The 43,758-nt window shown below is 60.8% G+C and carries 44 protein-coding genes and 1 tRNA gene; 12 read left to right on the top strand and 33 right to left on the bottom strand.

Features of this window, described 5'->3' with window-relative positions; translation table 11 throughout:
• Nucleotides 1–16 precede the first annotated feature (16 nt).
• On the bottom strand, nucleotides 17–1,132 hold the full coding sequence (locus PQQ96_RS30705) for an AI-2E family transporter (RefSeq protein WP_408299556.1): 1,116 nt from the start codon (nucleotides 1,130–1,132) through the stop codon (nucleotides 17–19).
• 271 nt (nucleotides 1,133–1,403) lie between these two features.
• Between PQQ96_RS30705 and PQQ96_RS30700 the strand changes: the two genes are divergently transcribed.
• From PQQ96_RS30700 to PQQ96_RS30685, 4 genes are all read left to right on the top strand, one after another.
• Nucleotides 1,404–2,618 carry a DUF2863 family protein gene (locus tag PQQ96_RS30700; protein ID WP_408299552.1) on the top strand — a complete coding sequence of 405 codons (1,215 nt, stop codon included), beginning with the start codon at nucleotides 1,404–1,406 and terminating at the stop codon, nucleotides 2,616–2,618.
• Between the two features lie 217 nt (nucleotides 2,619–2,835).
• The gene (locus PQQ96_RS30695; RefSeq protein WP_408299550.1) at nucleotides 2,836–3,711 is read left to right on the top strand and encodes a LuxR C-terminal-related transcriptional regulator; all 876 of its coding nucleotides are present in this window, start codon (nucleotides 2,836–2,838) and stop codon (nucleotides 3,709–3,711) included.
• Nucleotides 3,712–3,825: 114 nt separating this feature from the next.
• A complete protein-coding gene (locus PQQ96_RS30690; RefSeq protein WP_408299554.1) occupies nucleotides 3,826–4,500 on the top strand; it encodes an energy-coupling factor ABC transporter permease in 675 nt (224 codons plus the stop codon).
• Nucleotides 4,501–4,667: 167 nt separating this feature from the next.
• Complete coding sequence (locus tag PQQ96_RS30685; protein WP_408299548.1) at nucleotides 4,668–5,342, top strand: BspC domain-containing protein; 675 nt, start codon at nucleotides 4,668–4,670, stop codon at nucleotides 5,340–5,342.
• Nucleotides 5,343–5,454: 112 nt separating this feature from the next.
• Here PQQ96_RS30685 and PQQ96_RS30680 read toward each other — a convergent pair whose 3' ends face one another.
• Both PQQ96_RS30680 and yaaA read right to left on the bottom strand, forming a co-directional pair.
• A complete protein-coding gene (locus PQQ96_RS30680) occupies nucleotides 5,455–6,609 on the bottom strand; it encodes a M14 family metallopeptidase (RefSeq protein WP_408299546.1) in 1,155 nt (384 codons plus the stop codon).
• Between the two features lie 34 nt (nucleotides 6,610–6,643).
• Entirely contained in the window at nucleotides 6,644–7,426 is a 783-nt protein-coding gene (yaaA, locus tag PQQ96_RS30675; protein WP_408299544.1) for a peroxide stress protein YaaA, read from the bottom strand.
• A 57-nt stretch (nucleotides 7,427–7,483) separates the two neighbouring features.
• On the opposite strand from yaaA, the gene PQQ96_RS30670 reads away from it, so the two are divergent.
• Both PQQ96_RS30670 and PQQ96_RS30665 read left to right on the top strand, forming a co-directional pair.
• Nucleotides 7,484–7,972, top strand: a complete 489-nt coding sequence (locus PQQ96_RS30670; protein WP_408299542.1) for a putative toxin-antitoxin system toxin component, PIN family — start codon at nucleotides 7,484–7,486, stop codon at nucleotides 7,970–7,972.
• Between the two features lie 136 nt (nucleotides 7,973–8,108).
• Nucleotides 8,109–9,281 (top strand): pyridoxal phosphate-dependent aminotransferase, encoded by a 1,173-nt coding sequence (locus PQQ96_RS30665; RefSeq protein ID WP_408299540.1) that lies wholly within the window; start codon nucleotides 8,109–8,111, stop codon nucleotides 9,279–9,281.
• Between the two features lie 109 nt (nucleotides 9,282–9,390).
• Here PQQ96_RS30665 and PQQ96_RS30660 read toward each other — a convergent pair whose 3' ends face one another.
• Complete coding sequence (locus tag PQQ96_RS30660) at nucleotides 9,391–10,038, bottom strand: glutathione S-transferase family protein (protein WP_408299538.1); 648 nt, start codon at nucleotides 10,036–10,038, stop codon at nucleotides 9,391–9,393.
• Between the two features lie 126 nt (nucleotides 10,039–10,164).
• On the opposite strand from PQQ96_RS30660, the gene PQQ96_RS30655 reads away from it, so the two are divergent.
• From PQQ96_RS30655 to PQQ96_RS30630, 6 genes are all read left to right on the top strand, one after another.
• Complete coding sequence (locus PQQ96_RS30655; protein ID WP_408299537.1) at nucleotides 10,165–11,721, top strand: 3-hydroxyacyl-CoA dehydrogenase; 1,557 nt, start codon at nucleotides 10,165–10,167, stop codon at nucleotides 11,719–11,721.
• The gene (locus PQQ96_RS30650; RefSeq protein WP_408299535.1) at nucleotides 11,718–12,506 is read left to right on the top strand and encodes an oxepin-CoA hydrolase, alternative type; all 789 of its coding nucleotides are present in this window, start codon (nucleotides 11,718–11,720) and stop codon (nucleotides 12,504–12,506) included. Before PQQ96_RS30655 ends, PQQ96_RS30650 begins: the two co-directional genes overlap by 4 nt.
• Before the next feature lie 21 nt (nucleotides 12,507–12,527).
• Nucleotides 12,528–13,244 (top strand): histidine phosphatase family protein, encoded by a 717-nt coding sequence (locus PQQ96_RS30645; RefSeq protein WP_408299533.1) that lies wholly within the window; start codon nucleotides 12,528–12,530, stop codon nucleotides 13,242–13,244.
• 20 nt (nucleotides 13,245–13,264) lie between these two features.
• Nucleotides 13,265–14,371: a phosphotransferase gene (locus tag PQQ96_RS30640; protein WP_408299531.1), complete on the top strand. Its 1,107-nt coding sequence runs from the start codon at nucleotides 13,265–13,267 to the stop codon at nucleotides 14,369–14,371.
• Between the two features lie 62 nt (nucleotides 14,372–14,433).
• Entirely contained in the window at nucleotides 14,434–15,693 is a 1,260-nt protein-coding gene (locus PQQ96_RS30635; RefSeq protein WP_408299529.1) for an acyl-CoA dehydrogenase family protein, read from the top strand.
• Nucleotides 15,694–15,866: 173 nt separating this feature from the next.
• A complete protein-coding gene (locus PQQ96_RS30630) occupies nucleotides 15,867–16,568 on the top strand; it encodes a glutathione binding-like protein (protein WP_408299527.1) in 702 nt (233 codons plus the stop codon).
• A gap of 157 nt (nucleotides 16,569–16,725) precedes the next feature.
• Here the strand turns inward: PQQ96_RS30630 and PQQ96_RS30625 are convergent, their stop codons facing one another.
• The 29 genes from PQQ96_RS30625 to rpsO form a co-directional block, all read right to left on the bottom strand.
• A complete protein-coding gene (locus PQQ96_RS30625; protein WP_408299525.1) occupies nucleotides 16,726–17,205 on the bottom strand; it encodes a MaoC family dehydratase in 480 nt (159 codons plus the stop codon).
• Nucleotides 17,202–17,660 (bottom strand): MaoC family dehydratase, encoded by a 459-nt coding sequence (locus tag PQQ96_RS30620; protein WP_408299523.1) that lies wholly within the window; start codon nucleotides 17,658–17,660, stop codon nucleotides 17,202–17,204. Before PQQ96_RS30620 ends, PQQ96_RS30625 begins: the two co-directional genes overlap by 4 nt.
• A gap of 36 nt (nucleotides 17,661–17,696) precedes the next feature.
• Entirely contained in the window at nucleotides 17,697–18,824 is a 1,128-nt protein-coding gene (locus PQQ96_RS30615) for an acyl-CoA dehydrogenase family protein (protein ID WP_408299521.1), read from the bottom strand.
• A gap of 10 nt (nucleotides 18,825–18,834) precedes the next feature.
• A complete protein-coding gene (locus PQQ96_RS30610) occupies nucleotides 18,835–20,031 on the bottom strand; it encodes an acyl-CoA dehydrogenase family protein (RefSeq protein WP_408299519.1) in 1,197 nt (398 codons plus the stop codon).
• Nucleotides 20,032–20,079: 48 nt separating this feature from the next.
• Nucleotides 20,080–20,505 carry a DUF1178 family protein gene (locus tag PQQ96_RS30605; protein WP_408299517.1) on the bottom strand — a complete coding sequence of 142 codons (426 nt, stop codon included), beginning with the start codon at nucleotides 20,503–20,505 and terminating at the stop codon, nucleotides 20,080–20,082.
• 250 nt (nucleotides 20,506–20,755) lie between these two features.
• Nucleotides 20,756–21,280: a helix-turn-helix transcriptional regulator gene (locus PQQ96_RS30600; protein WP_408299515.1), complete on the bottom strand. Its 525-nt coding sequence runs from the start codon at nucleotides 21,278–21,280 to the stop codon at nucleotides 20,756–20,758.
• A gap of 49 nt (nucleotides 21,281–21,329) precedes the next feature.
• The gene (locus tag PQQ96_RS30595) at nucleotides 21,330–21,578 is read right to left on the bottom strand and encodes a hypothetical protein (RefSeq protein ID WP_408299513.1); all 249 of its coding nucleotides are present in this window, start codon (nucleotides 21,576–21,578) and stop codon (nucleotides 21,330–21,332) included.
• A gap of 338 nt (nucleotides 21,579–21,916) precedes the next feature.
• A complete protein-coding gene (locus PQQ96_RS30590) occupies nucleotides 21,917–22,501 on the bottom strand; it encodes an NUDIX domain-containing protein (protein ID WP_408299511.1) in 585 nt (194 codons plus the stop codon).
• A 42-nt stretch (nucleotides 22,502–22,543) separates the two neighbouring features.
• On the bottom strand, nucleotides 22,544–22,840 hold the full coding sequence (locus PQQ96_RS30585) for a DUF2818 family protein (protein ID WP_007175603.1): 297 nt from the start codon (nucleotides 22,838–22,840) through the stop codon (nucleotides 22,544–22,546).
• Nucleotides 22,840–24,312, bottom strand: coding sequence for an NADH-quinone oxidoreductase subunit NuoN (gene nuoN / locus PQQ96_RS30580; protein ID WP_408299509.1), 1,473 nt, complete (start codon nucleotides 24,310–24,312; stop codon nucleotides 22,840–22,842). Before nuoN ends, PQQ96_RS30585 begins: the two co-directional genes overlap by 1 nt.
• A 25-nt stretch (nucleotides 24,313–24,337) precedes the next feature.
• Entirely contained in the window at nucleotides 24,338–25,828 is a 1,491-nt protein-coding gene (locus PQQ96_RS30575; protein ID WP_408299507.1) for an NADH-quinone oxidoreductase subunit M, read from the bottom strand.
• A 14-nt stretch (nucleotides 25,829–25,842) separates the two neighbouring features.
• Nucleotides 25,843–27,915, bottom strand: coding sequence for an NADH-quinone oxidoreductase subunit L (nuoL, locus tag PQQ96_RS30570; protein ID WP_408299505.1), 2,073 nt, complete (start codon nucleotides 27,913–27,915; stop codon nucleotides 25,843–25,845).
• Between the two features lie 17 nt (nucleotides 27,916–27,932).
• Entirely contained in the window at nucleotides 27,933–28,238 is a 306-nt protein-coding gene (gene nuoK / locus PQQ96_RS30565; protein WP_027795463.1) for an NADH-quinone oxidoreductase subunit NuoK, read from the bottom strand.
• 20 nt (nucleotides 28,239–28,258) lie between these two features.
• On the bottom strand, nucleotides 28,259–28,942 hold the full coding sequence (locus PQQ96_RS30560) for an NADH-quinone oxidoreductase subunit J (RefSeq protein WP_408299503.1): 684 nt from the start codon (nucleotides 28,940–28,942) through the stop codon (nucleotides 28,259–28,261).
• 181 nt (nucleotides 28,943–29,123) lie between these two features.
• Nucleotides 29,124–29,612 (bottom strand): NADH-quinone oxidoreductase subunit NuoI, encoded by a 489-nt coding sequence (gene nuoI, locus PQQ96_RS30555; protein ID WP_054034957.1) that lies wholly within the window; start codon nucleotides 29,610–29,612, stop codon nucleotides 29,124–29,126.
• A 15-nt stretch (nucleotides 29,613–29,627) separates the two neighbouring features.
• Nucleotides 29,628–30,692, bottom strand: coding sequence for an NADH-quinone oxidoreductase subunit NuoH (gene nuoH, locus PQQ96_RS30550; RefSeq protein ID WP_172168824.1), 1,065 nt, complete (start codon nucleotides 30,690–30,692; stop codon nucleotides 29,628–29,630).
• The gene (gene nuoG, locus PQQ96_RS30545; RefSeq protein WP_408299501.1) at nucleotides 30,693–33,026 is read right to left on the bottom strand and encodes an NADH-quinone oxidoreductase subunit NuoG; all 2,334 of its coding nucleotides are present in this window, start codon (nucleotides 33,024–33,026) and stop codon (nucleotides 30,693–30,695) included. It abuts the gene before it with no gap.
• Between the two features lie 125 nt (nucleotides 33,027–33,151).
• Complete coding sequence (gene nuoF, locus PQQ96_RS30540; RefSeq protein WP_408299499.1) at nucleotides 33,152–34,480, bottom strand: NADH-quinone oxidoreductase subunit NuoF; 1,329 nt, start codon at nucleotides 34,478–34,480, stop codon at nucleotides 33,152–33,154.
• The gene (nuoE, locus tag PQQ96_RS30535) at nucleotides 34,477–34,962 is read right to left on the bottom strand and encodes an NADH-quinone oxidoreductase subunit NuoE (protein WP_325046510.1); all 486 of its coding nucleotides are present in this window, start codon (nucleotides 34,960–34,962) and stop codon (nucleotides 34,477–34,479) included. Before nuoE ends, nuoF begins: the two co-directional genes overlap by 4 nt.
• Before the next feature lie 131 nt (nucleotides 34,963–35,093).
• On the bottom strand, nucleotides 35,094–36,347 hold the full coding sequence (locus PQQ96_RS30530; protein WP_169489257.1) for an NADH-quinone oxidoreductase subunit D: 1,254 nt from the start codon (nucleotides 36,345–36,347) through the stop codon (nucleotides 35,094–35,096).
• A gap of 9 nt (nucleotides 36,348–36,356) precedes the next feature.
• Complete coding sequence (locus PQQ96_RS30525; RefSeq protein WP_408299497.1) at nucleotides 36,357–36,959, bottom strand: NADH-quinone oxidoreductase subunit C; 603 nt, start codon at nucleotides 36,957–36,959, stop codon at nucleotides 36,357–36,359.
• A 21-nt stretch (nucleotides 36,960–36,980) separates the two neighbouring features.
• Nucleotides 36,981–37,460: a NuoB/complex I 20 kDa subunit family protein gene (locus PQQ96_RS30520; protein ID WP_006052903.1), complete on the bottom strand. Its 480-nt coding sequence runs from the start codon at nucleotides 37,458–37,460 to the stop codon at nucleotides 36,981–36,983.
• A gap of 63 nt (nucleotides 37,461–37,523) precedes the next feature.
• A complete protein-coding gene (locus tag PQQ96_RS30515) occupies nucleotides 37,524–37,883 on the bottom strand; it encodes an NADH-quinone oxidoreductase subunit A (RefSeq protein ID WP_007175615.1) in 360 nt (119 codons plus the stop codon).
• 161 nt (nucleotides 37,884–38,044) lie between these two features.
• Nucleotides 38,045–38,129: transfer RNA gene (locus PQQ96_RS30510), tRNA-Leu, on the bottom strand.
• Between the two features lie 112 nt (nucleotides 38,130–38,241).
• The gene (gene secG / locus PQQ96_RS30505) at nucleotides 38,242–38,619 is read right to left on the bottom strand and encodes a preprotein translocase subunit SecG (RefSeq protein ID WP_408299495.1); all 378 of its coding nucleotides are present in this window, start codon (nucleotides 38,617–38,619) and stop codon (nucleotides 38,242–38,244) included.
• An 82-nt stretch (nucleotides 38,620–38,701) separates the two neighbouring features.
• Nucleotides 38,702–39,481 (bottom strand): triose-phosphate isomerase, encoded by a 780-nt coding sequence (gene tpiA, locus PQQ96_RS30500; RefSeq protein ID WP_408299493.1) that lies wholly within the window; start codon nucleotides 39,479–39,481, stop codon nucleotides 38,702–38,704.
• A gap of 121 nt (nucleotides 39,482–39,602) precedes the next feature.
• Complete coding sequence (locus PQQ96_RS30495) at nucleotides 39,603–40,619, bottom strand: NAD(P)H-quinone oxidoreductase (RefSeq protein WP_408299491.1); 1,017 nt, start codon at nucleotides 40,617–40,619, stop codon at nucleotides 39,603–39,605.
• A gap of 210 nt (nucleotides 40,620–40,829) precedes the next feature.
• Nucleotides 40,830–42,977, bottom strand: a complete 2,148-nt coding sequence (pnp, locus tag PQQ96_RS30490) for a polyribonucleotide nucleotidyltransferase (RefSeq protein ID WP_408299489.1) — start codon at nucleotides 42,975–42,977, stop codon at nucleotides 40,830–40,832.
• A 330-nt stretch (nucleotides 42,978–43,307) separates the two neighbouring features.
• The gene (rpsO, locus tag PQQ96_RS30485; RefSeq protein ID WP_090688003.1) at nucleotides 43,308–43,580 is read right to left on the bottom strand and encodes a 30S ribosomal protein S15; all 273 of its coding nucleotides are present in this window, start codon (nucleotides 43,578–43,580) and stop codon (nucleotides 43,308–43,310) included.
• Between the last annotated feature and the right edge of the window lie 178 nt (nucleotides 43,581–43,758).

The following is a 43,758-nucleotide window of genomic DNA, read 5'->3' as shown; positions in this document are numbered from 1 at the left end:
GTATCTGAAATTTATTTCAAGGCGCTTTTTCTATGCGCCTCGGGTCATCGACAACCGGCACTTTCACGTCGGGGGCCAGAGCACCCGCGGCCGGGGCACCGATCGTCCAATCGTGCAGCACGGTATAGGCAACCGCCAGCAACGTCGGGCCGATGAATACGCCAAGGAAGCCGAAAGCAAACGCGCCGCCCAGGATACCCAGCATCACCAGGATCAGCGGCATGTCACTACTCTTGCCGATCAGGATCGGCTTGATGACATTGTCGGACATGCCGACGACCAACACGCCCCACACGACCAGAAAGATTGCCCAACCCGTTGCGCCGCCGTGATACAGCCAGATCGCCGCGGGCAACCAGACGACAACCGGGCCGCCCGGTATCACCGATAGAAAGAACGTCGCCAGCCCAAGCAACGCCGGTGCTGGGACGCCCGCAATCCAGCAACCGAAGCCGGCAAGAACGCCTTGCACAAGGGCAGTGCCGAGAATCCCGTAGACCACGCCCTTTACCGTGCTGCCCGCCAGCGCCAGCAAATAATCGGCGCGTTCGCCGGCGATGCGCCGCATGCCCGCCTTCAGCCAGGCCGCCGCGCCTTCCCCGCCTGTATAAAAGAAGAACGCAAGCACGATACTCAGCGCCAACAAACCCAGACCGTGCGTAACGGCAATCGCAGCCGCCAGGATCCACTTGCCGGCCGGCGCCGCAAGCGCACGCATTTGCGCGATCAGTTCAGAGTTGCTACTCGTTACATTCGACCAAAACGCCTCAATGTTCGAGCCAACCAGGGGGATTCGCCCCACCCACGGCGGCAAATCCGGCAAGCCAGCCTCAAAGAGCTTTTGCACCAACGCGACGATCTCGTGAACATGCGCACCGAAAGCAAAGCCGGCATAGACGAACGGGCCAAGCACCACAATCAGAATGATGAGTACGATCAACGTTGCGGCCAGCTTCCGCCGGCCCCCGACCGCTGCGGTGAGCCGCCGGTACACGCCCCACGTGCTATAACTGAGAATGGCGCCCCACAGCAGCGCCGTCGTAAAAGGCGCTAGCACCAGCAGGGAGCCGCCCACCAATATGATCAACGCGAACACTGCAGCGAGACGTTCAATCAGTTGGTCCGATTTCACCATGAATCTCCTGTTGTGCCAGACCACAGCGACGAATAGACATACGCTTGCCAAGCGTCCATTGAAGGCAGTCAGTATAGAAGCGAGTCACGCCCCCGGGCACGTCTTATATCATCTGGTCAAGACGCCACGCAACGCGCCTGGCGGCGCGTACAGCAGGCTCATTTATCATGTGGAAACGTCCTAATCCATCTGGCATAGTCAGCCAAATAATATGGCGGCATAGAAAAGACTAGAATATAAGGTTCTGTGCACCCCAACTTCCGGATTTATGCGCTCGCGAATAGCCAAACGTCTCCCCCCCGATGCCGACAAGCTTGTCGGTCTCTCGCTCGCGCTTTTCGCGTCGGGCAGCCGCACCGAGGACCGCTTCTGGGAAGCGAAGCTCGATGCGCTGCTGGCCAAGATCGTCCGCAACGCCAACCAGACTACGCTGGACGCCGCGCTCGATCACCTGCAGCAGAATCATCCAGATGCCTACGGCGCACTCGCTGACATGGCAGAAACGCACAGCGAGTCGTTCATCGTCGATCATGAAGGCGTTCCTTACGAAGCGCTGCTGATTGCCGCGCCCGTGCTGGCATGGACTCGCTACATGATTCCTTCCGGCCCGCTCAAGACGGACGCGGCCGACGCGCTGCGTGCGCACCTGCAGGCGCACGTGCTCGCGGCCAATACGCGTGTCGCCATGGCGCCGTTCCTGTACAGCATCGATCAGTTGCCGCGTCACCACGTCGAAACCTGGCGCATTGCCCAGCAACTCGCTCAAGCAGCGATGGGTGGCGGCAACGTCAAACTCAATTTTGGCGAACTGCCGGAAACTTCGCCGATCCTGGCCGACCCGCGTTTTCTGCTGGCTGTGGTCGCGGCGCCAGTGGGCGAGCCGGCGTTTCGCTGGCAGGAAGAAGAAAACGGCAGCCGGATCGAGCGTGGCCAATGCCTCGAACAATGGGCAACGCAAGGTGGCGCCAATCTGTCGCTGGTGCTGCCCGGCTGTGAGTTCGAGTGTCTACTGCCGGATGCCTATTATTCGGCGTGCCGCGACGCCGACGAATGCGTGCGCCCTCACACGGTACGTACCGCTGTGCGCTATCTGTTCGACACCATCGGCGCGGCGCCACAGGAGTTGCGCGCCGTTGTCGCGGGCTTCGGCGAGCGCCGTATCGACGAATATCGCGTCGGCTTCACGCGCCGGGGCAGCAATGATGTGATCTACGGCGTCGTGTGGCCGCTTTATGGCCGCGAGAACGGCGAGCCCGGCATCGATGAAGAACCGCAAGAGACGCCTGCGTCAGACGACCCGCTCGAGGAAATCGTCGCATTGCTCAAGGAAACCGGTGTGACCGATGTGCGCCGCCACGCAGGGCGCTTCGAACCGGAATATTGCGATGACTGCGGTGTCCCGCTCTATGCGGACCCGCTCGGCGAAATCGTCCACGCCGAAATGCCGGAGGACGCGGAGCCCGCGCAACCGCATTTCCATTGACCCACCGGCGCCGGCGTCATTGCGCCGCACCGCGACATCAGAAAGCCCCGCCGCGTGCGGGGCTTTTTTTACGTCATTCTTCCTATGCCTTTTGGACAGGCCGTCAAAACGAAGGGAATTTGTCATGATAGTGCCGGTGGCGCATCGTAATGCGCACGGCACCCTCGCCGGCCCGCACGCATCGCGCCACCTCGCCCGATTCATCTGGAGACATGGCATGCGATTCTCAATACTCAACTCAGACGCGGAACGACGCGATGGACTCAAAGCGCTGCTGCGGCAAATCGACCGGTTAGCGCGCTTTAACGAAGCACAGGATTGGCGTCAGGTTGAGCGTACGCTCAAGCGCCTGCGGCCCGACCTGCTCGTGATCGACTGGCAGGACTGGATGTCTGTTGACGATACCCGTCATTTGCTCAGCCACTACCCGGACCTGCGCATTGCAGTGCTGACCGACGTGGTCTCACCCACTGCCGTGCGAGACTTCATGGACGAAGGTGTGCTCGGCGTGGTTCCGCGCGAAACCGACCCGTGCCTGATCGTGCGCGCTTTCGAGATGGTTCTGCTGGGCGGCCACTATGTGCCGCCCGGCGCGTTGGCGCTCGATCCTCCGCTACCGCCAGATGCCGCCATCCGGCCGTTCGATGAAAAGAATCCGCCACCGCGCCGGACCAAACTGTCCAACGGCCTGTCGCCCCGTCAGGAGCAGATCATGCGCTGCGTCCACATGGGCAGCACCAACAAGATGATCGCGCGCACGCTCGGCATTAGCGAAGGCACCGTCAAGATCCATCTGACAAGCATATTCCAGCAACTCGGAGCGCCCAATCGCGCCGCCGCGGTCGCGCTCTACAACGGCTGGCTGTCGGCTCATTTGCAAGTACTGCGCAACGATGGCGAAGGTCCGGTTCGTCCGGTAATGGGACAAGCCGGTGTGGTGCCATTGCGGCGCCGCACGCTGCGGCGCTTCCAGTATCCGTTGCCCGCGAACGACACGGCCGACACGCTGCCAATGGCAGCCGAACCGAGCACGGCTTACGGCGATGAGCCCGCCGCGCCAGCGGCGAAGCAGGACAAGCCAGGTTCGGCATAACGTCAGCCGGCGCGCGCGCGCCAGAATCGGAACACGCACTTTCTGGCAGCGTTCGCGCCGGCTGGCATGGAATCCGCTCACACCTTTTCTCGTCCAACGAGTAATATGAGATACATGGGTTTCCTCTACACACCGCTTCCGTTCTGGGTCGCTGTCGGTGGCTGGATCGCCACTGCGATAGTGGTCGCGCTCGCGCTGTGGAAAAATCCTTTCAAACGACTTCAGGACGGCACACTCCAGCATGTCTGGCTCGCGATCATCGTCGCGGTGTCGGTGCTGTGGGCGAGCAATGCGTGGCTCGACGACGGCACAGTCATGCACCTGCTCGGCGCCACGCTGGTCGTCACATTATTCGATTGGGCGCTGGCGCTGATCGCCATGGCGATCGTCACCGGTCTCGCCGCGGTCGTCTTCGACGCCCCCTGGCAGGGCATTGCGCTAACGTTCATTGTGTTCGGTGCGTTGCCTGTCGGTATCTCGACCTTGATCCAGCGCGCCAGCATCGCCTGGCTACCGCGTAACCTCTTCATGTTTATCTTCGGCCAGGGTTTTGTCTCACCCGCCATTGCCGTGTCGCTCACGGCGGCCGCGGCGCTCGGCGTTCACATCGCGCTCGCCGACGGCTCAATGACCGTGGTACCGGTCGGCTACGCGTTCAGCGTGCTTCTGCTTGCCACCGGCGAAGCCTGGTTCACGGGTATGTCGACGGCATTGATCGCGGTCTACCGTCCGGCGTGGGTCACCACGTATGATGTGCGTCGATATCGATTGGGCGGGCCTCGCACCTGACACGGGCGCGGCATCGAGCACGTATCTGCGGCAATCAGTCGTCTCGGCACATAAAGCGCCTGAGTCCATGCACCACGACAGGACAAAATATTTGTGTCAGGATTGAACTCATCCCTCGCGCCGTGCATCTTACGTGCCTCATGTCTCATTAGCGTCTAACGAACTAGATGGATCGCACCAACGTACCGCGCCGATTGCTGCGGTTGGTCGGCCGGTTAGCAACATTTGCAGCGGGTCTCTCGCTCATTTGCACTGCTCCCGCATACGCCGATCAACTCGAACAGCACAACGATCTCGTCAACAAATTTGTCAATGACATGCATGCAGACCCGCTGGTCGCGGACTGCGCCGCTCATGGCGATTTTGTTGCAAGCACATCGACCGCTTTCGACCATGTCGAATTTCCACCCAGCTCCTTCGACAGCGCGCACGCGTCGGTCACCCCCTGGAACGATTCGTTCGACGAGGGCAAGCAGCGCGTCAAGGTGGACAACATCGTTACCGTCGAGGGACTCGGTATCCCCCAGAGCGGCGGGGACCCAGCCGATCTCAAATTTCGCTGCGGCTATGTAGGCGCCCAGATGCTGGCGTTCAGCTGGAACGATCCAGTGCCGCCGGCCCGCGCGCATAGCTCCGGGTCTACGGGATCACGAGCGTCCTCGGGCAACCATAAGAGTGCGAAGGGCAAGCACTCCGCTAGCGGCAAAACAACGAAGAAAGCGACCGGCAAATCCTCGAAGGCAAGCTCGGGGAAATCTTCGCGAGCGACTTCCAGCAAGTCTGCGGGCAAGTCCTCGAGCAAATCGACCACGAAGAAGTCACCGGCGAAAAAGGCTCAATAGTGGGCAGGACTCACAGCCGCTTCAACTGACCGGCGCCGCGGGTCATGCTACCCCCCAAAAAAACGGGGCACGCACTTTCAAAGTGTGTGCCCCTTTTTTATGCAGCGTCCGGTTAGGCGAACGTCTCCACGTGCCGCAATATTGCCTGCAGCATGGCGGCGCCAAGCGACGCGCTACGTTCGCCGTTCCAACCCACCCGCTCGTCCGGCAGATTGGCGTTATCCTTGAACGGCATCTCCAACGTCAACGACAGGCAGCCGAATTCGTTGCCGATGTACTTTGAAGCCAGCTTGAGCGCATCCTCGCGATACTTGCTCGCGGCGTAGCCGTACTTATCCTGGAAGTCCGGGCTCGAATGCTTGAAGGCTTCGATGAACGCTTTCTGCTCTTCGCCCTGCCGCTCGGTGAAACCCGGCAGCATTTCGGAGCCGGCCACGAACACGTACGGCAGTGCCTCGTCGCCGTGGATATCGAAAAAGAGGTCGCAACCGGTCGCGTGAATGGCGTCACGCACCACCAGCACCTCAGGACTGCGCGCGGCGTCCGGCTCCATCCATTCGCGGTTCAGGTTCGCACCCGTCGCGTTGGTACGCAGATTGCCGTGCACGCTGCCGTCCGGATTCATGTTCGGCACGATGTAGAACACCGCGTGATCGTAGAGCTTGCGCGCCACCGGATCGCCCGCCCAATCGCCCCAACCCGCGAGGCGCTTGACGAGACCTTCGATAAACCATTCGGCCATCGTCTCGCCAGGGTGCTGGCGCGCAATCAACCAGATCTTCTTCTTGGGCGTGTCACCGGTTTGCGGGGTGCCCAGCGTCAGCAGCGACATCGGCCGGCCTTCGACGGTCTTGCCCAACTCCGTGAGCGTGGCCTGCGGCATCTGCTGAACCGCGCCGAGAAACTCCGAATGACGTTCCTCACTATACGGCTCGAAATACGCGTAGTAGATGCGGTCGAAATCCGGCGTGTGGTCGATCGTCAACACACGGCCGTCGTAAGAAGTCGGCACGCGGAACCAGTTCACCCGGTCATAGCTCGCTACCGCCTGGTAGTCGCGCCAGCCTTCCGCGAATGCGCACGCTGCGGCATTTTCGAAGGTCATCACGCAGCGCTCTCCAGCCGCGCCGGACAATCCGAAATAGAACCACTGCGCGAACTCGGCGTGGCTGTCGGGCCGCACGCGCAGACGGATGTTGCCAGCGTCTTCGCAGGCCAGCACTTCAATCGCACCTGCGTCGAAGTTGCTCGAAATCGATAACGTCATGAGATTCTTCCCTGCTTGTGTGCGCGGCAATCGCCTAGTCAGCGATGCGGCGGCGGAATACGTAAGTGGAATCATTCGAGGCTTCGGCGTCGAATGCGTAGCCTTCGGAATCGAAGTCCTTCAACTGCTCGGGCTTGTCGAGACGGTTTTCGACCGCGTAGCGCGCCATCAGACCGCGCGCGCGCTTTGCGTGGAAACTGATGATCTTGTAGCGGCCACCCTTCCAGTCTTCGAACACCGGTGTGACGATCGGCGCTTCGAGCAGCCTGGGCTTGACCGATTTGAAGTACTCGCCCGAAGCACAGTTGACCAGCACGCGCGAGGCGGCAGCACTCTTCTTCAGTTGCGCGTTCAACGCCTGCGTGATCCGCTCGCCCCAGAACGCGTAGAGATCCTTGCCGCGTGTATTGGCAAAGCGCGTGCCCATTTCCAGCCGGTACGGTTGCAGCAAATCAAGCGGGCGCAGCAGTCCATACAGGCCGGAAAGCACACGTACGTGGTTCTGTGCGTAATCCAGATCGGCCGACGACAACGTCCTGGCGTTGAAGCCTTCGTACACATCGCCATTGAACGCGAGCACCGCCTGTTTGGCGTTGTGCGTGCCAAAGCTGGGCGACCATTCTGCGTAACGCTGAAAATTGAGGTGCGCAAGCTGATCGGAAATGCTCATCAACGAACCGATCTGCTGCGGCGACAAAAGGCGCAATCCGCCGATCAATTCGGCCGCATCATCGACGAAATCGGGGATCGTGTGCTTTTTGACGTGCGGAGGGGTTTCGTAGTCGAGCGATTTCGCCGGCGACAGAACGATTATCATAGAGGCTTGCAGGCACGCCGTGCCTGGCGGTCAAAGACGAAAGCCAGATTGTAACGAATGCCCGGTTCCCATGCCTCACACAGCGCTTTGCGCGTCGTCCTCGATTCCAACGTATGGATCGATATTCTCGTGTTCGACGATCCCCACACGCGGCCGATCCGCGCCGCACTCGAACGTGGCACGCTGGCCGCGCTGATCGACGCGCGCTGCCTTGCCGAACTCGCCTACGTGCTCGACTATCCGCAATTCGTGCATCGCAATGTCGACAAGACGGCGGCGCTTGCCGTCGTTGCACGCCTTTCGCAATTGGTCGAACCCGCTGCACCCGCGGAGGATGCCAGGCCGTTACCGAAATGCAAAGACCGCGACGACCAGAAATTCCTCGAGCTCGCGCACGCCGCACAGGCCGACTGGCTGGTATCGAAAGACCGCGCGGTGTTGAAACTCGCCAAACGGATTGCGCGTGACTTCGGCTTCCAGATCGCACAGCCGGCACCGTTCGTCAGCGCCTGCGTGACAATCGCTGACGAGCCCGCGCCCGTATGACCCCTGGCCGGATGGCCAACGTCGGGCCGGCCGCGCGCACGCAGCGCCGCGATTCCCTACAATCAGGCTTCGTCCTTTTCGAACGACGCCCCCTGTCAATTTCGCCAACTCACCCGACCACGCTCCGGACAGCGCCATGAATGCACCGCACGACACGCCCATGAGTCCCTCGTTTCCGTCCCGCCTGCCGGATGTCGGCACGACGATTTTCACCGTGATGAGTGCGCTCGCCGCCGAAAAAGGCGCGGTGAATCTCGGTCAGGGCTTTCCCGACTTCGGCTGCGACCCCCGCATTGTCGACGCGGTCGCGAACGCCATGCGCGACGGCCACAATCAATACCCGCCAATGGCCGGTGCCGCACCGCTGCGTCAGGCGATTTCGGACAAGATCGCAAACCTGTACGGCCGCCGCTACGACGCCACCAGCGAAATCACCGTGACAGCAGGCGCCACGCAGGCGCTGCTGACCGCGATTCTCTGCACCGTGCATCCGGGCGACGAAGTAATCGTGATCGAGCCGAACTACGACAGCTACGTGCCGTCGATCGAGCTGGCCGGCGGCAAGCCGGTATTCGTCACGCTCGAAGCGCCGGACTACACAATCCCGTTCGACAAGCTTGCCGCCGCGATCACGCCGAAAACACGGCTCCTGCTGATCAACACGCCGCACAACCCGACCGGTACGGCCTGGCGCGCGGAAGACATGCGCAAGCTCGAAGAAATCGTGCGTGGCACCAACGTGCTGATTCTGTCGGACGAGGTGTACGAGCACATGGTGTACGACGGCGCGCCGCACGAAAGCGTGGCGCGTTACCCCGAACTGGCGCAGCGCAGTTTCGTGGTGTCGAGCTTCGGCAAGACCTATCACGTCACCGGCTGGAAGGTCGGCTACGTAGCCGCGCCCGCCGCGCTCACGGCCGAATTCCGCAAAGTGCACCAGTTCAACGTGTTCACGGTGAACACGCCGATGCAGGTCGGCCTCGCGGACTACATGAAGGATCCGGCACCGTATCTGGACCTCCCCGCGTTTTATCAGAAGAAACGCGATTTCTTCCGCGCCGGCCTCGCGAATTCGCGCTTCAAGCTGTTGCCTTGCACCGGCACATACTTCCAGTGCGTCGACTATTCGGCGATCAGCGATTTGCCCGAAGCCGAATTTGCGCAATGGCTGACCGGCGAGATCGGGGTCGCGGCAATTCCGGTGTCGGCGTTCTATCACGAGGCACATGAATCAGGCGTAGTGCGCTTCTGCTTTGCCAAGCAGGAAGCCACCCTCGCCTCCGCGCTCGACCGGCTGGCGCGGCTCTAGGACGCCCCGCGCGATGCTGCGAACGAACCCACGTTCCTCGCCATCGCGCGCAGCGGCCCACGCGTGCGTTGCACGCCCGATTTCATGTCACCCGCACTACACTCGCGCGTCAGGCCGGACGCGAGGCCGCGATGTACGCCTTACGATCGTCGGTCACGCGCTGCGCGGCCGGCCGGGCGTTGATCGCCTTCAGATAGCTTTTCCAGTCCACGCCGGCGTCGAGCAGCAAATCGCGGCCGTAGATGGTCTGCGTCGCCATGCCCACCAGCGGCAAACTCACAAAACCCGCTGCGTCGGCGACACTGAAACGCTCGCCGCGCAAATACGGCCCGAACTTCGCAATCCGCTTGAAGCCGGTAATGTGATGGGCGAGCAGCTTCTCGACGCGCGCCTTGGTCGCGTCAGTCACGGTGCCGCCAAAGAATGCTTCCTTGTAGAGATTGCGCGCGGTCAGTTCGAGATGCACATCCACGAACATGATCAACTCGCGCTCCTTGGCCGCTTCCCATGGGTCAGCAGAGAAAATCGCCTTGTCGGGGAAACGCGCGGCCAGGTACTCGACGATGCTTTGCGATTCGCACAGATCGCCGTGCTCGGTCTGGATATAGGGGACCTTGCCGAGCGGAGAATGCTCGAGCATCGTCTCTTCCTGGCTCGGCAGCACGAACACTTCCTCGAACGGAATGCCGTGTTCGAGAAGCACGAACTTCACCTTGTTGTAATAGTTAGAAAGCGCGAAGCCGCACAGTTTGATCATCGGGTGTCTCCTTCCTTCGGGTTGTTTGAGACCGCTCGTCAAAAACAAAGCAGCGGCCTGCGATCAATCATCCAGTAAATTGCACGATCGTGCTATTCTAAAATAACCATGGAGTCGAGCATCACAATGACCTCTCGCAATTTCAGTATCGAGACTATCGGCATTGTCGGAACCGGTGCAATGGGCCGCGGCATCGCCCAGATTGCCGCACTGGCGGGCCTCACCGTGCGTCTTTACGACACCAACCCCGCTGCGATCGGCACCGCGCGCGACTACCTCGCCGAGACTTTCGCCAAATTAACCGCCAAAGGCAAGCTCGACCAGGCCCGCTCGCTCGCCGCGCTGGCTAACGTGAGCGGCGCGCAGGTCATCGGCGATCTGGCCGATTGCGATATGGTGGTCGAGGCGATCGTCGAAAAACTCGACGTGAAACAGGCCCTCTTTCGCGAGCTCGAAACGGTGGTGAGCGGCCGTTGCGTGCTGGCGTCGAACACCTCGTCGTTGTCGATTACGGCGATTGCGGCCGGCTGCACAAATCCGTCACGCGTGGCCGGCTATCACTTCTTCAATCCGGTTCCGCTCATGAAGGTCGTCGAAGTGATCGACGGCCTGCGCAGCGATCCCGCCGTCGGCGACGCGCTGATGGACCTCGCGCGCCGCATGGGTCACACGCCGGTGCGCGCGAAAGACATGCCTGGCTTCATCGTCAATCATGCCGGTCGCGGTATGAACACAGAAGGCCTGCGTGTCGCGGGTGAAGGCGTTGCGAGCTTCGCCGACATCGATCGCATCATGCGCGAGCAGGCGGGCTTCCGCCTCGGGCCGTTCGAACTGCTGGATCTGACCGCGCTCGACGTCTCGCACCCGGTGATGGAATCGATCTATCACCAGTTCTATGAAGAACCGCGCTTCACGCCCTCGCCTATCACGGGTACGCGACTCGCGGGCGGGCTGATCGGCCGCAAAACGGGCGAAGGCTTCTACCGCTACGAAGAAGGCAAGCAGCAAGTGCCCGCCGAAGCGCCCGCGCCGACTGAACTGCCGCACAGCGTGTGGGTCAGCAAGCGTTATCCGCACGCGCATGAAGCGGTCGTGCAACTCATCGCCAAAGCCGGCGTAAAGCTCGACGAAGGCGCCGCACCCGCAGCAGACTCGCTGATCGTCGTGACACCATTCGGTCATGACGCAACCACCGCCGCCGTCGACGAAGCGCTCGATGCAACGCGCGTTGTCGCTATCGACACCCTATTCCCGCTGGCCGCCGCGCAGCGACGCACGCTCATGACGACGCCCGCCACCAGCCGCGCCGCACGCGAGACCGCGCACGCGCTATTTGCCGCCGACGGCGTTCCCGTCACCGTGATCCGCGACTCGACCGGCTTCGTCGCGCAACGCGTGGTGGCAACGATCGTCAACATCGGCTGCGACATTGCGCAAAAACAGATCGCGACGCCGGACGATATCGACCTCGCCGTGACGCTCGGCCTTGGCTACCCACGCGGACCGCTCGCACTCGGCGACGCGCTCGGCGCGAAAACGATCCTCACCATCTTGCGCAATATATTCAGCGTGCTCGGCGACCCGCGCTACCGTCCATCCCCTTGGCTTGCAAGGCGAGCGCAACTTGGTCTGTCGCTGACACAACGCGACGCAGCCGACACTCAAACGGAGACTCAACAATGAGCGCCGAACTTCTCACCTCGCGCCCGACTGAAAGCGAATCGACGCTGGTCCTCACGCTGTCGAACCCCGGCGCACGCAATGCGTTGCATCCGGACATGTATGCCGCGGGCATCGAAGCGCTCGATTCGGCGGAGCGCGATCCGTCGATCCGCGCCATCGTGATTACCGGCGCAGACAATTTCTTTTGTGCCGGCGGCAATCTGAACCGCTTGCTGGAAAACCGTGCAAAAGATCCGTCGGTGCAGGCGGAGAGCATCGATCTGCTCGGCGAATGGATTTCGGCGCTGCGCCTGTCGTCGAAGCCGGTGATCGCCGCCGTTGATGGCGCCGCTGCCGGCGCGGGGTTTTCGCTAGCGCTCGCGTGCGATCTGATCGTCGCCGCCGAAGACGCCAAGTTCGTCATGTCGTATGCGCGCGTTGGTCTCACACCGGATGGCGGCGGCTCGTGGTTTCTCGCGCGGGCGTTACCGCGTCAACTGGCGACCGAGGTGCTGATCGAAGGCAAACCGATCGGCGCCACGCGTCTGCACGACCTCGGCGTGGTCAACAAACTGGCGAAGACCGGCGCAGTACGCGACGCCGCGGTCGCCTGGGCTGACGAGCTCGGCAAGATTTCGCCGAATTCGGTCGCGCGCATCAAGGGGCTTATCGGCGCGGCCGGCGCACAACCGCTCGCTGAACATCTGGTTGCCGAACGCGACGGCTTCGTCGCATCCCTGCATCATCGCGACGGTCTCGAAGGAATTTCCGCGTTCCTCGAAAAACGCGCTCCAGTCTACAAGTGAACATAAGAAACCGAAGGGACGATGCCTGAATACCAACTCCCCAAGCGCCGCCGCATCTTCCTGATGCGTCACGGCGACGTGACCTACTTCGACGACAGCGGCCGCGCGATCGATCCTGAAACCGTGCCGTTGAACGCGAACGGCCGCGAGCAGGCAAGCGCAGCAGGCCGAGCGTTCGCCGAGCAGCACGTGCGGTTCGATCGGGTGATTGTGAGCGGCTTGCCGCGCACAGTCGAAACCGCGCAGCGCGTATTGGCCGAGACCGGTCAGCAGATCGAACTCGAAATCGAGCCTGCATGGCAGGAAATTCGCGGCGGCAAGCTTGGCAACATTCCGTTGCAGGATATCGAAGCAGCATTTCTCGGCGTGTTCGACGGCATCGTGCCGGAAAGCACGCGTTTTCTCGACGGCGAAACCATCGGCGCGTTGTTCGACCGCGTGTTGCCCGCGGTGGCGGCGTTGCGCGAGGACACGTCGTGGGACACCGCGTTGCTGGTGCTGCACGGCGGCGTGAATCGCGCGATTCTGTCCCACGCGCTCACCGCCGGCGGCCGCACTTTCTTCGGCCATCTGGCGCAGGCCACCGGTTGCATCAACGCGCTCGACGTCGGTGCCGAGCCGCGCGACTGGGTGCTGCGCACGATCAACTATTCACCGCCGTCGCCGCTCCATCGCGACGTTCGCAATACCACGATGGAAATGCTCTACGCACAATTCATTCAATACAAGCGTAGCTGAACCCGAACTGGAGGAGACATATGGTGCAAGCCACACAGAACGGCGAACCAGAACACAAACCGGATTATTCGGCCTTCGAGGGCACGCGCCCGGTCAACGAGCGGCAACGCTTTGACAGTGACGCGCTCGCCACGTGGCTAGCCCAGCATGTCGACGGATTCTCCGGCCCGCTCACGCTGGAGCAATTCGCCGGCGGCCAGTCCAACCCCACCTTCAAACTCGTGACGCCATCGCGCTCGTACGTGATGCGCGCCAAGCCCGGGCCGGCCGCGAAGCTACTGCCCTCAGCGCACGCCGTCGAACGCGAATACCGCGTGATGCATGCGCTTGCCGATACCGACGTGCCGGTCGCGAACATGCTCGCCTTGTGCGACGACGAAAGCGTGATCGGCCGGGCGTTCTACGTGATGGAGTTCGTCGAGGGCCGCGTGCTGTGGGACCAGTCTTTGCCTGGCATGACGCCGGCGGAACGCACGGCGATTTACGACGAAATGAATCGCGTGATCGCCGCACTGCATACCGTCGACGTCACATCAATCGGTCTTGCCGACTACGGCAAACCGGGCAACTACTTCGCACGTCAGATCGGCCGCTGGAGCAAGCAGTACATTGCGTCCGAAACCGAACCGATCGACGCGATGCAGCGCCTGATCGAATGGCTGCCGCACCATATGCCGGCGGAAACGGGTGAGCGCACCTCGGTTGTGCATGGCGACTACCGGCTCGACAACCTGATCTTCCACCCCAACGAGCCACGCGTACTGGCCGTACTCGACTGGGAGCTGTCCACACTCGGTGACCCGCTCGCCGACTTCGCCTATCACTGCATGGCGTGGCACGTCGATCCGGCGCAATTCCGCGGCATTGCGGGTCTCGACTGGGCAGCCCTCGGCATTCCCGACGAAGCGCAGTATGTCGAGCGCTATTGCAAGCGCACCGGCTTCGAGATCCACGGCGACTGGAATTTCTACCTGGCGTACAACATGTTCCGCATCGCCGCGATCCTGCAAGGGATCATGAAGCGAGTGGTCGACGGCACGGCGGCCAGCGCTCAGGCGCTCGATGCCGGCAGTCGTGCGAAGCCCATGGCAGAACTCGCCTGGCGCTACGCACAGAAGGTACGGTAAGCCAATCGGCGCGCTGAATCGCGCGCCTGAACCAACGTCATTCGTCATCCGCGAGGTCATACATGAATTTCGATTACACCCCGAAGGTTCAGGCACTGCGCGAGAAACTGCTCGCCTTCTTCGACGAACACATCTATCCAAACGAGCAGGCGTTCTACGCCGAAATCGCGCGCAATCGCCAGAACGGCAACGCATGGCTGCCGACCGAACTGATCGAACAACTGAAACACAAGGCGCGCGATGCCGGTTTGTGGAACCTGTTCCTGCCTGAATCGGTACGCGGCGCCGGTCTGACGAATCTTGAGTACGCGCCGCTGTGCGAGATCATGGGCCGCGTGCCCTGGGCGCCGGAAGTGTTCAATTGCAACGCGCCCGACACCGGCAACATGGAAACGATCGAGCGCTACGGCAGTGAAGACAACAAACGCGAATGGCTCGAACCGCTCCTGCAAGGGCACATCCGTTCGGCGTTTCTGATGACCGAGCCGGAAGTGGCCTCGTCGGACGCGACCAATATCCAGACGAGCATCGTGCGCGATGGCGACACCTACGTGATCAACGGTCACAAGTGGTGGTCGTCCGGTGCGGGAGATCCGCGCTGCAAGATCTACATCGTGATGGGCAAGACCGACCCTGACGCGCCACGCCATGCACAGCAATCAATGATTCTGGTCCCCGCCGATGCTACCGGCATCACCGTGCACCGCCCGCTCACCGTATTCGGCTACGACGACGCGCCGCACGGCCACATGGAAATCACGCTCGACAACGTGCGCGTGCCGGCCTCCAACATGCTGCTCGGCGAAGGACGCGGCTTCGAAATCGCCCAGGGCCGCCTCGGACCGGGACGCATCCACCACTGCATGCGTTTGATCGGCCTCGCCGAACGCGCGCTCGAACTCATGGCGAAACGCTCCATGCAACGCGTCGCTTTCGGTAAGCCCGTTGCGGCGCAAGGTGTCACACAGGAGCGCATGGCCGAGGCGCGTTGCATGATTGAACAGGCGCGTCTGCTGACGCTGAAGACCGCATACATGATGGACACGGTCGGCAACAAGGGCGCGCGCGGCGAGATCGCCATGATCAAGGTGGTCGCGCCGAATATGGCTTGCCAGGTGATCGATTGGGCGATCCAGGCGCATGGAGGTGGCGGCGTCAGCGACGATTTTCCGCTCGCATATGCGTATGCATCCGCGCGGACGCTACGCTTCGCCGATGGCCCGGACGAAGTGCACCGCAACGCGATCGCGAAACTCGAACTGGCGCGCTATATGGATGCGGGTGCTGCGGCTCGCGTGGAGACGCCGATTACACGGTCTTGAACGTTTGATCGCCTGAGCGGACGTTCGAGCTTAGCTTCGCGGCGTTTGATTGCGCCCCGAGGTCGAGACTGGCTCATGGTGGCACGGCCAGCAGCATCGTTCGATCTGTGCTCTAATTTTTGTCAATTGCGGCGCCCTCTGCGGCGCCACTTTCACAAAACAAAGGAGCCAGGATGATCGACGTCTATAGCTGGGCCACCCCGAACGGCCACAAGGTTCATATCATGCTCGAGGAAACGGGCCTCGCGTACACGGTGCATGGCGTCGATATCGGCGCGGGTGACCAGTTCAAAGCCGAATTCCTCGCCATTAGCCCTAACAACAAGATTCCGGCGATCACCGATTCCGAAGGTCCGGAAGAAGCCGACGGCAAGCCGTTTGCGCTATTCGAATCGGGCGCGATTCTGATTTATCTTGCCGAGAAAACCGGCAAATTCCTGCCGACCGATCCAGCTAAACGCTATGCGACGCTGCAATGGCTGATGTTCCAGATGGGCGGCATCGGCCCGATGCTTGGACAAACGCATCATTTCCGCGTTTACGCGCCGGAACCGATTGAATACGCGATCAACCGCTACACGAACGAGACCCGTCGTCTGTACGGTGTGATGGACACGCAACTCGGCAAGACGCAGTACCTTGCCGGCAATGACTACACGATCGCTGACATCGCCGCGTTTCCGTGGACACGTTCGTGGCAAAACCAGGGTATCGAACTGGACACGTTTCCGAATGTGAAGCGGTGGCACGAAGAAATTGCCGCGCGTCCGGCAGTGGTACGCGGTGTTGAAGTGCTGGCATCGGCCCGCAAGCCGCTCATGGACGATAAGGCTAAAGAGATGCTGTTCGGTGCGACGCAGTACGCGAAGCGGTAGTCGTGCCGTCGTCCCGTGGCATCGACGTCTGTTCGCACTGACGTTGAAATTGAAATTGACCGCAGCACTCGCATCCGTAGAGGCGTCGACATAAAAAAGCGCGAGATGGCATCACTGCCACTCGCGCTTTTTTTGCCAACCGGTCGGCTATGACCGGTTAGAAATAGTGCCGCGTGATGAACTCCGCGACACATACCGGCCGCTCGCCGCCCTGCCGCTCCAGCGTCACGTTCCACTCAACCTGTACACCGGCGTTTTCGATGTCGGTGACGGATTCAACCGCGAACCGTGCGCGCAGTTGCGAGCCAACCAGAACCGGCGACGTGAAGCGCACGCGATTCAATCCGTAATTGACGCCCATGCGCTGCTTGAGCGCCACCGTCTTTCCGAGCAGCGCCGGAATGAACGACAGCGTCATGAACCCATGCGCGACCGGACCACCGAACGGCGACTCACGCCGCGCCCGCTCGGGGTCGACGTGAATCCATTGATGATCGCCGGTGGCCTCGGCGAAACGATCGACGCTCGCTTGATCGACCGTCAGCCAGTCGCTAACCAGCGATTCGGCGCCAACCAGCGCACGCAACGCCGCTGCATCGCCAAACGTTGCGGCGGGCACCGCGCTGCTGGTCGTCATGACGCGACTCCCGGAATGCGTAGTCCGAACAACCCTTTGGAGCGCACAGTAACCACCGTTTCGCCGTGCTGGTTGATGCCTTCCCACTGCGTCGACACGATGCCGCGATCCGGCTTACTCGCTGAAACGCGCTTGTCGAGTACGGTGTTCGTCATCGTGATCGTGTCACCGACGCGCACCGGCTTCAACCAGCGGATCTCGTCGATACCGGGCGAGCCCATTGACGTGGAACCCGCAATCGCGTTGCGCACCAGCATGCCCATCATGACCGAACAGGTGTGCCAACCGCTTGCGATCAGTCCGCGAAACGGCGACTCCGCGGCTGCAGCCTCGTCCACGTGAAATGGTTGCGGATCGAACTTCTCCGCGAACTCGACAATCTCTTCACGCGTAAAAGTATGCTTGCCGATTTCGGTAGTCGTGCCGACTACCATGTCCTCGTAACTCCGAACCATCGTCACACCTCTTTTCTATCCGATTCGACCGGTTGATCAGGCTTCGGCGGTGACAAATCCCGGCAGCGCGGCGAACCGCGCAAGATGGTGATCGACATCGCCCAATGTGGTTTCGATGATAGCAAGACGTTTGAACAGATGCGCTGCCGCCACTTCATTCGTGACGCCCATGCCGCCGTGCAATTGAACCGCCTGCTGACCGACGAAACGGGCGGCCTGACCGACCCGCGCCTTCGCCGCGGAAACCGCGCGGCGACGTTCATCGGCGTCTGCGCTCGTGTAACGCACGGCCGCGAGATACGTGACCGAACGCGCCTGCTCGGCGTGAATCAACATCTCGACCATGCGATGCTGCAAGGCCTGAAAACGCGCGATGGGCTGACCGAACTGTTGGCGCGTTTTGGTGTACTCGAGCGTTGCGTGGTTCAGTGCGTCGAGCGCGCCGACCGCTTCTGCACACAACAATACCGTGCCGTAGTCCGCGATGTGCTCGAGGGCCGCAGCACCAGCGTGTTTGCCGGCGAGCTGGCGGGCCGGCGTGCTATCGAACTGGAGTGTCGCGGCGCGCTGGCCGTCGATCGTGCGGTAGTCGGTGACTTTGACGCCGGCCGCATCGCGGGCGACCACAAAGAGCGCGATCTCGCCATTCAACCGCGCCGGCACGATCCAGTAATCCGCTTGTGCCCCATGCAGCACAACCGACTTCGTACCGGTCAGCGTATGCTTATCGCCCTGCCTGTTCGCAACGGTCTCGACCTCGAACAGATCGTAGCGTGCGTGCGGCTCGTGAAATGCCACCGCGAGCTTGATCTCGCCCTGAGCCACGCGTTCGAGCAGCGCAACGTCTTCGCCCTGCCCGGCGCCCGCAATCCGGAGTGCTTCGACACCCACCGCAGTCGCCCAATACGGCTCGAGCACCAAAGCACGGCCAAGCTCCTGCATGACCACCAGCATATCGATCGGGCTGCCGTTAAAGCCGCCCTGCGCTTCCGGCACCGGCAAGGCGGTCAGACCCAGTTCGGTAAAAGCTGCCCAGTGCGCGTCCGATACACCGGATTCCGATTGCACGATCGCCTGGCGCGCTTCGAATCCGTAGCTCTTGTCCAGATAGCGGCGCAGCGCGTCAGCGAATTGCTGTTGTTCGTCGTTGAAAGTGAAGTCCATGCGCCGCTCCTCAGAGTCCGAGAATCATCTGCGCGATGATGTTCTTTTGAATTTCGTTCGAGCCGCCGTAAATCGACGTCTTACGGAAGTTGAAGTAGTACGCGGCCAGCGGCGCCGCATCATCGTCACCGGCGAGGCTATGTTCGCGTTCGCCTTCCAGGAATGGCACGTCAAACGGTGCGGCCAGCGGCCCGACCGCTTCGAACATCAGTTCGGTTAGCGCTTGCTGCACTTCCGTGCCCTTGATCTTGAGCATCGAGGCTTCCGGTCCAGGCCCACGTCCGCCCGTTTCATTGGCGACCACGCGTTGCACGGTAACTTCGAGCGCCATCAGTTCGATCTCGAGGTTCGCGACTTTCGCGGCGAACACCGGATCTTGCAGCAACGGTTTGCCGTTCTTCTTCTGCTCCAGCGCGAGGCGCTTCAGGAAGACGAGTTCGCGCTTCGATTGCCCGACGCGCGCGATACCCGTACGCTCGTGCCCAAGCAGGTACTTCGCATAGGTCCAGCCACGATTCTCCTCGCCGACCAGATTGTCGACCGGCACCTTCACGTCTTCGAAAAAGACTTCGTTGACTTCGTGGTCTTCGTCGAGCGTGATGATCGGGCGCACGGTTATACCGGGGGTTTTCATGTCGATCAGCAGGAACGAGATGCCCTCCTGCTTTTTCGCGCCGCTGTCGGTACGCACGAGGCAGAACATCATGTCGGCGTATTGGCCCAGCGTAGTCCAGGTTTTCTGGCCGTTGACTGCGTAGTGATCGCCAACGCGCTCGGCACGCGTGCGCAGCGAGGCCAGGTCGGAACCGGAGCCCGGTTCGGAGTAACCCTGACACCACCAGTCTGTACCGTCGAGAATGCGCGGCAGATAGTGGCGCTTCTGCGCCTCATTGCCGTACTTCATCAGCACGGGCGCCACCATCGAGACGCCGAACGGCAGCACGGACGGCGCACCGATACGCGCGCACTCTTCGTCCCAGATATGCCGTTGGGTCGCGTCCCAGCCTGGGCCGCCGTATTCTTTCGGCCACGCGATGACCGACCAGCCGCGCGTCCCGAGCAGCTTGTGCCAGCCAGCGAAGTCTTCGCGATTCAGACGCTTGTGGTTGAGTACTTTGTCGCTCAGCTCGCGAGGCAGATTCGCTTCGAGCCAAGCGCGGATGTCGGCGCGGAACGCGTCGTCAGCGGGGGAATAGTCCAGATTCATGCGTCGTGTCTCCTGGCCGCAACCGCCCGCTGCCAGTGAGCCACTGCGCTATTGCAGCGGTTCCTTCAAGGCAGCCGGGACCGGCAGCGGCATCACTTCGATGCCTTCTTCGACCAAGGCTTTCGCGTCTTCCGGTGTCGTGACACCGCGAATATTGCGTGCGGGCGCTTCGTTGTAGTGAATGCGCCGTGCTTCCTCGGCGAAGCGGTCGCCCACGTTCTCAGTCTTTTCCAGTACCTCGCGCAGGGCACGCATAACGCGCGCCTGCATTTCTCCCGTATCCGCAGGGGCTTTCGCTTCGGTCGCACCCGACAGATTCAGGCGCGGCGCCGACGGCAAACGGCTTACTTCATTCGCACCGCAGATCGGACATTCGACGAGCTTGCGGGACTGCTGCGACTCGAAGTCATCAGCCGAAGCGAACCAGCCTTCGAACCGATGGCCATGCGGACACTGTAAATCGAGGACCTTCATGTGGAATCAGGGCTTGCGTGCCAGTTTAGCGCAAAATGGAAATTTGTGAACGGTCGTTCGTAAATTTTTACGGACAGCGCGTTGACGCCAGGCGCCGGTGACAAATCGAACGCGGTGGGCGATTTTAACGCTTTGCGCAACGGCCTGCCGAAGATGGCTCAATCGGCGAACGGCATACCGACCCCACAGATGAAAGGGAACGCTGATCGTATGGGGCTCATGGGCTCGCGCGCTTGCCGCTGCGGTTCTCTTACGCCACAAGCAACTCGAGCCGACGGTTAAGCCGCGGTTCGAGTTCGAGCACCTCTTTGGCGAGGTTGATCTGCTTGGCCGATTTCGCGACGTCAAATACGTCTGCCCTGATCTCATACCCGCCACGCGCGGTCAGCCAGTCAAGGATGTCCGACAGATGCCACACCGAGGCGCTACCCTCGTGAACCGGTGGCGGAAAATCGATTGCATGGCTCAGCATCAGCTTGCGCATGTTTTGCCGTGACACGCCCGCTACCTCAGCGGCATCCGTGAGGCCGACGAAATCCGGCCCCGCCTCGACCAGGCGCGCTGACGGCACTGCCTGCTTGATATCTTTGAGTGCACTGACAAGCGCTTCAAACGCCGACGCGCCTTCACGAGTAAAAAACAGCGCAATGCGCCCCGGTTGCCCCACGCCGATAGTAGCGTCGTCGCATCCGGCTTCGCCCAGCCGCTCGACGATCGCGTCAAGCTCGCAGTCTTCCGCAGCGAGCCGGTACTTCAAGGTGAACACATATTCCATTAGCTACTCCTGCCTTCATTCAGACACGGGCTTTGCCCTTCGAACACTTTTACTGCCGGCGCGTCGTGCAGTTGTCGACGATGCGCCTAAGGTGCTTTGCGTGATTGCCGGGACTTTTCGGCGTACTCCACACGCTCGAAATACAGAACTCGCCGCAACGACATTCCGCGTCGTTGTAAGGACAGTACATCTTTCCCCTGGCGTGACCTTTACCGCCGCCCTGGACACGCCAGCCGTTTCTTTCCGCGTAAGCCAGCGCGGCCTCGATCTCTTTCCTGGAATGGATTCCACGAACCATCTATACCCTCCAATTTAGGGCATGCGCACATGGTTGTCAAGTGACAACCATGTGCGCATGCGACCACAATCGAATCCATCTCACACCCTTCGTTATCCAAAATAAGTGTGATGACAAAGCCGGTTGCCAGACGTCGATACTAGAGCGGCAATGGCCGTGGGGCGAGACTGTCAGATGGCATAAGACAAGACCCGCGTTTCAGACTCGGGGGAGCGCATTGAGTCGATATCGTGGCCGCAATGACAAAGCCCCTGCCGGTCATAGACCAACAGGGGCTTTTTGTAGATTGTCCAGCCGGCGCCTGACTCGCGCCCGTTCTGCGTTCTGAACCGAGAGCGCTATTGCGGCTCGGCCATTGGCCATGCACCCGACAACACCTTCTCCAGCCAGAACGTGCCGATGATGGTTTTCACGTCCGTCACCTTGCCCGACCGTACCCATTCCAACATATCGGTGACGCTGGCGGTGAACAGTTCAAGGAATTCACCGTCGTCGAGTTTGCGCTCGCCGGCAATCAGCCCACGCGCCAGGTAAATATCGATGAATTCCGTCGAGTAGGAAATGATCGGATGAATGCGCGTCAGATAAACATACTCGCGCGCCGTATAACCTGTCTCTTCCTGCAGTTCGCGTTTCGCGCAGGCCAGCGCGCCTTCGTTCGGATCGAGCTTGCCAGCCGGATACTCGACCATGACCTTGCCCATCGGATAGCGGTACTGGCTTTCCAGCAACACGCGGCCGTCGTCGAACAGCGGAATCACCATCACGGCACCCGGATGCTGAACGTACTCGCGGGTAGCCTGCTTACCGTCCGGCAAGCGGACGGTATCGCACTTGAGCGTAAGGAACGGCCCTTGATGGATCGTTTTGCTCTCGAGACAGGTCTCGGTGAGCGCGGCGTCGTGATCGGGAAGTTCAGCCATATGCGACCTCAGAACAGCGTGGTGCGCGACAGCGAGACGCCGTCAGCGACGTTTGACGAGATACTGGAAGGTAAAGCCGGGGAATGCGAACACGACGAACAACGCGAACGTGATCGCGTAGAACTGCCACCCCTGTTCGAAGCGGTTACCCGCGCGCGCTTCCAGCAGAAAACCGAGCGCGCCGACTACAAAGTACAGCACGATCAACTCGGCGATCCGGATCCAGGCGCTCTTCTTCGCCGCTTTCAACGGCACGGCGGCGAAGAGACGCTGATTCAGGAACGGCAGGTTGGCGCCGACCAGCGCCAACAACACGATAAACCAACCCGCAGCCGACATCAGAGCAGCAGCGTGTGCTGGATAGCCTGCAGGCAGGCCTTCAACAGCGGATCCGGCACGATACCGAGCACCAGCACCGCAACACCATTGAGCGCAAGCAAAGCACGCGTGCTGGTGTCGGCGACGATCGGCGACTTGTCTTGCGGTTCGTCAAAGTACATCAGCTTGACGATACGCAGGTAGTAGAACGCACCGAACAGCGAAGTGATCACGGCCAACACGGTCAGCCAGGTCAAACCGGCATTCATGGTTGCCTGCAGCACCGCGAGCTTGGCGTAGAAACCGACTGCAGGCGGGATGCCGGCGAGCGAGAACATCATCACCATCATGACGAACGCGAACACCGGGCTGCGTTGATTCAGGCCCTTGAAGTCTTCAAGCGTGTCCGCCTCGAAATCGCGGCGTGCCAGCAGCATGATGACGCCGAAGGTGCCCAACGTCGTAATCAGGTAGACGATGCTGTAGTACATCGCCGAACCGTACGCATTGGCCGCGCCGGTCGTCTTCTGATCCACTACGCCCGCCAGCAGGCCGAGCAGCACAAAGCCCATGTTCGAAATCGCCGAGTACGCGAGCATACGCTTGACGTTGCGTTGCACGATACCCGTGATGTTGCCGACGATCAGCGACAGCGCGGCCAGGATCACCAGCATTTCCTGCCATTCGACCGCCAGCGGCAGCAGGCCCATCACGAGGAAGCGCAGGCCCCATGCGAATGCAGCCACCTTCGGGCCGCCGCCGACCATCAGCGTCATGGCCGTCGGAGCGCCCTGATACACGTCAGGCACCCACATGTGGAACGGCACCGCACCCATCTTGAATGCCACGCCTGCCACGATGAAGATCACGCCGAACAGCAGCACGCTCGGATCGTAGTGGCTCGTGCCGATCGCCTTGAACACTTCGTTCAGGTCGAGCGAACCGGTCGCGCCATACAGCATCGAAATACCATACAGCAGGAAGCCGGAAGCCAGCGCGCCGAGCACGTAGTACTTCATGGCAGCTTCGTTCGACGGCGCCGCGTCACGACGCAGTGCAATCGCACCGTACAGCGACAGCGACATCAGTTCCAGACCAAGGTACAGCGTCAGGAAGTTGTTGCCGGAGATCATCACGAGCTGGCCGAGCAACGAGAACATACCCAACAGGAAGAACTCGCCGCGGAACAGCCCGCGATCCTCGAGGTACCGGCGCGAATAAACGATCGACACGGCATAACCGAGCGTCACCACTGCCTTCATCACGCTGGCGAACGAATCCACCACATACATGTGACCGAAGAAGTAGTGCACCTGCGGGTCGAACGCGTTCACCGCGAACCAGATGCCGGCAATCAGCGTCGAGAAGAACGCAATGAAATACGTGGTACGGCGACCGGCCTGGCCGACGAACGTGTCGTTGAGCCACGCGACGACAACGGCGAGCATCACCAGTGCGTCGGGCAACAGGGCAGTCATAGGGGCGTTTTGCATGATCTTTAAATTCCTCCGCTCTGCATTACTGTGGCAACGGCAGCTTGGACTGCGCGACGTGGGAGAGGAGGTTTTCCACGGATACGTGCATCACATCGGTAAAGGGCTTCGGATACAGGCCCATGAACAGCGTCAGTGCGGCGAGCACTGCCAGCATGAAAAATTCGCGACGGTTGATGTCGAGAAGACCCTTCACGTGATCGTTGGCGACCGCGCCGAAGTACACGCGCTTGTACATCCACAGCGTGTAGGCCGCACCGAGAATCAGCGTGACAGCCGCACCGCCTGCGATCCAGAAGTTGTACTGGACAGCAGCCAGAATCACCATGAATTCGCCGACGAAACCGGAAGTACCCGGCAAGCCGCAGTTGGCCATCGAGAACAGCATCACGAACGCCGCGAACTTCGGCATCACGTTGACGACACCGCCGTAATCGGCGATCTGACGCGAGTGCATACGGTCATACAACACGCCGATGCACAGGAACATCGCGCCCGACACGAAACCGTGCGAGATCATCTGCACGATCGCGCCTTCCATACCGAGCTGGTTGAAGATGAAGAAGCCGAGCGTCACGAAACCCATGTGCGCAATCGACGAATACGCGACCAGCTTCTTCATGTCGGCCTGCACCATCGCGACCAGACCGATGTAGATCACCGCGATCAGCGACAGCGTAATGACGACCGGTGCGAGGAAGTGGCTTGCGTCCGGCGCGATCGGCAGCGAGAAGCGCACGAAACCGTAGGCGCCCAGCTTCAGCATGATCGCGGCCAGCACGACCGAGCCGCCGGTCGGCGCTTCCACGTGGGCGTCAGGCAACCACGTGTGAACCGGCCACATCGGCACCTTCACGGCGAAGGCCATGAAGAAGGCTATGAATAACAATATCTGCGGCGTCATGCCGATCTGCGCGTTCTGCCACGTAGCCAGATCGAACGTGCCGGTCTGGACGTACAGGTACAGCAACGCGACCAGCATCAGCAGCGAGCCCATCAGCGTGTACAGGAAGAACTTGAACGCCGCATACACGCGGTTCGCCCCACCCCACACGCCGATGATGATGTACATCGGAATCAGCGTCGCTTCGAAGAACACGTAGAACAGCATGCCGTCCGCTGCGCTGAACACGCCGACCATGATGCCGGACAGGATCAGGAACGAAGCGAGGTACTGGGCCACGTTCTTCGTGATGACTTCCCACGCGGAGATCACGACGATCACCGTAATCAATGCGGTCAACACAACGAACCACATTGAGATGCCGTCGACACCCAGGTGGTACGTGATATTGAAGCGCTCGATCCAGTTCGCCTTTTCGACGAACTGCAGATCGGCCGTGCTCGAATCAAAACCAGTAATCAGCGGGATCGTCACGATGAAGCTGACGACCGAGCCGATCAGCGCAATCCAGCGCGCCGGAGCCGGGTTCCGGTCGGAACCGATAGCCAGGACCAGGAGACCTACGAGGATCGGGAACCAGATCGCGATACTGAGAATCGGATAAGCGTGCATTAGTGTCCCTCGCCTTATTTGCCGCCGAGCGTTACAAACAGGGTCAGGAGCCCCAACATGCCGATAATCATGGCAAACGCGTAGTGGTAGATGTAGCCGGATTGGAGGAAGCGGATCACGCCGGCAAACCAGCCAATAAAGCGCGCGCTGCCGTTGACGATGCCGTCGATAACCACGACGTCGCCTTCCTTCCAGAGACCACGGCCAATGGCCACGGCGCCCCGCGCGAACACGACTTCGTTGATCTTGTCCATGTAGTACTTGTTGTCGAGCAGCGTGTAGATCGGACCGAACGCGCGCTTGATGACAGCCGGCAGATCAGGACGAACCAGGTACAGGAACCACGCGGTCACCACACCCGCGAGTGCCAGCCAGACCGGCAGACCGGAGACGGAATGCAGGCCCATCGACGCCCAGCCCTGGAATTCTTCAGCCATGTCATGCAGCGCCGGATGGTTTTCGCCGACGAAGATCACCTTGTCGAACGCCACGCCGTGCTGGAAGAAGTCGCCGAACAGCATCGGGCCGATACCGATCGCACCGATCACCACCGACGGAATCGCCAGCAGCACCAGCGGCAACCACACCACCCACGGAGTTTCATGCGGCTCGTGCGCGTGGTCGTCGTGACCATGACCATGGCCGTGTGCGTCATGGCCGTGACCGTCATGCGCATGCGCTGCGGCCTCGATACCCATCGGCGATTCCGGATGCTTGGGATCGCGGAAGCGCTCCTTGCCGTGGAACACCAGGAAGTACATACGGAACGAGTACAGCGCAGTGACGAACACGCTCGCCACGACCGCGAAGTATGCGAAACCCGAACCCGGCAGATGCGACAGCTTCACTGCGTCGATGATCGAGTCTTTCGAGTAGAAGCCCGAGAAGAACGGCGTGCCGATCAGCGCGAGCGAACCGACCAGCGACGTGATCCACGTGATCGGCATGTACTTGCGCAGGCCGCCCATGTTGCGGATGTCCTGATCGTGATGCATGCCGATAATCACAGAACCCGCGCCGAGGAACAGCAACGCCTTGAAGAACGCGTGCGTCATCAGGTGGAAGATGGCGACCGAGTAAGCCGATGCGCCGAGTGCGACCGTCATGTAACCGAGCTGCGACAGCGTCGAGTAAGCCACCACGCGCTTGATGTCGTTCTGGACGATCCCGAGGAAGCCCATGAACAGCGCCGTGATCGCACCGATAATCATGACAAACGACAGCGCCGTATCCGACAGTTCGAACAGCGGCGACATGCGCGCGACCATGAAGATACCGGCCGTCACCATGGTTGCCGCGTGAATCAGTGCGGAGATCGGCGTCGGGCCTTCCATCGAATCCGGCAGCCAGACGTGCAGCGGGAACTGCGCCGACTTACCCATCGCGCCGATGAAGAGGCAAATACAAGCGACTGTCAGCAGACCCCAGTCCGTGCCCGGGAAGCTCAAGGCCGCGAGTTCGGTGCGCTTCGCGAACACGTCGCCATAATTCATCGAACCGGCGAAAGCGAACAGCAGGCCGATACCGAGCAGGAACCCGAAGTCGCCGATGCGGTTCACGATGAACGCTTTCATGTTCGCGTAGATCGCGCTCTCGCGGGTGAAGTAGAAGCCGATCAGCAGGTAAGACACCAGACCCACCGCTTCCCAGCCGAAGAAGAGCTGCAGGAAGTTGTTGCTCATCACGAGCATCAGCATCGAGAACGTGAACAGCGCGATGTACGAGAAGAAGCGCTGGTAGCCGTCGTCGTCGGCCATGTAGCCGATCGTGTAGATGTGCACCATCAGCGACACGAAGGTCACCACGCACATCATCATCGCCGTCAGCGAGTCGACCAGGAAGCCGATCTCGAACTTCGTCTTGCCAATCGTCATCCACTCATAAACGGTCGCGTTGAAGCTGGCGCCGTTTAGCACATCGAAAAAGACGATGGCCGAGAGGATGAAAGAGATCGCGACGCCGAGGATCGTGACCGAATGCGCGCCGGCTCGCCCTACCGCTTTCCCAAACAGCCCCGCAATCAGGGAGCCGGCCAGCGGTGCCAGCGGGATCGCCAGCAGCAGGTTTTCATTGAGTGTCGTTGACATAACCGCTTTACCTGAAATTAACCTTTGAGCTGATCGAGGTCCTCGACATTGATCGTGTCGAGGCTACGGAACAGGGTCACCAGAATCGCCAGGCCGATCGCTGCTTCCGCTGCTGCAACCGTCAGCACGAAGAAGACGAAGATCTGGCCATGGATGTCGCCGAGGTAATGCGAAAACGCGACGAAATTGGTGTTCACCGCCAGCAGCATCAGTTCGATCGCCATCAGGATGATGATGACGTTGCGGCGGTTCAGGAAAATGCCGACGATGCTGATCGCAAACAGGATCGCACCAAGGACAAGGTAATGAGCAAGGGTCAACATGATTTCTATCTCCTGTCCGCTCAGCTGTTCTTAGCGGGTGCCGAGTCGGCCGCAGCAGCCGCTGCCGCTTCTTCCGCCGCGACGGTTGCCGCGGTCTTTTCAGATGCCATCTTCACGATGCGCACGCGGTCCTTGGCACGCACCTTGACCTGCTCGCTGACGTTCTGACGTTTGCTGTCTTTCTTGTGACTCGTGGTCAGCGCGATTGCCGCGATGATCGCCACCAGCAGCACAAGGCCGGCGACTTCGAACGCGAAGATGTAGTCGGTGTAGATGACCTTGCCGATCTGGCGGGTGTTCGACCAGTCGGCCATACCGTTCGCGGCAGCCGTGGTATCGCGCAGCACCGTGGTGGTCGCACCGTAGCCGTGCCACAGGATCAGCGCGGTCTCGATCACGATGATCGCGCCTACCAGCGTGGCCATTGGCACGAAGCGTTTGAAGTCTTTGCGCAGCACGTCGATGTTGATGTCCAGCATCATCACGACGAACAGGAACAGCACCATCACCGCGCCGACATACACCAGCACCAGCAGGATCGCGAGGAACTCGGCCTGCAGCAGCATCCAGATCGCGGCTGCGTTGAAGAACGCCAGCACCAGAAACAGTGCGGACGAAACCGGGTTGCGCGAGGTGATCACCTTCAGCCCTGAAACCACCAGGAGCAGCGCGAAGATGTAGAACAGTACGGTCGTGAATTCCATGATTACCGGTTCATCGTTAGGCCATCGTCAGGCATTGTTCTTTGGCACGTGTGGCGGATAAAAGCGGCCGAAACCGCCAGAACAACCGCACAAGTGCGCCGTGCCGCGGCGGTCAAACCGCGGCGCTCGGCCCGACAGCAGGCCGTGTTACTGCTGCATTTACCGCTTCAACAGAAGCGCTTCAACGATACGGTGCATCGGCTGCCTTGCTCGCAGCGATCTCCGCTTCATAGCGATCGCCCACGGCCAGCAGCATGTCCTTCGTGAAATACAGGTCGCCGCGCTTTTCGCCGTGATATTCGAGAATGTGCGTCTCGACGATCGAGTCGACCGGGCAGCTCTCTTCGCAGAAACCGCAGAAGATGCACTTGGTCAGGTCGATGTCGTAGCGCGTCGTGCGGCGCGTGTTATCCGCACGGGTTTCCGATTCGATCGTGATGGCGAGCGCCGGGCACACCGCTTCGCACAGCTTGCAGGCGATGCAGCGTTCTTCGCCGTTTTCATAGCGACGCAGCGCATGCAGGCCGCGGAAACGCGGTGAAATCGGGGTCTTCTCTTCCGGGAACTGCACCGTCACCTTGCGCTGGAACGTGTAACGTCCGGTCAGCGCGAGGCCTTTGAGCAGCTCCGTCAGGAAGAAGGTCTTGAAAAAGTTTTGGATTGCGGTCATGGGTTCATCCGCCCTTTATTTCCAGATATTCAACGGCGACATGATCCAGAAGCCGACCACGATGAGCCACACCACGCAAACCGGAATGAAAATCTTCCAGCCCAGACGCATGATCTGGTCATAGCGGTAGCGCGGGAACGTGGCACGCGCCCAGATGAATACCGACAGCAGCAAGAAAACCTTGGCGACGAGCCAAACGATGCCCGGGACAAACGACAGGAAGCCGAACGGTGCGCTCCAGCCGCCAAGGAACAGTGTTGCAGCCAACGCCGAGATCACGATCATGTTGATGTACTCGGCGAGGAAGAACAGCGCAAACGCCATCCCCGAGTAATCGATCATGTGGCCCGCGACGATTTCCGACTCACCTTCCACCACGTCGAACGGGTGACGGTTCGTTTCGGCGATGCCCGAGATAAAGTACACGACGAACATCGGCAAGAGCGGCAGCCAGTTCCACGACAGGAAGTTCAAGCCGTAGCCGGCGAAAATGCCGCGCTCCTGCGACGTGACGATGTCCGACAGATTCAGGCTGCCCGAGGTCATCAGCACGACGACGAGGGCGAAGCCCATCGAAATTTCGTACGAGACCATTTGAGCGGCCGCGCGCATGGCACCGAGGAACGCGTACTTCGAGTTCGACGCCCAGCCGGCCAGGATCACGCCGTACACGCCGACTGACGAAATTGCGATCGCGTACAGGAGACCCGCGTTGATGTCGCCGAGCACTGCGCCCGCCTGGAACGGAATCACCGCCCAGACCGCGAAGGCCGGCACCACCACCATGATCGGCGCGATCATGTAGATCCAGCGGCTGGCCTGGGCTGGCTGAATCACTTCTTTCAGCAACAGCTTCAGCACGTCGGCAATCGGCTGCAGCAAACCTGCGGGGCCCACGCGGTTCGGGCCGAGACGCACGTGCATCCAGCCGATCAGCTTACGCTCCCAGAGAATCAGGTAAGCCACGCACAGCAGGATCACGACGGCCACCACCAGGATGCGCACCAGCGCCCACACCGTGGGCCATGCCACACCGAGAAGCTGGGTGCCGCCCGAGTTGATCGTATCGAACAAGCTCATTTACGCCTTCTCCACCACCAGTTCACCGAACAGGCTGCCCAGCGCTGCACCGGCAGGTGTAGCTGCCGATACGCGGACGACCGTCTCCGCAAGATTCGCGTCGCGCACGGCCGGCAACTGCACCGATTGCTCGCCCTGGCGCACGCGCACTGCGTCGCCTTCCTTCAAACCCAGTTTGTCGAACAGCGCAGCCGGCAGACCGGCCGAATTCGCTGCGCGCGCCGCTGCCGTCAGATGCAGCGACTCCGCGCGACGCACCAGCGCGTCAGCATGATAGATCGGCACGTCGGCGATACGCTCGAACTTGCCTTCCGCTGCCTTCGCTGCCTTGCCGCGTGCAACCGTGGCACCCGTCTTGTTCGACAGACGCGACTTGATCTCGCCGTCGCCAAGCGCTGCCGTGCGCACTTCTTCTGAAGTGTCGAATTCGAAGCCCGGCACGCCCAGCAGGCTACCCAACACACGCAAGACCTTCCATGCCGGACGCGTGTCGCCGAGCGGGCGCACGACGCCGTTGAACGTCTGCACGGTACCTTCGGCATTGACGAACGTGCCGGCCGTTTCCGTGAACGGCGCAATCGGTAGCAGGACGTCAGCGTATTCAGCGCCCATCTGGAACGGCGACATCACGACGACCATTTCAGCCTGCTTCAGCGCGGCCAAAGCCTGCGCCGGATTGGCCGTGTCGAATTCAGGTTCGACGTTCAGCAACACATAACCCTTGCGCGGTTGCTCGAACACTTCGCGAGCGTTCAAACCACCTTCGCCCGGCAATGCGTTCACAAGATGCGCGCCAACCGTGTTGGCGGCTTCCGTGAGAAAACCCAGCGTTGCACCGGTCGCGTCTGCGATCCATTGCGCCGCGGCGTGAATCGCTGCGAAGTCCGGATGACGGACCGCGCCGTTGCCGAGCAACACCAAGCGGTGTTCGCCGGTAGCGAGCGACTTCGCGACTTGTTTGTTGGCGTCCGTCGGCTGCGTGCCGGCGAAGGCTTCCGGCAATGCCACGCCGTTTGCTTCCGAAACCGCGCCGGCGATGCCGGCCAGCGCGTCGAGCCATGCCGACGGCGCGGCAACTACACGCTGCGCTTGCGGGATCATCGCGTCGTCGTTGGTGGCTTGCACGAGCGTGAGCTTCGTGCCGCTCTTGGCGGCTTGACGCAGACGCGCGGCGAACAGCGGATGATCGCGGCGCAGATCCGAACCGATCACGAGCGCCGAATCCACGTTCGACAGATCGGCGATCGTCGTGCCGAGCCACGGCGCGCCGTTGACGGGTGCGGAGAAATCCGACTGACGCAGACGGAAGTCGACGTTAGGCGTACCGACCGCTTGCGCCAGCTGCTTCAACAGGAACAGTTCTTCGACGGTGCTGTGGGCGCTACCGAGAACGGCCAGCGCGTTCGCGCCGTGGTCGCCCTTGATGCCCTTCAGACCCTTGACCACATATTCGAGCGCGGTTTGCCAGTCGGTCTCGACCCACTTGCCGCCTTGCCTGAGCATCGGCAGCGTGAGACGTTCCGGGCTATTCAGGGCTTCGTACGAGAAGCGGTCCTTGTCCGAAATCCAGCATTCGTTGATGGATTCGTTTTCGAACGGCAGAACACGCATCACGCGGTTGTTCTTGACTTGCACCACAAGGTTCGCGCCGACGGAATCGTGCGGGCTCACCGACTTGCGGCGCGACAGTTCCCACGTGCGGGCGCTGTAACGGAACGGCTTGCTGGTCAATGCGCCAACCGGGCACAGATCGATCATGTTGCCCGACAGTTCGGAGTCAACCGTCTTGCCGACGAAGGACGTGATTTCCGAATGTTCACCGCGGCCCAGCATGCCGAGTTCCATCACGCCGGCCACTTCCTGGCCGAAACGGACGCAGCGCGTGCAGTGAATGCAACGCGACATTTCTTCCATCGAGATCAGCGGGCCGACGTTCTTGTGGAACACGACGCGCTTTTCTTCGCTATAGCGCGATGCCGACTTGCCGTAGCCCACGGCCAGATCCTGCAACTGACACTCACCGCCCTGATCGCAGATCGGGCAATCCAGCGGGTGGTTGATCAGCAGGAACTCCATCACGGCTTGCTGGCCCTTCACCGCTTTCTCGGACTTGGTGCGCACGATCATGCCCGCTGACACCGGCGTGGCGCATGCAGGCACGGCCTTCGGCATCTTTTCGACATCGACCAGACACATCCGGCAGTTGGCCGCAATCGACAGCTTCTTGTGATAGCAGAAGTGAGGAATGTACGTGTCGACCTTATGCGCAGCCTGGATCACCATGCTGCCTTCAGGCACCTCTACTTTCTTGCCGTCTATTTCAAGTTCAACCATGATGGTCAATCTTCCTTAACCTGTTACCGCTCAATCGTTCGCCCTGTTCATCGCCCGTTTCAGGCGATGAATCCCGCGGATGACGTGTTCGGGTGCGTACCTGTTCAGCGTACTTATCTGCGTACTCAAGCAGCCACTGTTTCCGACGCCGCTGCCGCACCGGCGTGACCGCCGACGAGGCAATGCTTGTTGGCGACGTGATATTCGAATTCGTCCCAGTAGTGCTTGAGCATGCCGCGAACCGGCATGGCCGCTGCATCGCCGAGTGCGCAAATCGTGCGGCCCATGATGTTCTCAGCGACCGAGTTCAGCAGATCCAGATCTTCCGGACGGCCTTGCCCGTGTTCGATACGATGCACGACGCGATACAGCCAGCCAGTGCCTTCACGGCACGGCGTGCACTGACCGCACGACTCTTCGTAATAGAAATACGACAGACGCAGCAGCGAACGCACCATGCAACGCGTCTCGTCCATCACGATCACCGCGCCGGAACCGAGCATCGAGCCAGCCTTGGCGATCGCGTCGTAGTCCATGTCCGTCTGCATCATCATGTCGCCCGGGATCACCGGTGCCGACGAGCCACCAGGAATCACGGCCTTGATCTTCTTGCCGCCCCGCATGCCACCGGCCAGTTCCATCAGCGTCGCGAACGGTGTGCCAAGCGGAATTTCATAGTTGCCCGGACGTTCGACGTCGCCTGCGACCGAGAAAATCTTCGTGCCGCCGTTGTTCGGCTTGCCGATCTCGAGGTAATTCTGCGGTCCGATCGCAAGCAGGAACGGCACAGCAGCGAACGTCTCGGTGTTGTTGATCGTGGTCGGCTTGCCATAGACGCCGAAGCTCGCCGGGAACGGCGGCTTGAAGCGCGGCTGGCCTTTCTTGCCTTCAAGCGATTCGAGCAGCGCGGTCTCTTCGCCGCAAATGTAGGCGCCGTAACCGTGGTGCGCATGCAGTTCGAACGAGAAGCCCGAACCCATGATGTTGTCGCCGAGGAAACCAGCACGACGGGCTTCTTCCAGCGCTTGTTCAAAGCGCTTGTAGACTTCCCAGATTTCGCCGTGGATATAGTTGTAGCCGACCGTGATGCCCATCGCATACGCGCCGATGGCCATGCCTTCAATCAGCGAGTGCGGATTGAAACGCAGGATGTCGCGGTCCTTGAACGTGCCCGGTTCGCCTTCGTCCGAATTGCAGACGAGGTACTTCTGCCCCGGGAACTGACGCGGCATGAAGCTCCACTTCAGACCGGTCGGGAAGCCCGCACCGCCACGGCCGCGCAGACCCGAAGCCTTGACGTCGGCGATCACCTGCTCGGGCGGAATCTTTTCTTCCAGAATACGGCGCAGCTGGGCGTAACCGCCGCGCGCCACATAGTCTTCGAGATGCCAGTTTTCGCCGTTCAGGCCGGCGAGAATCAGCGGTTTGATGTGACGATCGTGTAAAGACGTCATTTCGAAAGCTCCTCGAGCAGCTGGTCGATCTTCGCGCGGCTCATGAAGCTGCACATGCGATGGTTGTTCACCAGCATCACCGGCGCATCGCCGCACGAGCCCATGCACTCACCTTCTTTCAAGGTGAACTTGCCGTCAGCCGTGGTTTCGCCGAAGTCGATGCCGAGCTTCTGCTTCAGATACTCAGCGGCGCTGTCGGAGCCGCCGTCCGGGCCGAGCTGGCACGGCAGGTTCGTGCAGAGCGTGATCTTGTACTTGCCGACCGGCGAGGTCTCGTACATCGTGTAGAAGGTAGCCACCTCCTGCACGGCGACCGCCGGCATGCCGAGATAGTCCGCAACGAACTGCATGAGTTCGGGCGACAGCCAACCATGCTCTTCCTGAGCAGTGGTCAACGCCGACATCACGGCGGACTGTTTCTGATCGGCGGGATACTTCGCGATCGCACGATCGATTTCTTTCAGGCCTTCAGCTGAGATCATTTTCAGACACGACTCTTTCAATTCCTACCGAACGAAAACCCGTCGCGCGTTGCATGTTGCGACAGACCCGGCGTTCCTTTTCTTGACGCGCGCTTCGGTGCAATCTGAAGACGCGCGCCGATGAATACGTCCTAGCGATCCACTTCGCCGAACACGATGTCCTGCGTACCGATGATCGTCACGGCGTCGGCGATCATGTGACCGCGCGCCATTTCATCGAGCGTAGACAGGTGCGCATAGCCCGGCGCGCGAATCTTCAGGCGATACGGCTTGTTCGCGCCGTCCGAGATCAGGTAGATACCGAACTCGCCCTTCGGATGTTCGACGGCCGCGTATGCCTCGCCTTCCGGCACATGGAAGCCTTCCGTGAAGAGCTTGAAGTGGTGAATCAGCTCTTCCATGTTCGACTTCATGCCAACCCGCGACGGCGGCGCAACCTTGTGATTGTCGACCATCACCGGACCCGGATTCTTACGCAGCCACTCAATGCACTGTTTCACAATTCGCGTGGACTGACGCATTTCTTCGACGCGAACCAGATATCGGTCATAGCAGTCGCCATTAACGCCGACTGGAATGTCGAAATCCATCTTGTCGTAAACTTCGTACGGCTGTTTCTTGCGCAGATCCCACTCGATGCCCGAGCCGCGCAACATCGCGCCGGTCATACCGAGGTTCAGCGCCCGTTCCGGGCTAACCACACCGATACCGACCAGACGTTGCTTCCAGATCCGGTTGTCGGTGAGCAGCGTTTCGTATTCGTCGACGCACTTCGGGAAACGCGTGAAGAAATCGTCGATGAAGTCGAGCAGCGAACCTTGACGGTTCTCGTTCATTCTCGACAACGCCTTCGCATTGCGGATCTTCGACGCTTTGTATTGCGGCATTGCGTCAGGCAGATCGCGGTACACGCCACCCGGACGGTAGTAAGCCGCGTGCATCCGCGCACCGGACACCGCCTCGTACACGTCCATCAGGTCTTCGCGCTCACGGAACGCATACAGGAACACCGCCATCGCGCCGACGTCGAGCGCGTGCGCGCCAATCCACATCAGATGGTTCAGCACGCGCGTGACTTCGTCGAACATTACGCGGATGTACTGCGCGCGAATCGGCACTTCGATGCCGAGCAGCTTTTCAATCGCCATCACGTAGCCGTGCTCGTTGACCATCATCGACACGTAGTCGAGGCGGTCCATATACGGCACAGACTGGATGAAGGTTTTGGTTTCCGCGAGCTTTTCAGTCGCGCGATGCAGGAGGCCGATGTGCGGATCGGCGCGCTGGATGACTTCGCCGTCGAGTTCGAGCACGAGGCGCAGCACACCGTGCGCGGCCGGGTGCTGAGGACCGAAGTTGAGCGTGTAGTTCTTGATCTCTGCCATGGCGTTCTCTTAGTGTTTCAGACCGCCATAGCGATCCTCGCGGATCACGCGCGGCGTGATTTCCCGCGGCTCGATCGTCACAGGCTGATAGACGACGCGCTTCTCTTCCGGGTCGTAACGCATTTCAACGTAGCCGGAGACAGGGAAATCTTTACGGAACGGGTGACCAATGAAACCGTAGTCGGTCAGGATGCGGCGCAGGTCCGGGTGACCCTCGAAGACGATGCCGTACAGGTCGAATGCTTCGCGCTCGTACCAGTTGGCCGAACTCCAGATATCGACGACTGACGCGACGATCGGTACTTCGTCGTCCGGCGCGAACACACGCAGACGCAGACGCCAGTTGTTCTGCACCGACAACAAATGCAGAACGGCCGCGAAACGCGGACCGTCGTATGCGCCATCGCCGTAGGTCTGATAGTCGACACCGCACAGATCCATCAACTGCTCGAAACCGAACAAGCGGTCGCCGCGCAGACGCGTTGCCACGTGGATGTAGTCGCTCGCCTTCACGACGATCGTCAACTCACCGACTGCCTCGGTGGTGCTCAGCAGGAGGCCGCCAAAGGCCGCCTCGAGGTTCGCTTTCAGGGTCTCGAGTTTGCTTGCCATATTGTGGGGGAGGCGTTGGCCTTATTGACGGGCGATGGTATTGGTGCGACGGATCTTGGCCTGCAGCTGGATCACGCCATACACCAGCGCTTCCGCCGTAGGCGGGCAACCCGGCACATAGACGTCGACCGGCACGATCCGATCACAGCCGCGCACTACCGAATAGGAATAATGGTAGTAGCCGCCGCCGTTCGCGCACGAGCCCATCGAAATCACCCAGCGCGGCTCGGCCATCTGGTCGTAGACCTTGCGCAGAGCCGGCGCCATCTTGTTGCACAGCGTGCCGGCGACGATCATCACGTCCGACTGACGCGGACTCGGACGAAACACCACGCCGAAACGGTCAAGGTCATAACGGGCAGCGCCCGCATGCATCATCTCGACCGCGCAGCACGCGAGACCGAACGTCATCGGCCACAACGAGCCGGTGCGCGTCCAGTTGATCAGTTTGTCTGCCGTCGTGGTGACAAACCCTTCCTTCAAGACCCCTTCGATACTCATTTGCTTTCCACTCCAGACGGGGCGGCAAGCCTTGGCCACCCACGCAAACCGGTGATTAATCCATCATTCCCAGTCGAGGCCGCCCTTCTTCCAGATATAGGCAAAGCCCAACAGGAATTCGAGCAGGAAAATCATCATCGCCATGAAGCCAGGCCAGCCGATGTCGCGCAGGGCCACACCCCACGGGAACAGGAACGCGGTTTCAAGGTCGAAAATGATGAAGAGAATGGCGACGAGGTAGTAGCGCACGTCGAACTTCATGCGCGCATCTTCGAATGCTTCGAAGCCGCACTCGTACGGTGCGTTTTTCTCGGTATCGGGCTTGTTGGGACCGAGGATCTTGCCGATGCTGACCAGTGCTACGCCTAAACCGGTGCCCACAATGAGGAACAACAAGACGGGGAAATAGGCTGCGAGGTTCAAGACTATCCTCTTTCGGTTGGTTCTGAATGCCGCCAAGAGCATAGCACTCCTGACGCGAAATCACTTCGGCAACGCACATGCCGCAAGCCCAACGCAAGCCGCGCGTCAGAAGTGAAAATGCCAGCCGAAGCGAAGCAAGCGGCTGGCATTTAGATAACATTTGGTGCCGACGGCGAGACTCGAACTCGCACAGCTTTCGCCACTACCCCCTCAAGATAGCGTGTCTACCAATTTCACCACGTCGGCACTAACTGCAATCCGGGAAAACAACTTATAAAACCCGCGAATCGCTTCAAGACTTAGATTGTAACTGGTCTAAACAGTTTGTTCAACGCACAAAAGCACTTTGAACGAAAATTTATTTCGGGACATCCGTAGCGGGGACGGATGCAGCCGACGCCGGCAATACTGCCGAGCCACCCGCCGGTAGAGCCGCAGCGGAAGCCGCGACCGGCGCAGTCACAGCCGTGCCCAGCAAGCCTGCGGACGGTTTCGCACGATACGCGCCGAGGTACGTGAGCGTCAATGTCGTGACAAAAAACACGGCTGCGAGGACGGCCGTGGTACGCGACAAAAAGTTTGCCGAACCGGTCGCGCCGAACAGGCTACCCGATGCGCCGCTACCGAAAGCAGCGCCCATATCGGCGCCTTTGCCGTGTTGCAGCAAGACAAGGCCAATGACCCCGAGTGCCGACAACAACTGAACGACGATAATCAATGTTTTCAAATACAGCATCACACTCACCTGAGTCTTTATTTAACCGCGCCACACAAAGTGTGCCGCGCGGGATTGGGTCATCCTCGCCGAGGCGCCCTGCTTAACCGGCGACGCTTGTCGCAGCCGCGGCCTTGCAGATCGCCAGGAAATCCTGGTCTTTCAACGACGCGCCGCCGATCAGGCCGCCGTCGATATCCGGCTCGCGAAACAATTCTTCCGCGTTCTCCGGTTTCACACTCCCGCCGTACAACAACGGCACATCCGCCACCGCCGCGCCCTTTGCCGCCAGACGCGAACGCAGGAACGCATGCACAGCCTGCGCCTGATCCGACGTTGCGCTCTTGCCCGTGCCGATCGCCCAGACCGGTTCATACGCGACAACGATACGTGCCGCGTCGTCCACCGACAGCTTCGCCAGCACTTCGTCCAGTTGCGCGCCGACCACCTGCTCCGTCGAACCGGCCTCACGCTCTTCGAGCGTTTCGCCGACACATACGATCGGGGTCAAACCCGCTTCCAACGCACGCTGCGTCTTCACCGCCACCAACTCCGAGCTTTCACGATGGTAAGCGCGGCGCTCCGAGTGCCCAACGATCGCAAGCGTGGCGCCGAAATCCACCACCATCTGCGCTGCTACTTCGCCGGTATAGGCGCCATGCGTGAACGCGGAAACGTCCTGCACGCCCCACACGACCCTGCTGCTTTCCAGCAACGCTTGAGTCTGCGCGAGATAAGGAGACGGCACACAGACGCCAACGCGCACATCAGCCGGCAATTCGCCAGCGCCTTGCGCCACCGCTTGCAACAGCGTTGCGTTCGCGGCGAGGCGCCCGTGCATCTTCCAGTTACCGACTACCAGCTTGGCTCGTTGTTTCGACATCGTCTCGTCTTGTATTGGCGGCGGACTTGGTTTGCGCTTACAGCCCGCCTTTCGGATTCATGCGGCGTGCGCAAAACGCGCAATTTTACTGCGTGGGGTGGATCGGGTCAAACCGACCGTGTCAAGCGTCCTGACCCCAAGTCAATACGATCTTGCCGACGTGCGTGCTGCTTTCCATCAGCGCGTGCGCTTCAGCGGCCTGCGCCGCCGGAAACACACGATGCACCACCGGCTTGATACGGCCATCTTCGAGGTGCTGCCACACGCGCGCCTTCAACTGCGCGGCGATCTTCGCCTTGAACTCGATCGGCCGCGGGCGCAACGTCGAACCCGTCACCGTCAAACGGCGACGCAGCACTTCGTTCAGATTCAGCTCCGCCTTCGCGCCGCCCAGCAAGGCGATCAGCACGATGCGGCCACCGTCGGCCAACGCCGTCAGCTCGCGCGGCACATAACTGCCCGCCACCATGTCGAGGATCACGTCGACACCGCGATCGTTCGTCAGCGATTTGATGACCTCGACGAAATCTTCAGTTTTGTAGTTGATCGCACGTTCGGCGCCGAGCGCCTCGCAGGCGCGGCACTTTTCATCCGACCCGGCCGTAGCGAACACACGGAAACCCAGCGCGTGCGCGATCTGGATCGCCGTCACGCCAATGCCACTCGAGCCGCCCTGCACCAGCAATGTCTCGTTTGGGGCGCCTTCGCCCTTGCCGAGCTGTGCACGGTCGAACACATTGCTCCACACCGTGAAGAATGTTTCCGGCAGCGAAGCCGCCTCGACGTCCGACAATCCGGTGGGTACCGGCAGACACTGCAACAGCGGCGCGGTTGCATATTCCGCGTAACCGCCACCGGCGAGCAAGGCACACACGCGGTCACCCACTTTCAGACCGAACGGGTTGTTCTTCTCGTCGATGGTGCCGCCGACGATCTCACCCGCCACTTCCAGCCCCGGCAGATCCGAAGCACCCGGCGGCGGCGCGTAGCCGCCTTTGCGCTGGAACACGTCCGGACGGTTGATGCCGGATGCTGCCACCTTGATCAGTACCTCGCCCGCTTTCGGCTGCGGCATCGGCCGCTCCGCCAGCTTGAGAACTTCCGGCGCGCCGAATTCGGTGATTTCGATCGCTTTCATCTGCGTCTACTCCAAGATTGGATTGCGTTGCCTACTGACGGAAATCGTCTGAGCTGCGACGAAGCGCTTCATGCAAACAGAGTACCCGCTTATGCCGGTTTGCACCTGCTTGCGTCTGCGCGCTTCTGTTTGCAACGCAATCCACCCTGCACCCTTCATGAAAAACGGCCGGCGCGCGTTTGCGCTGCCGGCCGTCGCCCTGCTACCGCATTACTGCGGCGTCGGTTCGCCTTGCGGCGCGCCGTTCGCGGCGTCGTTCAGCAACGCCTTGGCCGACAAACGCACGCGGCCCTTTTCGTCCGTCTGGATGACCTTGACCTTCACTTGCTGGCCGTCCTTCAGGTAGTCGTTGATGTCCTTGATACGCTCGTTGGCGATTTCGGAGATGTGCAACAGACCATCCTTGCCCGGCAAAATGTTCACGATCGCGCCGAAATCGAGCAGCTTGAGCACGGTACCTTCGTACACTTGGCCCACTTCGACTTCCAGCGTGATGTTCTCGATACGCTTCTTCGCTTCGGCCATCCCTTCGCTGCTCGTGCTGGCGATGGTGACGACGCCGTCGTCCGAAATATCGATCGTCGTGCCGGTTTCTTCGGTCAGCGCGCGGATCACCGAACCACCCTTGCCGATCACGTCGCGGATCTTTTCCGGATTGATCTTGATGGTGATCATGCGCGGTGCGTAGTCCGACAGCACCGTGTTCGCGCCCGACACAGCCGAGGTCATCTTGCCGAGGATGTGCATACGGCCTTCCTTCGCTTGCGCGAGGGCGACCTGCATGATTTCCTTGGTGATGCCCTGGATCTTGATGTCCATCTGCAGCGCGGTCACGCCTTGTTCGGTACCTGCCACCTTGAAGTCCATGTCGCCGAGGTGATCTTCGTCGCCGAGGATGTCGGTCAGCACGGCAAACTTGTTGCCTTCCAGGATCAGGCCCATGGCGATGCCGGCGACGTGCGCCTTCATCGGCACGCCGGCGTCCATCAGTGCGAGGCAGCCGCCACACACCGAAGCCATCGACGACGAACCATTCGATTCGGTGATTTCCGACACCACGCGGATCGAGTAGCCGAATTCGTCGGCGCTCGGCAGGCAGGCAGCCAGCGCGCGCTTGGCCAGACGACCGTGACCGATTTCACGGCGCTTCGGCGAACCGACGCGGCCCGTTTCGCCGGTCGCGAACGGAGGCATGTTGTAGTGGAGCATGAAGCGCTCGCGGTACTCGCCTTCGAGCGCGTCGATGTTCTGCTCGTCGCCCTTCGTGCCCAGCGTTGCGACCACCATGGCCTGCGTTTCGCCACGCGTGAACAAGGCTGAGCCGTGCGTACGCGGCAGCACGCCGGTACGGATTTCGATCGGGCGCACCGTGCGCGTGTCGCGGCCGTCGATACGCGGCTCGCCGTTCAAGATCTGGGTACGGACGATCTTCGCTTCGATGTCGAACAGCACATTGCCGACGCTAGCCTTGTCGGCTGCAACGGTGCCGGCTGCCGCGGCTTCTTCTTCCAGCTTGGCCGACGTTGCTGCGTAGACTTCCTTCAGCTTGGCCGAACGAGCTTGCTTGTCGCGGATCTGATAAGCGGCGAGCAGATCGGCTTGCGCCAGTTCCGACACGCGGGCGATCAGCGGCTCATTCTTGGCGGCCGGCTTCCAATCCCATTCCGGCTTGCCACCTTCGCGAACCATCTCATGGATCACGTCGATCGCGACTTGCATTTGTTCGTGGCCGAACACCACTGCGCCGAGCATGATTTCTTCGGACAGTTGTTGCGCTTCCGATTCCACCATCAGCACCGCGCGTTCCGTACCGGCGACGATCAGGTCGAGTGCCGATTCCTTCATCTGCGGACGCGTCGGGTTCAACACGTATTCGTTGTTGATGTAAGCCACGCGTGCTGCGCCGACCGGGCCGTTGAACGGCAGACCGGAGATGGCGAGCGCCGCCGACGCGCCGATCAGCGCGGGGATGTCAGCGGGGATTTCGGGGTTCAGCGACAGAACGTGGATCACGACCTGGACTTCGTTGTAGAAGCCTTCCGGGAACAGCGGACGGAGCGGTCGGTCGATCAGGCGCGAAATCAGCGTTTCGCCTTCCGACGGACGGCCCTCACGGCGGAAGAAACCACCCGGGATCTTGCCTGCAGCGTAGGTCTTTTCGAGGTAATCGACGGTCAGCGGGAAGAAGTCCTGGCCCGGCTTGGCGGTCTTGGCGCCGACCACAGTAGCCAGCACAACGGTGTCTTCGACGTCGACGATCACCGCACCGCCCGCCTGACGAGCGATTTCGCCCGTTTCGAGGCGAACGTTGTGTTGTCCCCACTTAAATTCTTTGACGATCTTGTTGAACATAGTCATTGCTTTTCCTCTTCGTTATGCCGCGCGGACCAGAAGCGGCGCGGCAACGCCAGGACCGGCGCCACATGGGGAGAGTAGTGTTATGCCATTCCAGAGAACCACGCTCTACGCGCGCGAACCGCTGGAATGACACAAAGCTCTGCCCTGAGGCCCGGCCATATTTCCGCTTTTTTGCTGCTTTTCTTACTGCTATTTTCCTGCTAGCCACCGCATGAATCGTCACGCTAGCGCGACCGGCAGGCAGTGCGCGTCACATGAAGCACACCGTGCAAAAACAAAATGCCTGTATCAGTGGAACTGACACAGGCATCTTGCTGAACGACTGGCCGATTACTTACGCAGACCCAGCTTCTCGATCAGTGCGCGGTAACGATCCGCGTCCTTACCCTTCAGGTAGTCGAGCAGCTTACGACGGCGGCTCACCATGCGCAGCAGACCGCGGCGGCTGTGGTGATCCTTCGTGTGAGCCTTGAAGTGAACGGTCAGTTCGTTGATACGGGTCGTGAGCAGCGCGACCTGAACTTCGGGGGAGCCGGTGTCGTTAGCTGCGCGTGCGAATTGCGCAACGACTTCGGACTTCTTGCTTGCTTCAACTGCGGACATGTCGATTTCCTTAAGAACTAGACAGGCGGTCACGGAAGAAAGGCCGTGCCGTGGGTTACCCGTGTGTGCTTTCGCATTCAATCGCATTGCAAGCATGACAACCATGCAACACGCCTGACAACGGGACGCGTATTGTAGCACAGCCCGATCCGGCCGCGAACCCCGCTGTGCCGGGGAT

It is taken from the genome of Paraburkholderia sediminicola (assembly GCF_046027825.1).
In the GTDB taxonomy this organism is placed as follows: domain Bacteria; phylum Pseudomonadota; class Gammaproteobacteria; order Burkholderiales; family Burkholderiaceae; genus Paraburkholderia; species Paraburkholderia sediminicola_D.
Note: the sequence above shows the minus strand (reverse complement) of the source record. Positions and strands in the feature narration are given on the sequence as shown.

Excerpts from the sequence above, each read along its gene's own strand:
- PQQ96_RS30630 (WP_408299527.1), top strand. The coding sequence starts at position 15,867 with ATGATCGACGTCTATAGCTGGGCCACCCCGAACGGCCACAAGGTTCAT.
- PQQ96_RS30525 (WP_408299497.1), bottom strand. The coding sequence starts at position 36,959 with ATGGCAAGCAAACTCGAGACCCTGAAAGCGAACCTCGAGGCGGCCTTT.
- secG (WP_408299495.1), bottom strand. The coding sequence starts at position 38,619 with ATGCTGTATTTGAAAACATTGATTATCGTCGTTCAGTTGTTGTCGGCA.
- PQQ96_RS30625 (WP_408299525.1), bottom strand. The coding sequence starts at position 17,205 with ATGACGACCAGCAGCGCGGTGCCCGCCGCAACGTTTGGCGATGCAGCG.
- pnp (WP_408299489.1), bottom strand. The coding sequence starts at position 42,977 with ATGACTATGTTCAACAAGATCGTCAAAGAATTTAAGTGGGGACAACAC.
- PQQ96_RS30605 (WP_408299517.1), bottom strand. The coding sequence starts at position 20,505 with ATGAAGGTCCTCGATTTACAGTGTCCGCATGGCCATCGGTTCGAAGGC.
- PQQ96_RS30655 (WP_408299537.1), top strand. The coding sequence starts at position 10,165 with ATGACCTCTCGCAATTTCAGTATCGAGACTATCGGCATTGTCGGAACC.
- nuoG (WP_408299501.1), bottom strand. The coding sequence starts at position 33,026 with ATGGTTGAACTTGAAATAGACGGCAAGAAAGTAGAGGTGCCTGAAGGC.
- PQQ96_RS30600 (WP_408299515.1), bottom strand. The coding sequence starts at position 21,280 with ATGGAATATGTGTTCACCTTGAAGTACCGGCTCGCTGCGGAAGACTGC.
- nuoN (WP_408299509.1), bottom strand. The coding sequence starts at position 24,312 with ATGCAAAACGCCCCTATGACTGCCCTGTTGCCCGACGCACTGGTGATG.
- PQQ96_RS30690 (WP_408299554.1), top strand. The coding sequence starts at position 3,826 with ATGGGTTTCCTCTACACACCGCTTCCGTTCTGGGTCGCTGTCGGTGGC.
- PQQ96_RS30615 (WP_408299521.1), bottom strand. The coding sequence starts at position 18,824 with ATGGACTTCACTTTCAACGACGAACAACAGCAATTCGCTGACGCGCTG.
- nuoL (WP_408299505.1), bottom strand. The coding sequence starts at position 27,915 with ATGTCAACGACACTCAATGAAAACCTGCTGCTGGCGATCCCGCTGGCA.
- rpsO (WP_090688003.1), bottom strand. The coding sequence starts at position 43,580 with ATGTCCGCAGTTGAAGCAAGCAAGAAGTCCGAAGTCGTTGCGCAATTC.
- PQQ96_RS30680 (WP_408299546.1), bottom strand. The coding sequence starts at position 6,609 with ATGACGTTATCGATTTCGAGCAACTTCGACGCAGGTGCGATTGAAGTG.
- yaaA (WP_408299544.1), bottom strand. The coding sequence starts at position 7,426 with ATGATAATCGTTCTGTCGCCGGCGAAATCGCTCGACTACGAAACCCCT.
- PQQ96_RS30695 (WP_408299550.1), top strand. The coding sequence starts at position 2,836 with ATGCGATTCTCAATACTCAACTCAGACGCGGAACGACGCGATGGACTC.
- PQQ96_RS30560 (WP_408299503.1), bottom strand. The coding sequence starts at position 28,942 with ATGGAATTCACGACCGTACTGTTCTACATCTTCGCGCTGCTCCTGGTG.
- nuoI (WP_054034957.1), bottom strand. The coding sequence starts at position 29,612 with ATGACCGCAATCCAAAACTTTTTCAAGACCTTCTTCCTGACGGAGCTG.
- PQQ96_RS30590 (WP_408299511.1), bottom strand. The coding sequence starts at position 22,501 with ATGGCTGAACTTCCCGATCACGACGCCGCGCTCACCGAGACCTGTCTC.
- PQQ96_RS30595 (WP_408299513.1), bottom strand. The coding sequence starts at position 21,578 with ATGGTTCGTGGAATCCATTCCAGGAAAGAGATCGAGGCCGCGCTGGCT.
- PQQ96_RS30640 (WP_408299531.1), top strand. The coding sequence starts at position 13,265 with ATGGTGCAAGCCACACAGAACGGCGAACCAGAACACAAACCGGATTAT.
- PQQ96_RS30520 (WP_006052903.1), bottom strand. The coding sequence starts at position 37,460 with ATGAGTATCGAAGGGGTCTTGAAGGAAGGGTTTGTCACCACGACGGCA.
- PQQ96_RS30700 (WP_408299552.1), top strand. The coding sequence starts at position 1,404 with ATGCGCTCGCGAATAGCCAAACGTCTCCCCCCCGATGCCGACAAGCTT.
- PQQ96_RS30660 (WP_408299538.1), bottom strand. The coding sequence starts at position 10,038 with ATGATCAAACTGTGCGGCTTCGCGCTTTCTAACTATTACAACAAGGTG.
- nuoF (WP_408299499.1), bottom strand. The coding sequence starts at position 34,480 with ATGACGTCTTTACACGATCGTCACATCAAACCGCTGATTCTCGCCGGC.
- PQQ96_RS30620 (WP_408299523.1), bottom strand. The coding sequence starts at position 17,660 with ATGGTTCGGAGTTACGAGGACATGGTAGTCGGCACGACTACCGAAATC.
- PQQ96_RS30670 (WP_408299542.1), top strand. The coding sequence starts at position 7,484 with ATGCCCGGTTCCCATGCCTCACACAGCGCTTTGCGCGTCGTCCTCGAT.
- PQQ96_RS30585 (WP_007175603.1), bottom strand. The coding sequence starts at position 22,840 with ATGTCGGCTGCGGGTTGGTTTATCGTGTTGTTGGCGCTGGTCGGCGCC.
- nuoK (WP_027795463.1), bottom strand. The coding sequence starts at position 28,238 with ATGTTGACCCTTGCTCATTACCTTGTCCTTGGTGCGATCCTGTTTGCG.
- PQQ96_RS30665 (WP_408299540.1), top strand. The coding sequence starts at position 8,109 with ATGAATGCACCGCACGACACGCCCATGAGTCCCTCGTTTCCGTCCCGC.
- PQQ96_RS30635 (WP_408299529.1), top strand. The coding sequence starts at position 14,434 with ATGAATTTCGATTACACCCCGAAGGTTCAGGCACTGCGCGAGAAACTG.
- nuoE (WP_325046510.1), bottom strand. The coding sequence starts at position 34,962 with ATGATCTCAGCTGAAGGCCTGAAAGAAATCGATCGTGCGATCGCGAAG.
- PQQ96_RS30575 (WP_408299507.1), bottom strand. The coding sequence starts at position 25,828 with ATGCACGCTTATCCGATTCTCAGTATCGCGATCTGGTTCCCGATCCTC.
- PQQ96_RS30610 (WP_408299519.1), bottom strand. The coding sequence starts at position 20,031 with ATGAATCTGGACTATTCCCCCGCTGACGACGCGTTCCGCGCCGACATC.
- PQQ96_RS30645 (WP_408299533.1), top strand. The coding sequence starts at position 12,528 with ATGCCTGAATACCAACTCCCCAAGCGCCGCCGCATCTTCCTGATGCGT.
- PQQ96_RS30685 (WP_408299548.1), top strand. The coding sequence starts at position 4,668 with ATGGATCGCACCAACGTACCGCGCCGATTGCTGCGGTTGGTCGGCCGG.
- PQQ96_RS30495 (WP_408299491.1), bottom strand. The coding sequence starts at position 40,619 with ATGAAAGCGATCGAAATCACCGAATTCGGCGCGCCGGAAGTTCTCAAG.
- PQQ96_RS30530 (WP_169489257.1), bottom strand. The coding sequence starts at position 36,347 with ATGGCAGAGATCAAGAACTACACGCTCAACTTCGGTCCTCAGCACCCG.
- nuoH (WP_172168824.1), bottom strand. The coding sequence starts at position 30,692 with ATGAGCTTGTTCGATACGATCAACTCGGGCGGCACCCAGCTTCTCGGT.
- tpiA (WP_408299493.1), bottom strand. The coding sequence starts at position 39,481 with ATGTCGAAACAACGAGCCAAGCTGGTAGTCGGTAACTGGAAGATGCAC.
- PQQ96_RS30650 (WP_408299535.1), top strand. The coding sequence starts at position 11,718 with ATGAGCGCCGAACTTCTCACCTCGCGCCCGACTGAAAGCGAATCGACG.